Source organism: Rahnella bruchi (assembly GCF_003614975.1).
GTDB classification, from domain to species: domain Bacteria; phylum Pseudomonadota; class Gammaproteobacteria; order Enterobacterales; family Enterobacteriaceae; genus Rahnella; species Rahnella bruchi.
The window spans coordinates 57,672-114,694 of the sequence record NZ_QZWI01000001.1 but is presented as its reverse complement, the minus strand read 5'-3'; the positions used below and the strand labels follow the sequence as shown (position 1 = coordinate 114,694).

Sequence of the window (57,023 nt, the reverse complement as noted above, 5' to 3'; positions counted from 1 at the left end):
CTGCTACAGCAATCCGGCGTGATTAAACTCAAACCCGGTGCCGGCATTTTCGCGACAACGGCAGATATCGCCGAGAACCCGCGCCACGTGACCATCAAAGAACTGGATTCCGGCATTATTGGCCGTTCCGTTCCTGATTTAGACGCGGCCATTGTGAACACCGACTGGGCGCTGAAAAGTGGCCTGACGCCTGCGGATCGCATCGCGCAGGAACCGGTAAAAGGCAATCCATACAACAACTTCATCGCAGTGAAAACAGAAAACGTGAATGCACCGTGGGTGAAAACGCTGGTCAGTTCTTACCAGAATGATGCCGTCAAACAGGAGTTTGATAAGGTTTATAAAGGCACCGGCGTGACGGCCTGGTAAGGATGTAAAGCATGACGATCCTCTCTGAAACCGGCGCGCAATTTACCGCGACGCCTTCAGATAATCACTTTGTCCGCCCGGTTAACGCCGGGCAGTTCGCACATACCGGCAATGATGTGGCACAAGACGGTACGGAGAACGTTGTACGCCTGCACCGTGTCAGCCGCCAGTTTGGCACGACGCAGGCACTGAAAGATGTCTCGCTGACGGTAAGGCGGGGCGAAATCCTCGGCATTATCGGGCGCAGCGGCGCCGGGAAATCGACGCTGATCCGCTGCCTCAACGGTCTCGAACAGCCCGATGAAGGCGTGATTGAAATAGAAGGGCGTGCGATCACCGGCCTCAGTGAAAAAGCGTTGCAGGCGGTGCGTAGTCGCGTCGGGATGGTGTTTCAGCATTTCAATTTGCTTTCGGCTAAAACCGTTGAGCAAAATGTCGCGCTGCCGCTGAAAATTGCCGGTTACGACAAGGCACGGCGTCAGGCGCGTGTCGCCGAACTGCTGGCGCTGGTCGGCCTTGAGGATAAAGCTAAAAACTATCCGGCGGCTTTGTCCGGCGGCCAGAAACAGCGCGTCGGTATTGCCCGTGCTCTGGCGGCGAATCCCGCGCTTTTACTTTGCGATGAAGCCACGTCAGCGCTGGATCCTGAAACCACCCGTTCAATTCTGGCGCTGCTGCAATCCCTCAATCAGAAACTCGGTATCACTATTTTACTGATCACCCATGAGATGGAAGTGATCAAAAAAATCGCCCATCGCGTGGCGGTGATTAATGTCGGCGAAATTGTCGAAGAAGGGCCGGTGTGGCAGGTGTTTGCGCATCCGCAATCCCCGCTGACCCGTACGTTGTTGCAGGGTTTATTGCCACAACTGCCTGAATCGCTGGCTGAACGTCTGTCACCGGTACGTCAGGGCGAGGCGATTTACAGCGTTCAATATGCCGGGCAGGGCAGGCAGGGCGAAATCCTCACGCAGATGGCAACGTCATTACCGGGTAAATTCCGCCTGATTCAGGGCGGGGTGGATCATATTCAGCATTACGCCGTCGTGCGTTTCTTCTTCTCAGTGCCGGTGAACGACAGGGTATCCGAGCAGGTTGTTTTAGACTGGCTGCAACAGCACCAGGCCAACGTGGAGCTGACAGGTTATGTCTCCGGTAATGATTGATTTGCTGATTAACGCCATCGAAGAAACGTTGCTGATGACGGCGATTTCCGGCCTGTTTTCTCTGATTGCCGGTTTGCCGCTGGGGCTGATTCTGGTGATGAGCAGCTCCGGAGGAATTGCCGAAAACCGCTGGGTTAATCGTTCGCTCGGTCTGGTTATTAACGGTTTCCGGTCGCTGCCGTTTATCATTTTGCTGGTGGCGCTGATCCCGGTTACCCGTTTTCTGGTCGGTACGTCACTCGGTACCTGGGCGGCGATTGTGCCGCTGTCTATAACGGCAACACCGTATTTTGCCCGTGTGGCGGAAGTCTCGTTGCGTGATGTCGATCGCGGCCTGATTGACGCCGTTCGTGCAATGGGTGCCAGCAAACTGCGCATTGTCTGGGACGTGCTGATCCCCGAAGCGTTGCCGGGGATATTGTCCGGATTTGTCGTCACGCTGGTGGCGCTGATTGGTGCTTCGGCGATGGCGGGTGCAATCGGTGCAGGCGGTCTGGGCGACCTGGCGATCCGCTACGGTTATCAGCGTTTTGAAACGGTGGTGATGATTGAAGTGATCGTCGTACTGATTGTGATGGTGTGCGGCATTCAGTGGCTGGGAGATCGCGTTGTGGCGCGCGTCGATAAGCGTCATTAAAAAAGCTGATGTTGAACAGACGAACGTGCTGGCTCTGGTGATTGTCTTACAAGACAAAGGGCCTGCATTATCCATACTTTACGCAGATACAGTGAATATACCCGTCACCTGAATATGATAAAGAAAAGGAATGTCCTTAATGAGCAGAACCCTTGAACAGTTACTGGCATCGGTAAAACCTGACGTTGCCGGAATGGAAAAGTCCGATCGTGACCTGAAATTGTCCACCCTGAAACGTTATGTTGAAGCCGCGGGTGGCAAGTTACGTCTGGAAATCGATTTGCCGGATGGCAGTCATTTTGGGTTTGCGATGTAACAACAACGCCTGACCTGCACGATTTCGGCACATAATCAGAAAAGCAAAAAGCCCGCTTAAGTTTCCTTAAGCGGGCTTTTCTAATATGGCTCCTCTGACTGGACTCGAACCAGTGACATACGGATTAACAGTCCGCCGTTCTACCGACTGAACTACAGAGGAATCGTTTGAACGGGGCGAATAATAACGACTGCCCCGAAGCATGTCAAAGGGTTAACGCAAAAAGTTGTCCGACTGCTGTCTTAATATTCAACTTGTTGAGTATTAAGGCAAAATGATTAGAACCTCTGCCAGATGTTCCTCTCCTCACGCCATTTCACTGGCTGATTGCACTAAAAGCAAACACAAGTTGCCTGATTGTTGTGCAGTCGTTGCCGGCAAGTTTGATTTTGGCCGTTCATTAGCAAGTTTTTTGCCAGCAACCTGCCATAAAATCGTCATAAATTCAGATCTGCTGCACAAATTTCACTCATTTATGGGAATTGGCACACCCCGTGCATTGTTATTTTACTAACAACGACTAGTTTTTTGACAATGAAGCAACAGAGGATTAACCGATGCAGCCAGCGCAGGATGTGATCGAGCAACTCGAAGCCTCGTTCGCCGGACAGACACCGACGGGAAAACGCATTGCCAGTTATTTGCTGGCTAATCTGTCGCAGATCCCTTTCGAAACGGCAGACAGCATTGCTCGCAGCGCCGCGACCAGCGGGATTTCCGTCGGACGTTATCTGCGCAGCCTTGGTTATCGCAATCTGGATCATTTCAAACAAACACTGCGCCTGCAAAGCGGCACGTCTTATCAGCCGTGGGTGGTCACCGACCGTCTTGGCGCTTACCGCGAACGCAGCAAACAGCCGCACCAGGAAAAGTTGCAACAGTCACTGGCGCTCGAGCTTGAAGCCATTAATCACGTATATCAGCTGGTGCAAACTGACAGTTTTGCAGCGGTCAGCCGCCGTCTGGCAGATGCGGAGGCGGTATTTATTCTCGGCATTCAGTCGGTGCGCGGCATCGCTAACAATTTCTCCAGTTATCTCGAATATTTACGGCCAAAAGTGTATTTCGCCGACGGCCTGGCAGGCACGTATGTCGAATCCCTGAATTCCGAATTCGCGCAGCCCTATCTGGTCGTCACCGACACACGCGCGTATTCGAAAATGGCACAAACCTATTGCGAAGCAGCCTGCGAACGCGGACTGAACGTGGCACTGATCACCGACATTTACTGCCCGTGGGCGCGTGATTATCCGGTGGATTTATTGCAGGTGAAAACTGACACCGGCCAGTTCTGGGATTCGATGGCACCGCTCAGCTGCCTCTTCAATCTGTTGTGTTCGGCGGTGCTTGAACTGCGTGGCAATGAGGTCGAACAGCGACTGGCCAATAACCGGATCCTGCAAAAGCAACTTGGGCAATTCGAATCGTAATTTCACTGCAAAGACAGGAACGCAAAGACATTAACCATGACCATCAATCATAAAACACCCGACATCGCGCTGACGGATCTGGCTGAAATATTGCCCGACGCCGTGATCGACCTGAAATACGCCACCGCCGATAACCTGACCGGTCAGCCGATTTATCGCGAATCCCGCTGCCTGTTACACCCTGATGCCGCCGCCGCGCTGGTTCGCTGTAACGAGGTAGCAAAACTGGCCGGATTTACCCTGAAAATTTATGACGCCTACCGGCCACAGGCGGCTCAGGCCTGTTTGTGGGCAGCGTTTCCAAATCCTGACTATGTCGTGGATATCAAACTCGGGTCGCATCACAGCCGTGGTGTGGCAGTGGATCTGACCCTGCTGGATGAGCAGGGTGAAGTGGTGGATATGGGCGCGGGGTTTGATGAAATGACTGAAGTATCTCACCCGTTTTATCCCGATTTACCGCCACACATCCAGCGTAACCGTTTGCTGCTCAACGCCGTGATGGCGGCGGGTGGCTTTAAGGGGATCACCAGTGAGTGGTGGCACTTTGAATTACCGGATGCCAAAACGTATCCGTTGTTGGAAGAGCGGTTCGGCTGCTATCCGCCGGTCAACGCCGCGTAATCATTGCAAGTCTCTTACCACTTTGATAAAGCCAGGAGTTCTCCGATGAGCAACACAGCAATCAACACGTTTCGCAAAAATACCAAAACACAGATCGCCGGTGCCATTTTTCTCGCCTTGTCAGGCTTAAGTTTTGCCACGCAGGCCGCCGTGCCGAAAGACATGCTGGTTATCGGTAAGGCGGCGGATCCGCAAACGCTGGATCCGGCGGTCACTATCGATAACAACGACTGGACGGTCACGTATCCGGCTTATCAGCGTCTGGTGCAGTATAAAACCGAAGACGGCAAAGGCTCGACGCAGGTCGAAGGTGACCTGGCGGCAAGCTGGACGGCCTCACCGGATCAATTGGTCTGGACCTTCAAACTCAAACCGGGTGCAAAATTTGATGATGGCACCGACGTCAATGCCGATGCGGTGAAATGGTCGTTCGAGCGTCTGATGAAAATTGGTCAGGGTCCGTCCGAAGCGTTCCCGAAAGATATGACAGTGACGGTAGTGGATCCCATGACTGTCACCTTTACGCTGAAAACGCCTTTCGCGCCATTCCTCTACACGCTGGCGAATGACGGCGCGGGCATCGTCAATCCGGCGGTTGCTAAAGCAAACCCTGCCGATGAAGGCAAGGCATGGCTGGCCGGTCATACCGCCGGTTCCGGCCCTTATAAGCTGGATCGCTGGCAGAAAGGTCAGCAACTGGTGTTGGTACCGAACCCGCATTACAGCGGCGCAAAACCTGCGTTCAAACGTGTGACCGTGAAAATTATCGGTGAAAGCGCCACCCGCCGGCTGCAACTGTCGCGCGGTGATCTGGATATTGCCGATTCTCTGCCGATGGATCAGCTGGCTGCACTCAAGAAAGAGGATAAAGTCGCCGTTGAAGAATTTCCTTCATTACGCGTGACGTATCTGTATCTCAATAACGCTAAAGCGCCGATGAATCAGGTGGATTTACGCCGCGCGATTTCTTCCGCCGTGGATTATCAGGGCATGGTGAAAGGCATCCTTGGCGGTAATGCCAAGCAGATGCGCGGGCCGATCCCGGACGGCATGTGGGGCTTCGACCCGACGGCTAAGCAATACACTTTAGATCTGACTCAGGCCAAAGCAGACCTGGACAAAGTCAAAGACAAACCTAAAACGCTGGATTTCCTGTACTCCGATAATGACCCGAACTGGGAATCTATCGCGCTTGCCGTGCAGGCCAGTCTCGGTCAGGCAGGTATCAGCGTGAAGCTGGAAAAACTGGCTAACGCCACCATGCGCGACCGCATCGGGCAGGGCGATTACGACATCTCGATTGGTAACTGGAGCCCGGATTTCGCCGACCCGTACATGTTCATGAACTACTGGTTCGAGTCCGACAAAAAAGGGCTGCCGGGTAACCGTTCCTTCTACTCCAACCCGGACGTGGATGCGTTGCTGAAAAAAGCGGTGTCAGTCACCGATCAGAAACAGCGCACCGACTATTACCAGCAGGCACAGAAAATCGTTATCGATGAAGCGGCGTACGTTTATCTGTTCCAGAAAAACTATCAGGTGGCGATGAACAAAGAGGTAAAAGGCTTTGTTTTCAACCCGATGCTCGAACAAGTCTTCAACGTTGGTCAAATGCATAAGCAGTAATCGCAATATCATTCACGAAAACCCCTTTCAAGACCTGAAAGGGGTTTTACGGGGAAAACACGATGACTTTTTGGACTCTGATTAGGCAGCGCTGCTGGGGTTTGATACTGGTGATGGCGGGTGTTTGCGTTATCACTTTTATCATCTCGCATATGATCCCCGGTGACCCTGCGCGTCTTCTGGCGGGCGATCGCGCAAGCAATGAGATGGTCGAACATATCCGTGAGCAACTCGGGTTGAACCAGCCGCTGTACGTGCAGTTTTTCCGTTACGTCAGTGATTTGCTGCACGGCGATTTGGGTACCTCGATCCGCACCGGTCGCCCGGTACTCGAAGACCTGAAAGCCTTCTTCCCGGCGACGCTGGAACTGGCCGTCAGCGCGCTGTTTCTGGCGATTGTGCTCGGCATTCCGCTGGGCGTGCTGTCGGCGGTTTATCGCAATAAATTCCCGGACCATCTGGTGCGTCTGCTCTCGGTGCTGGGGATTTCGACCCCTGCGTTCTGGCTGGGGCTGGGCGTTATCATTCTGTTCTACGGTCATCTGAACCTGTTACCGGGGGGCGGAAGGCTGGATGACTGGATGGATCCGCCCGCCAATATCACCGGCTTTTATGTGCTCGACTCCCTGCTGACCGGCAACTGGGACGCTTTCTGGAACAGCCTGCAACATCTGGCGATGCCTGCGCTGACGCTGGCGTTTGTACACATGGGGATTGTGGCGCGGCAAATTCGTTCAGCGATGCTTGAGCAACTGAGTGAGGATTACATCCGCACGGCACGTGCTAACGGGCTTTCGCACTGGCGCGTCATTCTCAGCCACGCCTTGCCGAATGCGCTGATCCCGTCCGTGACGGTGCTCGGGCTGGCGATGGGCGATTTACTGTATGGCGCGGTGCTGACCGAAACCGTGTTTGCCTGGCCAGGCATGGGCGCATATGTAGTGAATTCGATTCAGGCGCTGGATTTCCCCGCAGTGATGGGTTTTGCGGTGGTGGTGTCGTTCGCCTACGTCATCGTCAATTTATGTGTGGATTTACTGTATGTGTGGATTGATCCGCGCATTGGCCGTGAGGGGTGAGGCATGTCTGTGATTGAACCGGGCGTCAATAATCATCGGGCCGATATCGTGGCTCCGGACGTCAAACCGCGCTTCGCTAACTGGCGTCGCACATTTCATCTCCTGAGCCGCAGCCCGCTGACCATGCTGGGGCTGGCGATCATGCTGATCGTCTTGTTTATCATGATTTTCTCGCCGTGGCTGGTGCCGCACGATCCGAACGCTATCAGCCTGACTGACCGGTTGCAGGCACCTTCCGCATTGCATTGGTTTGGCACCGATGAAGTCGGGCGTGATCTGTTCAGCCGTGTGCTGATTGGCAGCCAGCAATCGGTGGCGGCTGGGCTGGCGGTGGTCATTATTGCGGGAACGATCGGGTCGCTGCTCGGCTGTTTCTCCGGCGTGGTCGGTGGTGTGGTGGACGCGCTGATTATGCGCTGCATGGACATCATGCTGTCGGTGCCGTCGCTGGTATTAACCATGGCGCTGGCCGCCGCGCTCGGGCCGAGTTTGTTTAACGCCATGCTGGCGATTGCGGTGGTGCGCATTCCGTTTTACGTGAGGCTGGCGCGCGGGCAGACGCTGATGCTGCGCCATCAGGCGTATATGCAGGCCACGCGGACATTTGGCGCGTCGCGCTGGCATCTGATTACCTGGCATGTTTTACGCAATGTCATGCCGCCGCTGGTGGTGCAGGCTTCGCTGGATATCGGTACATCGATTCTGATGGCCGCAACGCTTGGCTTTATTGGCCTTGGCGCGCAGCAACCGACCGCAGAATGGGGTGCGATGGTTTCCAACGGTCGCAATTATATTCTCGATCAGTGGTGGTATTCGGCATTTCCGGGTGTGGCGATCCTGATCACCGCCACTGGTTTTAACCTGTTCGGCGACGGTCTGCGCGACCTGCTGGATCCGAAAAGCAGAGGGCGCTGAGATGTCAGAACCAATACAGGCGCCGGTACTGGAAATCGACAATCTGCAACTGGTCTTTCCGGTATACGGCGGCGAAGTGAAAGCCCTGAATCGGGTCTCATTGTCTGTCAGCGCCGGAGAAATCGTCGGCGTGGTTGGCGAATCCGGTTCAGGTAAATCGGTCACGGCGATGATGGCGATGCGCCTGTTGCCACCAGACGGTTTCACCGTCACCGGCGGCGGGTTACGCATGCTCGGTACCGACGTGGTTCACGCCAGTGAAAAACAGATGCGAACCTTACGCGGCGCGCGGGTAGCGATGATATTTCAGGAGCCGATGAACGCGCTGAATCCGACGCGCAAAATCGGTCGTCAGATGTGCGAAGTGATTTGTCTGCATCAGAAACTCAGCAAGGCACAGGCATGGAAAAAAGCCATCGGGCTGCTGGAGGATATGCAGATTGCCGACGCGGAGCAGGTGATGTCGCGTTATCCGTTCGAACTTTCCGGCGGCATGCGTCAGCGGGTATTAATCGCGATGGCCTTTTCCTGCGAGCCGGAACTGATCATTGCCGACGAACCGACGACGGCGCTGGATGTCACGGTGCAGCGTCAGGTTCTGCGTTTGCTACAGCGCAAAGCCCGCGCCAGTGGCACCGCAGTGTTATTTATTACCCATGACATGGCTGTGGTGTCGCAGCTTTGCGACCGGGTTTATGTGATGTACGCCGGGCATGTGATTGAAAGCGGTAAAACCTCGGATGTTATTGACACGCCATCGCACCCGTATTCCATCGGATTATTACAGGCGGCACCGGAAAACGGCGAGCCACGCAGTCTGCTGAAAGCCATTCCGGGGACGGTGCCGAATCTGGCAAAGTTGCCACAAGGCTGTGCGTTTCGCGGTCGCTGCAATCATGCCGACGAGCGATGTAGTGAAACGCCTGTGCTGGCGTCATTGGCGCAATTCCCGCAACAGTCCGTCGCCTGCTGGCATCCTCAGCGCCATGCCGGAGAAATCCGGATCCACAGTATTGAGGAGCATTCCTGATGATAGATGAAGCGTTGGTCGAACTCCGGGAAGTGCGCGTGCGTTTCCCTGTAAGCGTTAACTGGCGCGGCAAACCGACCGGTTATGTCCATGCGCTGAACGGATTAGATCTCAATATTATCCGCGGCGAAACCCTGGGGATTGTCGGCGAATCCGGCTGCGGAAAAAGCACGCTGGCGCAGTTACTGATGGGATTACAAAAGCCGAGCAGCGGCGAAATTCACCGCGCGCGCCACGACAATTCGTGGTTCGGTTCCGGTATGCAGATGGTTTTTCAGGATCCGCAATCGTCGCTGGATCCGCGTCTGCCGGTCTGGCGGATTATCACCGAACCGGTGTTTGTGCAAAAACACAACAGCAGCCGCGAGCGTCGTGAACTGGCTGCCACGCTGGCAGAGCAGGTCGGCATCCGCAAAGAATATCTCGACCGTTTGCCGCATGAATTTTCCGGCGGTCAGCGCCAGCGAATTTCCATCGCCCGCGCGTTATCTTCTGAGCCAGACATTATCGTGCTGGATGAACCGACTTCGGCGCTGGATATTTCGGTGCAGGCGCAAATCCTCAATCTGCTGGTGGAACTGCAACGTCAGCGCAATCTGACTTACGTGCTGATCTCCCATAATGTGTCCGTCGTGCGTCATATGAGCGATCGCGTGGCGGTGATGTATCTGGGGCAAATCGTCGAGCTGGGTGCGGCGGAAAAAGTGTTGTCAGAGCCGCAGCATCCGTACACCCGTTTGCTGCTCGATTCCGTTCCCCGCGCCGGACGTGCTCTGGATGAAGGAATAGTCGATAAAAAGGGTGAGTTACCCAGCAACCGGAATCTGCCAATGGGATGCTATTTCCGCGAACGATGTCCGCTGGCCGGTGACGGCTGTCAGATGCCGCAGGATCTGGTGTACGGGGCAGGGGGGGTGGTGGCGCGATGTCATCGGGTTATGCCGGAGCGGGGTTAGTTATGGTTTTTAACGCCTCCCCTTCGCAGGGGAGGGAGTTGACCGGTTTTCTCCTCCGAGCAGGTGAGAAAGGGACAACTTATTTTCGTAAAATATCCATAGTTTTCCCCCACTCAAACGGCTGCAGATCCGAATACCGGATCCCCTTCGCCGCCATCGCATCCACCAACCCTTGTTGGGCCAGCACTGTGCCCGAACTCATATTCGGCGCGACACCGACATCTTCGAGCGTTTTCACGACTTCGCGCATCTCCTCGGCGCGGCGTTTGCCATGTTCGGCGATCCGGCTGATGAGATAATGCGGTAACTGCGCCTCCCAGCCGAGTGAGGGAAAACTGGCGTGCAGCGAAGCCAGCACTTCCTTGCCGACGCCGTACTGGCGTGCGGCGCTCAGGCATTCGGCGGTCAGCGCTTCCAGGCCTTTGATCATCACGCTGCGGCACATTTTGATAGCGGAGGCCTCGCCGACGGCGGTGCTGTGCACTGTGCTGTTAAATCCATTTTCGTTCAGCCATTCGCTGATCGCGCAAACCTGCGTGCCGCCCAGCAGCAGCGGGGTTTTTATCCGCGCAGGCGGGTAGGGTGCCATCACCGCGACGTCGATATAATTCCCACCCGCCTGTTCAGTCAGTGCCATCGCTTCGCGTTTGGTGTGCGGCGAAACTGAATTCATATCGAGAAAGAACTGTCCGGGGGCGAGATGTCGGGCGACGTTTCCGGCCACATTCAGCGCTTCGGCGGCAGTCACGGCGGAGAAAATGATCTGACTGCCTTTCATCGCGTCTTCCAGCGACACTGCAAAATGCACTCCGGCATCACGGGCGCGCTGCCGGATAACGGCTGAATCCGTCTGCTTATCAAACGCCACAATTTCCAGCGCAGGATTTTGTTTTTTTAAATCCGTAGCCAGAATCGTGCCGACCTCGCCGAGGCCGATTAAGATAATGCGGGTCACGTTATTCATGGGAGATCTCCTGATGTCCGTCCCAGAGACCGGCGGGGATGGCGACGCGGCCTTCAAAAATCAGGCGTGCGGTGCGTAACAGTGCGCACCCTTTGAGACGTTGTGCGCCGGTTTGGGTCGGATCGAGTTGCAATTCCACGCTGAATTCGCCGGTCGGATGTTCGACGCTGATTAACGGCGTGTCGCCGGAGGGCGCGTGCGCCAGGCCTTCGGTGATGCTGCCTGGGATCAGGCAGGCGCTGGCGACGCTGACAGCGCCGAGCACGCCAATCGAGGCGTGGCAGCGATGCGGAATAAATGTCCGGCTGGAGATGGCACCGCCACTTCGTGGTTCAGCGATCAGCGTCATTTTCGGCACGGTGCGCTGCGACACATCGCCAAGATTCATTTTCGGACCGGCCTGCAAGCGGATCGACTCGAGACGCTTTTTCAGCTCCGTGTCGGCATCCAGCTGTTCGCGGGTTTCATAACCACTGCGTCCGAAATCGGCGGCACGCAGCAGGATCACCGGCATACCGTTGTCGATGCAGGTTACGTCGATACCGTCGAACGTGTCGCGAGCGTTGCCGGTCGGCAGCAATTCGCCGCAGCTGGAACCGGCGATATCAGCAAATTCCACGCTGATTTTGGCCGCGGTTCCCGGCACGCCGTCGATGCGTAAATCACCCTGATAGCAAACCTCACCGTCTTTGACCGGCACATACGCGGTCGCAAGTTGTCCGGTATTCTCCATAAAAATGCGCACCGGCGTGATGCCTTCGACCGTGCTGACCAGACCCCGCTCGAGAGCGAACGGGCCGACGGCGGCCAGAATATTGCCGCAGTTTTGTCCGTAATCCACCACCGCTTTATCGACATTCACCTGAGCAAAAAGATAATCGACGTCGGCATCCGGGCGCGCGGAAGGGCGCACAATCGCCACTTTGCTTGTCAGCGGATCGGCGCCCCCGAGGCCGTCTATCTGGCGTGGATCAGGGGATCCCATCACCGCCAGCAACACGCGGTCGCGCAGCTTTTCATTTCTCGGCAAATCTGCCGCCAGAAAAAATGCGCCTTTCGAGGTGCCGCCGCGCATCAGCAGGCAGGGAATTCGGGTCTGCGGCATATCGGCTCCTCAGCGCTTTCCGGCTTGTGCTAATTCTTCGGTGGAATCAAAATATTTCAGGCCTTTTTCCGCCAGACGTGGACGCATGTTGTAGATATCCAGCCCGAGCTCGCCGTTCGCCATTCTGGCGCGTTTGCTCTCTTCCAGCGCTTCCCGTTCACGGCTGGCCTGCACCACGTGTGCGACTTCTTCACGACGCACGACAACCACGCCGTCGTCATCGGCGACGACAGCATCGCCCGGATACACCAGCTGCCCGGCGCAGACCACGGGCACGTTAACTGAACCGAGCGTTTCCTTGATGGTGCCCTGTGCATGAATCGCCCGCGACCAGACGCGGAATCCCATATCACGAAGGGTTCTGGTATCGCGCACACCGAGATCTGCTACCAGGCCGACCACGCCACGCGCTTTCAGCGACGTTGCCAGCAAATCACCGAAGAAGCCGTCAGAACACGGTGAGGTTGGCGCAACCACCAGAATGTCGCCCGGCTGACATTGTTCGACAGCGACGTGAAACATCCAGTTATCGCCCGGTGCGGTCAGCACGGTGACGGCACTGCCGGAAATCGCACAATCCTGCTGGATCGGACGAATGCCCGCATCCAGCAAACCTTTGCGACCCTGCGCTTCATGCACCGTCGCCACGCCAAAGGCGGCGAGTGCGGTAACGTCCTTTTTTTCTGCCCGTGGAATATGGCGAACCACGACGCCTTTTTTGCCAACCAGACTCATGCTAAATCCTCCGTTACACGCGGGAAGATGCTCTGATAGCCTTCGCCGTAAACAATGTTTTTGGTGCTGGTGATCCCGACGTTTCGTTTGGCCTGCACACCGCGCTGCTGGGCGACGCGGGTGTAGTATTCCCATAAATGTTCCTGACCGGCCATACATTGAATAGCCTGATATTTCTTGTCCCAGACGTCGGTGATATCGAGCAGAACATCGGGTTTCCACTCGCATTGTTCCGGCTGATGCGGCTCAAAACAGTAAACAGGCGGTGCGCCGACGATAGTGTCGCCCGGCTTATAGCCCTCGGCCTGCGCGATAATCCGCGCTTCCTGCGCCAGATGCGTCGCCATCGGATGGTCATAGTTGTATGGGTCTTTCAGGGAATGCGTCAGCACGAAATGTGGCTGCACGCGGCGATAAACATCGGCCAGACGGAACAGGGAATCTTTGTCGGCACGCAGCGGATAATCGCCCATATCGAAAAACTCAACGGTCGCTCCGAGAATTTCAGCGGCCGCCATCGCTTCTTCGCGACGCGATGCTTTCACGATTTCTTCGGTCATATTGCCTTTACGCCACAGCTTTGCAGATTCGCCGCGTTCGCCGAACGACAGACAAACAATGTGGACGGCGTAACCGGCTTGTGTATGTTTGGCGATGGCACCGCCCGCACGCCAGACAAAATCGGCGGAGTGAGCGCTGACGACTAATGCGCTTTTAGAGTCATCTTTTTTTGGCTGAGTCATGAGGGTGTCCTTGGTTTTATTGTTCTCAGAATGTCTGAGTTCCATGCTGTCAGCCTGCGCCCGTGACGGGTAATTCATTTGATTGCAGGGGGTATGCGTTTTATTTATATTGCAGGGAGGCGTCACGCAAAAAAACCAGAAAGGAGAAGGGGATGGCAGAGACTGAGATGCTGAGTAACCTGATGCAAATACGGGCATTTTGTCAGGTTGTCGATCAGGGAAGTGTATCCCGCGCGGCAGATGAGCTTTACCGTACGCAGTCGGCGGTGACGCGTGCGATACGGGATCTCGAGCAGGCGCTCGATGTGCCGCTGTTTGAACGTCATGCCAACGGCATGTTGCTGACTGATTTCGGTAAATGCGTGCTGCCGCGTGCGCGCCGCGCGATTGCCGAGCTGCGGCAGATCCCCTCGCAGCTGGCGAAATTACAGGGCAAAAGCGGGCAGCGGCGCGGAGACACCGAACCGCTGTATCTGTTTAACGTCCGGCGTCTGCAAATTTTTATCTCCCTGTGCAAAACGCGACATATGCAAACGGTGGCTACATTGCTGGGGCTCAGCCAGCCCGCGGTCAGTGCGGCGCTGAAAGTGCTGGAAAGCGGTGCCGGTCTGGCGCTGCTCGAGCGCACGCCGCACGGCATGATGCCTTCGCTGGCCGGGCAGGATATTGTGCCGAACCTGCGCCGTGCGCTCAACGAACTGCGGCATATCCCGGCGGATATCGCTGCGCGTCGCGGTGTGCTGGAAGGTACGGTGCAGGTCGGCGCGCTGCCGCTGGGGCGCACGCGGTTATTACCGCAGGCGATTATCGGCCTGACGCAACGCTACAGCGGCGTAAAAGTCGTGACCAACGAAAGTGCGTTCAGCGCACTGGCTTCTGAGCTGCGTTCAGGTGAAGTGGATTTCATTTTTGGCGCGCTGCGTACCAGTGATTACGCGGCGGATATGGCAACGGAAACCCTGTTCACCGAAAGCATGGTGATTCTGGCAAGAAAAGGGCACCCTTTGATGAGCGGTGCTGTGACTCAGGCGCATTTACGCCAGGCGCGCTGGGTGCTGCCGCGTGCTGAAACGCCCGCGCGACGGCTGCTGGACAACAGTTTTGCCGCGATGAACATGCCGCCGCCCGATCCGGTGGTGGAAAGTGGTGATCTGGGAATAGTGCGCGGGTTATTGCTGGGTTCCGATATGCTGGCGGCAGTCTCAGCCCGCCAGCTGGAGCACGAGCTTGAGTCTGGCGAACTGGTCAGACTGCCGCTGGATCTGGCTGATACACACCGCGCCATCGGCCTGACATTCCGCGCCGGGAGTTTGTTGTCACCGGCTGCCGGGGCGCTGGTGGCGGAAATCAGGAAGGTTTGCGGCAACCAAACTTTAGTATGTGAACCCTGATACTGGATTAATTTCATGTTCAGGTTTACGTCTATTCAATACCGATCCTGTCAGCATTAAGGAATTGTCTAATTTTTCCGCCAGGGTCATTTTTGTGTCAGTTTTGTACATGAATGGGCTGCTACTTTGAGGTAAGATATCAAATGTTTTGAAGGGAACGCCTGTTTGTTGATAAACCACTTTAAATATGTGTTGAGATACAAAGGTTGATGATTGCTCTGGCCGTTTGGGAGATGTGAAGAGACTGAACTATGCTCATTAAGAAAAAAGAAGTGATTAACAAAAAGAAAATACTTTTGGTGACAGATTTACTTATCGGCCGTGGCGGTATGGAAAATGTAACCAGCCAGGTAATATCAGCCTTCAAAAAGGGTGAAGAGTTTGAGGCCGGCTTTTTCGTCATCAATAGTGGTGAAACAACACACTCAAAATCCTGGCTTGATAATGCCGTTCTCTTTGAAAGTGTCTGTAAATTAAGAAATAAAAAATTAAAAAACGTCATACACACTTTGCGACTTCTTTTCTTTATCAGAAAATATAAGCCTGAACATATTATTACGCTTAATACCATACCCAATTTGATGGCAAGTCGTGCGATTAAATACTCTGCGCATAAGACGATTTTATCGACATGGATGCATCTTCCCCCCCGGGAACGTTATCGCCCGCACTATCTGTTATCAGCAGATCATCATTTTGCTATCAGCGGTGAAATAAAAAATCAACTGACAGAGTTGGGTGTAAACAAAAATAATATTGATGTGGTTTTTAACCCGGTTAAAAAGTCGGGGAAGATTATTTTAAGACCTGAACAATTGAGGATCCTTTACATAGGCAGGGTTCACTTTGAAAGACAAAAGCAATTAAAAGATCTCTTTGACGCGCTTGTACAGGTAAAAGTGGGTTGGGCATTAGATATTGTTGGGGATGGCGAAGACGTGTTCGAATGTCAATCTTATGCCCAACAACTTGGGATATCAGAGCACATTACCTGGCACGGGTGGCAAAATGACCCTTGGGAATACGTAGAAAATAATATCAAAGAAGTCACTTGTCTGGTCATGACATCTAATTTCGAGGGTTTCCCGTTGGTGCTGCTTGAAGCAATTTCTCGTGGAATATATTGTGTTTCATCTGATTGCAGTAGTGGTCCGTCAGAAATAATTGAAAACAATATAAATGGGCAACTTTACCCGCAGAATGACATCATTGCGCTTTCGAAAATCATTAATGCATTAGGCAATGATCTGGTTTTACCAGAGCATATGTTAATAAAAGAAAGTATCGGAAAATTTTACGAAGACGCGTATATGAATAATTTTAAGAATATTCTCAATAAAATTACTGAGGGAAACGATGAATAGCAGATATGAAACTGCTTTTTTGAAAATATCAGTGAATGCATCGGCTATCGCGCTGTGTATTTCATTATCATTAAGCATGTTTGTTACCGGATGGCCACAAAAAATCTTTTATATTGTTTCTTATCTGAGTTTTTTTACTGTTTTATACGCGGTATTCAAAAAAGATATTTCATACCGTCATGAGCGCTTTCATCTGGTGATGTTCCTTTCGCTGGTTTTTTTAGCTGTGGTTCGTTTTGTGTGGGCAATAACACTAAAACATAATGGGATCGCAATCACACCTACCAGTGCAGGCATAATTAACAATTACTTAGTGGGCAGCAAAAGGATCCTCCTCGGCGCTTTCGTCATTTTATGCTTTTCTCTATATGGTTACCTGATAAGCAGGAAAACCATATTAATCAGCCAGGTTATGATAACGATTGGGCTGGTTGTTTCGCTGGGGTTCGGGTTATATGAGCATTATTATACTTTAAATTATCGTATAAAAATGACCACTGATGCTTCATCGATGGCATCTTACATGATTGCTTTTATTTACTGCGCATACTTGGGATTAAGCCGGCTGGAATATCATCGCTACTCGAAACATCTCGATTTTGTGGCTTTTGTTCTGACTTTTGTTCTTCTGTATTTATGCGGAACACGCATAACCATTCTGGCACTTATAATCCTGAAAGTGACTTTCTTTTTTATAGAGTATAAAGTTGATTTAATAAAAAACTGGCGTGTAATGAGCCTCGTTTTGCTCGCTGTTATCGCTATCCTTGGGGCCACCAGCAGTCGCTGGGCTCAGGGCATTAATGACATCCAGAAGTATGATGTTCAAAGTTCAACATCACTCGGTGCCAGGGTTGCTATATGGGAAAGCGGAATATATCTCTTGCATAGGCATATTGGTTTTACAGCACCTGATGATAGAACAACATTAGCCAGAGAATTTATCAAGACACATCACCCGCAAAATTACGAAGGCTACAACAATGTGCAATATAATATGCACAACGAATTTCTTGAAGTGACGACGCTTCAGGGGATGTGGGGTGCGATATCCTTATTATTGCCTTATCTGATATTAATTTATGGCTGGATTCGGAAATATGATATAAAAAGTATGGCGTTACCCTTTTCCGTATTATTCGTGACAGGGTTGACGGATTCAGTGCTCCTTTTTAATCAGACTGCAACCCTGTTCGTAATGTCGCTGGCATTATGTTGCATTCGAAAATCTTCTGATTAACATGCATAATATAAGGATTCTACTCTGAATCCTTATATTATTACCTCTGTAAATACCCGCTTATTTCTTCAGATTCATCACAGCCTGTCTGATCGCATATTCGTAGCCCTGAATGCCGAAACCGCAGATCACGCCGACGGAAACGTCGGAGAGAAATGAGTGATGGCGGAAGGCATCGCGTTTATGAACGTTGGTGATGTGCACTTCGTACAGCGGCAGGCTGACGGCAGTCACGGCATCGCGGATGGCGACGGAGGTGTGCGTCCAGGCGGCGGCATTCAGGACAATCGCATCCACCGTTCCCCGGCAGGCCTGAATGTGGTCAATCAGATCGCCTTCGTGATTGGTCTGGAAGAATTCGATGGTCGCGCCGCAGCTTTCGCCGGTCTGATGGCAAAGCTTTTCGATGGTCGCCAGCGTGTCGTGGCCGTAGGTTTCCGGTTCACGGGTACCGAGCAGATTGAGATTCGGGCCGTTAAAGACGGCGATTTTATAATTCATGGTCTTTCCTTTCCTCAGTAATCTGTAAATCCAAATAAGTCTTTCGGGGTCTGCCACAAAATCTGCTGGCGAATTTTTTCATCAGGAAATAATTGCTCCACCAGCATCAGCAGCGTGCCGAGATCCATCCGGTGTTCCGCCCGCAGGAACGGCCAGTCGGAACCCCACATGCAATGCTCCGCACCAAAGGCATCAAGCAGGGCGTGCTGATAGGCGTGTCCGTCCTGATAGGGAAAAGGCTGGCGGCTGAACTTCGCCAGGCCAGACAGTTTTACCCAGGTTCTTTGCTGGTCTGCCAGGCCGAGAAGCGCCTGAAAAGCGGGTTGTTGCAGGCCCTGCGTGACCTCAGGACGGCCTGAGTGATCAATCAGTAGCCGCGTTTTGTTGCGGTTGATCAGCGGCAACAGTGCCAGCAGCTGGTCGTTCTGTACCTGAATGGCGGCGAACAGTTCCAGTTCGGCAAGACGCCCCATCAGGCCGTCGAGATACAAAAACGGCTCCGTGCCGAGCATCGCCACATTCATGGCAATACCGACCACTCCGGCCTGTTTCAGGCTGTCGAGCCGCTCAGTGCTGATATCAAAGGGCACCACGGCGATGCCTTTAAAGCGACCGTTGCCTTGTTCCAGCGCATCCAGAAGACACGAACTGTCGGTGCTATAGCCCGACGTCGGGCCGACAATCAGCGAGTGGCGGATGTTGTACGCCTGCATCACGGCGCGGTAATAATCTGTGGTGCCAATCTCGTGCCCTTCCGGACGATAAGGCGTGTCCGGAAGGTACGGGAAGCGCGCCGGATCAAACACGTGGTGATGTGTGTCGATCTTGGGTTGCTCAAAAATCGTCATGCTTTCGCTTTACCTGCTACTGAATAGAGAACTTGTTGATTGCGGGTTTTCTGGAATTCTTCCAGCGTTTCGCCGCGCATCGCGGAATAAATATGTAAATTGGAGACGCCGACTACCGCGCCGAGTTTTTCCAGCAGGAAGAAGCTGACGCCGTAATGGATCATGCCGCGCCAGTCGAGTTCGCGCAGCAGCTTTTGCTCCTCGTCAGTCAGTTGGTTTTCAGCCAACATCGCCTGCTGATCGGTGAGGAAGCGCTCGCGCCACGCGGGTTGGATCAGACGGTGCAGGAACCGGTTAATGCGCAGCGCTTTCAGGCTGCGTGCCTGTGTGAACGGATAGGTGCCCGGCAGTTTTTCAACGCCCGCCATTTGCTGCGCGATTTTGTCACGCTGGCGCTGCTGCACGTCATACGGCGCTTCACGGGACTGATTCTCAAGAATAAGCGTGGCGATACCGGTCATCGACGGCAGATAATAGGCCTGATGCAGTTTCTTCACATTGGCGGATAACGCACCGCGCATCACCAGCCACATAATCACTTCCGCACCTTCCATCCCGCCCTGTGTGGCGAATTCGGCCAGCGTCATTTCGGTCAGACGTTCCGGGTCGTTGACTATCATATCCACGAACTGCTCATCCCAGTCCGGATTGTTAAAGCCACAACGCTCGCCGTGAACCTGATGCGAAACGCCACCGGTCGCAACAATCGCCACGTTCAAATCTTCCGGGAAACTTTCAATCGCGCGACGCAGCGCCTGACCGAGTTTGTAGCAGCGACGGGCGGTCGGAATAGGGAACTGCAACACACCGATTTGCAGCGGAACGATTTGCGTCGGCCAGCCGCCTTCATGTGGGAGCAGGGCAGAAAGCGGGGAGAAAAGACCGTGATCTAAAGGTTTGTCCTGGAAGAACGACATATCAAATTCGTCCGTCATCAGGCTGGCACCAATGTGTTGTGACAGTGCTGCATGGCCTTTCACCGCGGGCAGATCGCGCGGACCACCGCCTTCATCAGCGACTTCATATTTTTCGTCGATACCCAACGTAAACGCAGAATAGTGATCGAAGAAAAACGACGTTACGTGGTCGTTGAAAATGTAGACCAGTACGTCCGGTTTTTTCTCATCCAGCCATTTTTGCATCGGTGCAAAGCTTTCGAAAATAGGCGCCCAGGCACTTTCTTCCTGCTTGTTATGGTCAACCGCAAAACCGATGGTCGGGGTATGTGATACTGCTAAACCACCTATGATTTTCGCCATCTTAAATCCTCAATACTTTTGTAGGGTAACTGCGACGCGAACATCGCGCCGCCTTATTTATGTTAATGATTATGTTTCTGATTATCAGGTGGCTAATCTGGAGATTAGCGGATATTCATGGTGCGCGACAACTCCGGGATGTCAGTAATATCAACGCCTTTGATCATCTCGGCCGGGTGTGCCGCACGGTGTAAAAGAATGCTCAGACCCGCCAGCAATGCAGGCAGCGCCAGAATAATAAAGATCATGTTTTGACCGGAGAAAACGCCCAGCAAAACGCCGCCCATTGAAGAGCTGATAATGGCGCCGCTGCGCCCGATGCCGTGCATCCAGCAGACACCGGTGGCGCGCATTTCAGTCGGATAGAAGGCCGGAGAAAACGCCTGCAAACCCGTTTGTGCGCCGTTAATACACACGCCGCTGATGAACACCAGCAGGGCAAGAATATCCGGGCCGAAGTTGCCGATGCCCTGCGATAACAGGCTGACTACGCCCATCATGTAGAAACCTGCGATGACGCGCTTGGCGGTAAATCTGTCCATCAGACCGCCGACCATCAGGCCGCCAAAAGTGCCGCCCAGCTGGAACAAACCGGCAACGATGGCTGCGCGCTCCAGCGAGAATCCGCCGTTACGCATAATGGTCGGCAGCCAGCCGTTGAGCAGATAAATTACGAACAGCCCCATGAAATACGTGACCCACAATACGATGGTGCCTTTGGCGTAGCCGTTGGTGAACAGCTGGAAGACTTTGGCTTTTTTCTGAATCACCGGCGCTTTCAGCACGAATTTTGTGCCTTCGCTGAATACACCACCGGCGCGGGTGAGGACTTTGGCGATTTTTTCTTTCGCCACGTTGCGTACCACCATGTACATGGCTGATTCAGGCAGGATCCACAGCAGCAACGGCAGCATCAGCAGGGGCACAATACCTCCCGCAAAAATCACCGCTTTCCAGCCAAAGTTCGGCAGCAGACCGGCAGCAACAAAACCACCTGCGCCTGAACCCACGTTAAAGCCACTGTACATGACGGTGATCATCAGGCTTCGGCGGCGTTCGGGCATATATTCCGACACCAGCGTCACGGTATTAGGCATCACCGCGCCTAAACCGAGACCGGTAAGAAAGCGCAGGAGTGCCATTTCCATTGGCGTGCGGGCAAAAGTGCTCAGCAGGCTGAAGAGAGCAAAGCAGAAGATTGACCACATCAGCACCCGTTTGCGCCCGAAGCGATCTGCGTTTGGTCCGGCGATCAGCGCGCCAATCGCGACACCAAACATAGCGGCGCCCAAAATTGGCCCCATTTCAGCGCGGCCGATACCCCAGTCCTCGATCAGCGCAGGGGCGATAAAACCCATTACGGCGGCGTCATAACCGTCGAACATAATGATGATGAAACACAGGGATAAAACGACCCACTGATATTTCGATATCGGGCGTTCGTCTATCCACGTTTTCACGTCCACGATGGTGTTGTTGCTCATAGGGTACGCTCTCTGTTTTTTTTATTAATATGTGATCGGATTAAAACTTTGAAGAAAATTTCACTGACCGGCGGAGCATAGAAAACGGCAGTGAGGGTGTTTTATTGTGATTATTTTATATATTAAACAATGAGTTGATTTATCATTGTCGTGCTTCCTGATAACCAACTTAGGGGCTGTAAAGCGTGCTGTCTGCCATAAAATGATTATGCGGGTATGAGTTTTGTTTATGAGGGGTGTTTGAAATTACGGCAGACGGGCTGCCGTATTCAAAAGGGACTCGGGAAGAGGAGGGGATAAACCTGTGAGAAGGCGAACGAGTTACGCCGTCATATCCCGGAAACAGTCGTTATCGAGGGTGATTGTGGCGATTTTCTGCACCGCGCCGCGCATGTTGACCTGAAAATCGCCGCTGAAACTGATGGCAAGTGTCCCGCCCGGCATATGTACCGTGACATTGTCATCCACCAGTCCGAGTTTGCGCATCGCACTGGCGGCGGCGCAACTGCTGCTGCCGGAGTATACGCTGAATTTGCTCGTTGCTGAGCAGAGCGGCAACACTCTGATGGCAGACCAGATAATCGTTACCCAGACCGTGATAGCGGTGAAAAATCATGTTGGCACTTCCTTTAGCAAATCCTGCAAACTCATAATTGATGTGAATAGCTTCAATAGGAAATCTTGCCTGTTTCAATAGCGCCACGTAAATTCAAAATAATCAGTGAGAAAATGCTCCGCTGATGTCCGTAAGACCCGCCATAAACAAGGAGTTATTGATGGAAGCTTTTACCGTTCCTGTGGCTATTCCGCCGCTAAATATCACCACAACCCGCCTTATCCTGCGTCAGTGGCACGAGGCTGATGCAGACCCTTTCGCAGCAATGGTCGCTGACCCGCAGGTGATGGAGTTTTTCCCGTCCACCATGACCCGTGAGAAAAGTGATGAAATGCGGATGCGCTGCCAGAATGTGATCAATGAACGCGGCTGGGGGATCTGGGCGGTCGAATTGCGTGAAACCGGCGAGTTTATTGGCTTTGTCGGGCTGCATACGCCGGGATACGATCTGCCTTTTGTGCCCTGTGTGGAAATTGCCTGGCGGCTGAAAGTGGATGCCTGGAGGCAAGGTTATTGCACAGAAGCGGCCCGCGCGGTGCTGGACGCCGGATTCAATGAGCTGGGGCTGGAAGAAATTGTGGCCTACACCGCGCTGCCGAATATCCCCTCGCAGGCGGTAATGAAAAAGCTGGGAATGGTGTGCAGTCCGAAAGAGAACTTTATGCATCCGATGCTGGAAGAAGGGCACTGGCTAAGGGAACATTGTTTGTATCGTTTACCGCGTCCGTGAACGGGAGACTGCCCCCCTTTCAGAGGGGGCAGTCGGTCTTCAGCAAGGGCATTTACCCATTTTTCCGCCTTCACTCGGGAATCTCGCCTCCAGACAACGGCGGTGGAATTCTCGTTCTGTCATCGGCGTTGTTTGCGGATGTCGCACCTGCATATGCCGGACATAATTCTGGTAATCCTGCACACCGACCATCAGCCGGAAACTCTGGGCGGTGCGCTTGATAGCCAGTTTCAGCCAGTCAGCGACGTTATGCGGTTTCGGTTGCGGCACAAATAACGGCTGACAGCGCGTCACCTGAAATGCCACTAAGCGTGGCGTCTTAAATAATGCGCGTGATTCAGACATGGCGTGCCTCGCGACGGTTAACGACAGCAGTTTCATGCACCGTCGGGGTAGCAGATTTCAGCGCCCGGCGGATTACGAAGAAGGCGGAAATCAGCATTGTTACCGCCACCAGCATGAAGAAACCACACAGGATGGCGTTGATCTGATTATTCAGCACGATGGTATGCATATCCGCCAGCGTTTTCGCCGGTTTGATGATTTCGCCACTGTCGATTCCGGCACTGAATTTCTTCGCCTGCGCCAGGAAACCAATCGACGGTTTTTCGTGGAAAATCTTCTGCCAGCCTGCGGTCATCGAGGTGATGAACAGCCAGATAGTCGGCAAAATAGTCACCCACGCATAGCGCTGTTTCTTCATTTTAAACAGCACAACTGTACCCAGAATCAGCGCCATTGAAGCCAGCATCTGGTTGCCGATACCGAACAGCGGCCACAGGGTATTGATGCCGCCGAGCGGATCCACCACGCCCTGATACACGAAGAAACCCCAGCCTGCGACCGCGACCGTAGTCCCGGCAAATGTGCCGATCCAGGAACGGTTATTCGCCAGCGACGGAACGGCGACGCCGACCAGATCCTGCACCATAAAACGGCAGGCGCGGGTACCGGCATCCACGGCGGTCAGGATAAATAAGGCTTCAAACAGAATGGCGAAGTGGTACCAAAACGCCATCATCGCGCGGCTGTTGAACACGTCAGTGATAATGTGCGCCATGCCGACCGCAAAGGTCGGTGCGCCACCGGCGCGGGAAAGAATCGACTGCTCACCGACGTCTTTGGCAATTTGCGTCAGAACGTCCGGCGTGATCACAAAACCCCAGCCGTTAATCACCTGCGAGGCGCTTTCCACCGTGGTGCCAATCAGCGCCGCCGGTGAGTTCATGGCAAAGTACACGCCCGGATCGATAACGGACGCACAAATCAGCGCCATGATTGCCACGAACGATTCCATCAGCATTGCGCCGTACCCGATAAAGCGGATATGGCTTTCGCGCTCAATCAGTTTCGGCGTCGTGCCGCTCGAAACCAGCGCATGGAAACCGGAAATCGAACCGCAGGCAATGGTGATAAACAGGAACGGGAACAGGCTGCCGGAGAACACCGGACCGCTGCCGTCGATAAAGCGCGAGACTGCGGGCATCTTCATTTCCGGCATGGCGAAGACGATACCGACCGCCAGACCGGCGATCACGCCGATTTTCAGAAACGTTGACAGATAATCCCGCGGCGCCAGCAGCAGCCAGACCGGCAAAACTGAGGCAATAAAGCCGTAAATCACCAGAACCCAGGTCAGGGTGGTGCCATGCAGCGTAAAGAACGGGCCCCAGTAAGGATCCGCCGCCACGTTACCGCCGTATAAAATTGCCAGCATCATCAGCACGAAGCCAATTACCGACACTTCTGCGATTTTGCCCGGACGCAGAAAACGCATGTAGATGCCCATAAACAGGGCGATCGGAATGGTGGCTGCGATGGTGAACAGACCCCACGGGCTGTCGGCCAGCGCTTTAACCACCACCAAAGCCAGCGCGGACAAAATTATAATCATCACGCCGAGCGCGCCGAGCATGGTGATCACCCCGGCAAAATCACCCAGTTCCTGTTTGGCCATTTCACCTAATGAGCGCCCGTCGCGACGGGTAGAAATGAACAGGATCAGGAAGTCCTGCACCGCACCGGCCAGCATCACGCCAACTAAAATCCAGATAGTGCCTGGCAGGAAACCCATTTGTGCGGCAAGGATCGGACCAACCAGCGGACCGGCTCCGGCGATGGCCGCAAAATGGTGCCCGAATAACACCCATTTATTGGTCGGTACGTAATCCAGCCCGTCGTTATGTCGCTCGGCCGGGGTCATGCGTTTGTCATCGAGTTCGAAGACTTTTTCAGCGATAAACAGACTGTAAAAACGGTAGGCAATGCTGTAACAGGCAATAGCGGCGACCACCAGCCACAGGGCGTTAACATGTTCGCCCCGGCTCAGGGCCAGCATTCCAAAGGCAAAAGCCCCGATTAACGCCACTACCAGCCAGGTTATCCCGGACTTGACGCTTTTCATGATGTACAACTCCTTCTTAGTGGTCCCGCCTATTGCGGGCCACTTTTTTTGTGAGAGTGTGATGCAGGGAGGTAAGGGTCGGTGTACAGAATGTACGTTGCGACTATGTTAAATTACTGTTTAAAAATAATGTGTTTAAACAGAAAAGTTTGAAGTTAAGAATGAAAATGTGATGAGGCTGGCGCTTTGGGCAGAGAAGACTGGTCTGATGTCATCAAAGTTGTGAGAGCAGATCACTCTGTTCGGGTGGCCTGTGCATTTTGTACGATTTTTTCCCCGGATTTACCGGAACAAAGCGCAATGCCTGCGGCAATCAGTAAGGTGCTGACCAGATGAAACCCGTGCAGAGGGATATTCAGAAACAGAATACTCAGCGCACCGCCGCTCAGCGGGATCAGGTGCGAGTAGATTTCTCCCCGAGTGGCACCAATCACCTGAATGCCCTTGTTCCAGAGCAAATACGAAAGCCAGGAAGGAAAAATGACCAGATAGGCTAAACCGGCCAGAAAACTGCCGCTGAAATAGGCGTGCAGTTGCTGATGAAGGTCGGATACCGACATGAATCCGGCAAGACTGAAAGCCAGCACCGGCAGCAGAATCAGAGCACCGAGTGCCGCGCTGACGGCAACGAAAGCGTTGCCGCCGACGCTTTTCGGTTTGGTACGCAGGAAAGCGCAGTAAAGCGCCCAGCTGATAGCGGAACCCATCGTCCAGACATCCCCGCGGTTGAGGTTTTTCAGGGTTTCCACATGCAGCAAGTCCCCCTGCATCACCAGCCAGACCACGCCGAAAGAGCTTAAAACCACGCCGGTAATGTTGCGCGATGAAATTCGCTCTTTGAAAATAAACTTATTAATCAGCAGCACCAGCGCAGGCGTGGTGGATAAATAAATGGCGGCATTTAATGACGACGTGTATTGCAGGCCAATGTAGAGCGTGAGGGGAAATAATACCTGTCCGCACAGCGCCAGAAACAGAATGGTTCCTTTCGCTTTCTTCATCTCAGGCCATTGTTTTTTTACCTGCGGGAAATAAAGCGTGAGCAACAGCAGGGCGGTCAGCATCCAGCGGGCTTCGGAAAGCATAATCGGGTCAGCCTGTGTCACCAGAAAATGACCGACGACATAGTTACCACCCCAAAAACAGGCGGCCAGTGTCAAAAATAGATAAGGCATAAGTTTTACCAAAGGTTGTGCCAGTACCGATATCGGTTTTATGTATACCAGAATCAATAATGGGCGGGTTAAGTACGCTAAAATGGTAAAACGCCAGATACGGTAAATCTAATTCAAAGTTTTCATCGGGAGGTATAGTTTAAAACTATGAAATTCACCCTGCGGCAACTGGAATTTTTCATTGCGTTAGCACAGACGCAACAGATATCGAAGGCCGCGTCTCGCTGCAATATTTCGCAGTCGTCGATGACCGTCGCGATGCGCAATCTCGAGGAGGCGGTGAATAACGCCCTGTTTTTACGTCACGCAAAAGGCGTCACCCTGACGGCAGCCGGGGAGCGCTTTCTGCATCATGCGCGCAAAATTATGAATGACAGTCAGCGTGCCATTGACGATTTGCTTTATCAGCCGCAGCTGGCCGAAGGCACCGTGAATATTGGTGTGGCAAAAACGCTGTCGGCGTATTTACTGCCCGCCATCATTACTGAAGTGGAACAACATTTTCCGCTGATGAGCCTTAATTTCATTGAAGACGATCCGGCGCAGCTTATTGCATCATTAAGGCAGCGGGAAACCGACTTTTGCCTTTTGCTCACCTCAAATATCGCCCGTGAAAATGACCTGAAAATCGAAACGTTTATACGCTCGCCGAGAAGGCTTTGGATTGCTCAGGGACATCCGCTGCTCAGTAAACCGGTTATCTGCCTGGCTGATATTGCCAACTTACCTTTTCTGTTGCTCGATACCGACGAATATCCCGATGTTATTCGTGAGCACTGGCAGACGCGTGGCGGTCAGCCCAACGTAGCTTTTACCACCACTTCATTCGAAACGGTGCGCAGTCTGGTGGCAAAAGGCCGGGGCGTGACTATTTTATCGGATCTGGTTTATCGCCCGTGGTCGCTGGATGGATTGCGGGTGATGCGGCGAACGGTGGAAGACAGCATGACGTATATGGATGTGGGCGCGGTGCTTTCCGCTACGGTGGCGCTTTCGGAACCTGCGGCAGTGGTTCTGGATTATTTGCGGGTCATGATCACCCGTCAGGGTGAAGATGCCTGAGGACGTGAGGCAAAAAAAACCGGCCCGTGAGGGGCCGGTTATGCAGGTTATCAGACGATATTACTGAGCCGTTGTGGTTTTGGCTTCACCTGGTTTGTGGTCACGCATCTGTTCCATTTTGGCAGAGCGTTTCTGGTAGTTCTCGTTGAACTGTTTTTTCTGCTCAGGCGTCAGCAGGTTATACATTTTGTTCTCAGCACGGGCACGTTCGAGCATACGGTCGGACTGCGCTTTGGTGATGGTATCAATCTGCGATTTCACTTTTGATTCATCGAAGCTGTCGGATGCCACCAGGCTATGCATCTGATCCATCTGTGCTTTCATTGCAGCGCGGTCAGGACGCGCGCCGCTGTCTTTCATAATTTCTTTCATCTGAGTTTTCTGCTGCTCAGTCAGGTTCAGACCGGCAAATGGGTTCATGTGATGCGGACCTTTATGGTGCATCATTTTGCCGTGAGTCGCGGTAGTTGCATCAGTTGCCGGAGCCGCTGTGGTTTCAGCAGCAAACGCGAAAGAAGCAGAGCTCAGAGCCAACGTTGAAGCCACAATCATTGCGGTAAGTTTGCGCATAATTAAATTCCTCATTGAATATTCAGGCACGTCGCCCGTTTTGTTTCGACGAAAATAAGTCTACTCAATCCAATGAATAGTAATGCGATCAAGATGTAAAAGAGTGAAAGCCAAATTGTCATTTTTCCGGCAATCGTGGAGAAACTGTTTAGAAAGCGTAAGGTTGCGAGAATAGGTGTGAATGGGGGTTCAGATAAATCTGAGTAATGCGGTGTATTCACACATTAACATGGTGAATGTTTCGCCGCCAGACCTCTCTGGTAAACATTGATTGCTGTTGATGAGGCGTTTAGTTCAAAGGTTAAAGCCAATGCAAAGGTAAAATCAGGCATAATAGTTATCATTTAGTTAACACTTCCTATAACAGTGCAGATTAATTATGGTCGAATCCCGTTACGAAACGCTGGCACGGACGTTACGCAGACAAATAGACACGCAGGTCTGGCTACCCGGTGATCGTCTCCCCTCATTGCGCGACACCTGTAAACAGTCCGGCCTGAGCCTGATGACGGTATTGCAGGCTTACCAGCTGCTGGAAAGTCAGGGTGTGATTGTCGCGCGACCGCAGTCGGGTTATTACGTCGCGGCAGGCGTCCAGCGTCCGGTTCGACATTCGCCGGATGAACGACTTCATGCAGCCGAACAGGTGGACGTCAACGACGCCATTTTCGATATCCTCAAAGCCGGGCAAGATCCGGCCGTGGTGCCGCTCGGTTCTGCGTTTCCAGATCCGACACTTTTTCCGCAACCCCGGCTGGCGCGATCGCTTGCCAGCGCCGTCCGCCGTATGTCCCCGCACAGTGCGATTGCAAATCTGCCGCCAGGTAACGAAGAGTTACGCCGCAGCATCGCACAACGCTATGCGCAAAACGGTATTGAAGTCGCACCCGATGAAATTGTGATTACGTCAGGTGCCATGGAATCCCTCGGATTAAGTTTGCAGGCCGTAACAGAACCGGGCGACTGGGTGGCGATTGAGTCACCGGCTTTCTATGGCGTATTGCAGGCTATTGAGCGGCGTAAATTAAAAGCTGTCGCGATCCCGACGGATGTACGTTTGGGGATGGATCCGGATGCGCTGGAAAAAGCGCTGGAAACCTATCCGATTAAAGCCTGCTGGCTGATGTCGAGTTTTCAGAACCCACTCGGATGCAGTTTGCCGCCGGAAAATAAAGCACGGCTGGTGGCAATTTTGCAGGCGTATAAGGTGGCGCTGATTGAGGACGACGTTTACAGCGAACTGTATTTTGGCAATGAGCGCACGGTGCCGCTGAAGGCGTCGGATTACCGCAGTGAAATTCTGCATTGTTCGTCATTTTCAAAATGTCTGGCGCCGGGGTTTCGTGTCGGCTGGGTCGCCGCGGGCGCTTACGCCGAACGTATTCAGCGTCTGCAACTGATGAGTACCTTATCAGCCAGCGTGCCGGTTCAGCTGGCGCTCGCGGATTATTTGCAGGGTACGCAGCAGGGCGGTTATGACACGCATTTACGGCGTTTGCGGCGTCAGCTCGAACAGCGCCAGCTGGCGATGCGCCATGCCATTATCCGTGAATTTCCCCCGCAGGTTTCAGTTTCGCAACCGGCGGGTGGATATTTTCTGTGGCTGGATCTGGGCGATAACGTCGATGCGGCGCGGGTTTATCAGCGCGCGCTGGCAAAAGGCGTCAGCGTCGCGCCCGGCACGATGTTTTCCGCCGACGAACGTTTCCGCCACTGCCTGCGTCTGAACACTTCTTTCGAATGGGGGCCGCACACCGCGCGCGCCATCTCAGTTCTGGCGGCGCTGGTGGTGGAAGAGATTAAAGGGTAAGGGGGTTATCAAACATCTTTCTCCCGCAATGTCTTCCCGACATTCCCGCCCGGATGCACGTTCAGCAAGCGCTTCTGATCGAAACCATTACGCAGCATGATATTGCCGCACAGCGCATCGAATACCGCCAGCACCAGTACAATAGACGTGGTGGCCAGCATATTGAGCGGGTCGATTTCCCGCTGAATATGCGTTTTCACTACCAGTGTGGCGGCGCGGGCAATCGCCGAATCAAGATTTTCCGTCACGCTGATGATGGCCACGCCTTTGGCTTTTAGCGTCGGTAACAGGCGCGTCAGTTCTTCAGAGTTGCCGCCGTGGGAAATGAGGATCATCAGGTCATTGCTGCGCATAAAGCCTAAATCGCCATGGGCGGCGTCAGTGGCGCTGAGATACACCGCCGGTTGTTCGACGCACGCCAGCATATGGGCGATTTTTCGCGCGGCAATGCCCGACGTGCCGACGCCGGTGACGGCAATTTTGCCCCTGCACCCGGTGACCAGCGTCAGTAACTGCTGCCACATATCGGCATCAAGATTGCGCTGTAACGCCAGTATTTCCTGGCTATAGGTCTGCCAGCCCTGACACGCAAGTGAGAATTCTTCCGCTGCATTCATTCGGTTTCCCCCTGCATCAGGCGGCGGTATTTCATGCTGTCGTGGTACATCTCATGGAATACGCGGTATTTGCGGTCGTAATATTCTTTGATTTTGTTGGTTTGCGGCGTGACGGTTTTACCAATCCGGCTCATTGCCGCCATCGCTTCCGGCAACGAGTCATAAGCGCCTGCTGCGACGGTTCCCATCATGGCGCTGCCGAGTAACATCGCTTCACTTTCTTCCGGCAATAACATTGCGCAGCCCGTGGCGTTGGAATGTTCCTGCACAAACACCGGGTTTTTGGTGCCGCCGCCGCTTGCCATCATGGTATCTATGCGGTAACCGCTCTGGTTCATGGTTTCGATAATGTGGCGGGTACCAAGCGCCAGTGCCTGAATGGTCGCCAGATAATGCAGCGCCATGTCTTCCGGCGTTCGCGAGAGTTTCAGGCCGGTCAGCGTCCCGGTCAATGTCGGGTTGGCGCGCGGCGAACGGTTGCCGTGGAAGTAGGGCAGCATATGAATGTCTTTGGTCAGGAACGCGATGTCCTCAGGCTCGCCGGCCATTTTGCGCAGAATGCCGTTGAGCACTTCATAAATGGTTTTGCCGCTGTCTTTACCCTGTTTCAGAAGATCCTGATAACACGGATGCGACTGAATCACATGGTCGATCAGCGCGCCGGTAGTAGATTGCCCGCCTTCGTTCAGCCAGTAATCCGGCAGTATCGCCGAGTAATAAGGCCCCCAGATGCCGCCGATATAGCGCGCGCTGCGCGACATCGCCATATGCGCCGTGGAAGTGCCACCAATCAGTGCGATGCGGTTGTCGAAATCTGCTGATTCGCCGGATGCACCGCTGGCACCAAGAATACCGAGGCTGCCTGCATGGGCATCAATGATCGAGACGCTGACCGCGGTGCCTGCCATCAGCCCCATTTCAGCGGCGGCACGCTGCGTCAGGCCATGCCCGAGCGGTTCGCCCATGGTTTTCACTTCGCTGCCGATTTTCGCCGCGTTGTTTTCCAGCAAATCTTCCAGCCCGATTTGGCGGAAATAGCTCGGGTCCCAGCGGTCTTCGTGGCCGATATAGGTCCATTTACAGACGGTGGAACATAGCGAGCGGGTCGTATCCTGCGTGGCGCGCCAGGTCAGGAAATCCGGCAGGTCGAAGAGGTGCCCGACGTTGTTCCAGGTGGTGGGCATATGCTGTTTTAGCCACAACAATTTTGGCGTCTGCATTTCCGGCGAAATAATCCCGCCGACGAATTCCAGCACGCGGTGGCCGGTGGCGTTGATGCGCTCCGCCTGCGTGATGGCACGATGGTCCATCCATACAATAATGTTCTGTTCGCTGCGCCCGGACGGACTGACGGTCAGCGGTTTGCCTTCTTTATCCAGCACCACCAGTGAACAGGTGGCGTCGAAACCGATACCTTTCACCTGGATCGGGTTGATATCGGCCTGATTGACCGCATCTTTCACAGCATTACACACGGACTGCCAGATCTCATCGGAAGATTGCTCGACGAAATCGGCTTTCGGGCGGTACAACGTGATCTCACGGCTGGCCTGGCCGACCATGCGGCCGGTCATGTCGAAGACGCCCGCGCGGGCGCTGCCGGTTCCTACGTCTACTCCAATAAAATAACTCGCCATGTTCTTTCCCTTCGGTAAAAAGCTTTCGCTTAAGATTTTCTGTTTTGCAGAGCGATAAACAGGATCAGGACGCCGCCCCACAGGGCCATCGTCAGATAACTGCTGACGCCCATCAGGTTCAGGCCGCTTTCCAGCATTTGCAGGACGATCAGTGCCAGTACCAGCCCGATGACCCGCCCGAATCCGCCGTCGGGATTAATCCCGCCGAGGACCGAGGCCAGAATAGTCACCAGCAAATACGAGTCACCGTAGCCTGCTTTCGCCGAGTTAAATTTGGACATCATCAGCAGTGCCGCGCCCCAGCCGAGCAGGGCGGAAAGCACGTACACCGCGATGGTCACTTTGTGGGTGTTAACGCCACTAAAGCGCGTGGCCTGTTCGTTGGAACCCATCAGATACAGGCTGCGGCCAAGCGTGGTGTGTTCGAGCAATACCCATAAAAGCAGGGCGACCAGCAGGAATAACAGCAGCGCGACCGGAATACCGAGCAAACTGCCGTTGCTGAGATACTGGATTGCCGCCGGGAAACCGGAAATCACCGCGCCGCTGGTCAGCAGAATATTCAGCCCGGCGATCAGCGTCATGGTGCCGAGCGTCGCCAGAATCGGCGAGACGCCGATATAAGCGATCAATGCCCCGTTGAGAACACCAATGACCACCGCAACGGCCAGACCGGCGAGCATCGCCAGCGCGAAATATTCCGGCTGATCCGGGTGCGCCACCAGAATGGCCGCCATCGCCAGCGAACAGGCGTTCGCTCCGGCAATCACTGAAAGGTTAATACCGCCGGTGAGCATGGTGATGCCCATCCCCAGTGCCAGCATGCCCAGAATCGGCAACTGCGAGGAGATCGACTGAAAATTGCCGATGCTGTAAAAACTGCCACCCAGCGTGAACGAGAACAACACCGCAACGGCGACGATGATCAGCAACTGCAAACGGATGATGCGGTCGCCGGGAAAGAATCGGGTTAAGGTTGTCATGTCACATTCCCTTTGCCAGTTTGCGTTTTTCATTCCACGCGGTGCTGCTGATGCTGACCAGAATGATCACGCCGCTGAAAACCTGATGCCAGTAGGACGAAATACTCAGCAGGGTCAGACCGTTTTGCAGGAAGGCCAGCAGCATGACGCCAAGGATGGTACCGGTGAGTGAACCGCGTCCGCCGGTCATGCTGGTGCCGCCTAATACCACCGCTGCCAGTACCGTCAGCTCATAGCCGAGCAGGGAGTTAGGCGCAACAGACTGGGTGATTTGTGCCTGAACCACGGCAGCAATACCCGCCAGTAATCCCATAAAACCGTAAACGTAAAAATGCAGACGCAGGATGTTCAGACCCAGGCGCGACGCGGCGTCACGGTTGCTGCCCATGGCGTAAATCTGACGTCCGACGCGGGTGCGGTTCATCAGCACGCCGGTGGCGATGATAACCCCCAGCAAACTGAGCAGCGGCAGTGTCAGGCCATAGTCGTAACCATCGGCGGCGGTAAAGGAGAACCAGTTAATGCCATTCATAAACCAGTCCGGGAAACCGTACAGCCAGGTGCCATTGGTCAGATACACCAGCAAACCGTAGAACAGGTTCAGCGTAGCGATGGTGATGATGATGGCCGGAACGCGCAGCCAGTACACCAGAAAGCCGTTGACCAGCCCGAGCAGTAAACCGGTGCCCATCGACATGGCAAACGCCAGCGGAAAACTGCCGCCGTGATGAATGATGTAACTCGCCATCACGTACTGACCGATAGACGTCACAGCCGGGAAGGAGATGTCGATACCACCGGCTATCAGCACCACGAACAGGCCGCAGGCCAGAATACCGAGGATGGCGTAACTGGTCGCGACGTCGGTCAGGTTGCCGAGGGTCATAAACTCATTGGTACTGACGCTCAGACCAATCACCAGCAGCAGCACCAGTAATCCCAGCCAGAATTCGTGCTGGGAAAACAGTTTCGAGAGAGATTTGTTATCCATTGATCGCCTCCGCAATCTGCGCTTCGCTGCTCTGGTGCGGGGCGAATTCCGCGACCATCTGGCCTTTGCGCATCACCAGCACGCGGTGACTGTTGTAATAAGCTTCCGGAATTTCATCGCAAATCATCAGCACCGCCATCCCTGATTCCGCCAGATCCCGCGCGATGCGGTAAATCCCTTCTTTGTTGGCGATATCGACGCCGACGGTTGGTGAATCGAGGATCAGAATATGTGGCTGAGTCGCGACCCATTTGGCGATAGCGATACGCTGGGCGTTACCGCCGGAAAGCGTTTTCACCGGCAGACCGCTGTCGGATACTTTAATATTCAGGTCGCGGATCAGGTCTTTCACCACTGATGCGGCTTTGCGGTGGTCCATCAGGCCGGTGCCGGTGTGTAACTTGTCGAAAATCGACACCAGCGTGTTGTCGTAAATGGACTGCTCCATAATCAGCCCCTGCGTCAGACGGTCTTCCGACACATAGGCGATACCCTGGCGGATAGCGTCGCGATTGCTGTGAAATTTCACTGCATTGCCGTTAACGCGGATTTCACCGCTGTCCGGCTGGCTCATGCCGAACAGGCTCAGACACAGTTCCGTACGCCCTGAACCCAGCAGACCGATAATCGAGGTGATTTCGCCCTGTCGCAGCGACAGCGAAATATCCTGATACTGGCCTTTGCGGCTCAGATGGCTGACTTCCAGCAGCGGTGTCACATCTGCCGGTGCGCGATGCGGCAGGTGGCTGTAGGTAAAACGCTGTCCGGTCATCAGGAATGCCAGCTCATTGCTGTCGAGTTCGCTGGCCGGATACGTCCCCACCAGTTTGCCGTCGCGCATCACGCTGATACGGTCGGCAACTTCCATCACCTCATCCAGACGGTGACTGACAAACACCACGCAGATACCAGCGGCTTTCAGCTCATTGACTACCCGCAGCAGGCCATTTACCTCGGTGCGGGTCAGTGACGCGGTGGGTTCATCCATGATCACAAGGCTGGCGTCAGCGGCGATTGCGCGGCATATTGCCACTAACTGACGGTCCGCGATCGAGAGTTTTTCGACTTTACGGTCCGGATCGAGAGAAACCCCGACACGTTGCATCGCGGCGACAGCTTTTTTGCGCATTGCCTCGCGATGTACCCAAAAATCGCCCCCCGGTAAATAACGGTGAATGGCGATATTTTCGGCCACCGATAAATTCGGAAATAAAGACAAGTCCTGATAAATAACCTGAATGCCGTAATAAGAAGAAAGTTGCGGCGTGAGGGTATGAAAGAGTTTTCCGTCGAGCGTGATCGCCGCGCCTTTTTCCGGCTGATACACACCAGAAATGACTTTAATTATGGTGCTTTTTCCGCAGCCATTCTGACCGGCCAGACAATGCACTTCGCCTTTATTCAGCGTCAGGCTGACATTATCCAGCGCTAATACGCCGGGGAATTTTTTACTGATTTTTTCGAGGCTGATAAAGGCCTCAGCAGGGGCAGGGGACGTGCGCGAACTGGACGACGGAGTGAGTATATTCATCACATTATCCTTACAACGTTCTATTTAGAATAAGTATTCAATGTCTGATTAGAAATTCAGATACGGCACAGCATACAACGCCGTATCTGTTTCTATTTGCCTGGTGTGGCGTTGGAGATAAATCTATCTCCGGTAAATATCCGATAAATAAAATAATTAAAAAGTTAAATCAGAAGCCGAGTGATTTCGCATTCTCTGGTGTGACTTCCAGAATTTTATTAAAGCGGATCACGTGTTTATCCATATCCACATCAGCTTTACCCAGCCCTTCGATGCTCAGGTCTTTGGTGACTTCTTTACCCTGCAACAACTGGTCGGCGACGGTGACTAAGGCGTAACCGGCATCTTTCGGATCCCACAACAGCACTTTCTTAACATCCCCTCGCATCAGGTATGGGGCCGCCTGAGCAGGCATGGCGATGCCCACCACCGCGATTTTGTTTTTCGCACGTTTCTGCTGAACCGCCTGACCGGCACCGATTGGGCCGAGTGAGCCGAAACCGATAATCCCTTTCAGATCAGGATAGGTTTTCATTAAATCCAGCGTGGTGGAGTAAGACTTGTCGATGTTTTCTGCGACCGGCAGGCGCGAAGTAACTTCATGCATATCCGGGTATTTTTCTTTCTGATATTTAATCGCGGCATCTGCCCAGGCGTTATGCAATGGCACGGTCAGGGAACCGACATAAATGGCGTAACCGCCTTTGCCACCCATATCTTTAGCCAGCTCATCCATATTGGCTTCGGCATATTTCTGGCTGTCGATAGTTTCGATATCCCACTGACCAATTTGCTGGTCCGGCGATTCATGCGTTAACACCACAATGCCCTGATCGCGCGCTTTTTTCAGCACCGGTTCGAGCACTTTGGCGTCGTTCGGTACCACGATAATCGCGTCGACTTTTTTGGCGATCAAATCTTCAATCACTTTAACTTGCTGGGCAGGGTCCGGGGTGGAGGCACCTACCTGATAGGCATTGACATCCAGTTTCTGCGCGGCTTCTTTCACGCCGACTTCCATACGGGCGAACCACGGAATGCCAGTCACTTTGGCGACGACGGCGATGTCGTAAGTTTTGGCGGCGAATGACGGTGTTGTGAATAACATGCATGCTGAAACCACACATGCACTGACTAATGCGAGGTTAAATTTCATGTCGGTACCTTTCTTATGATGTTCTGTTCTTGTGTAGGGGAACGGGCAGTGGTCATTTATTCCACACTCAGAGATTAACTTAACAGGAAAGCGCTTTTCGCATGGTCGTGAACGGAATGTGATCAAAGCCCTTAATTGTTAAATAAAATGATTTTATATGTAAAATATAAGTTAATTAATTCCAGCGGTGTACTGAGGAAATGCGCAGGCATCAAGCGTTACCGATAACAAGGAAACAAATATGGAACAAACAATTAACAAATAAAATACAATAAAACAGCATCGCTGGGATTTTTCATAAAGAAAGACGGGGCGCTGTTTTTTATTTGCACAGAGTGTGAACAGGATCACGGGGAACGGATGCGCCAGAACAGTGCGAAACTGCACCTTAATCGGGCGCTGTGCCCGAAAGGGCAGATGCGATACGCGCCCGATCACAATCCTGCACAAAACATTACAGCCGGAATGAAATTATTTCCCTGCATACTCATTCTTAAGCCCTTGTTGCTACGAAAGGGGATTTTTTAATTTATTCATTTTTTATGCATTTAAAGTGAATAACAGGCGGTATTAAGTGGTTGTTTTTTCTCAATGTCACTTTTTTTATTCACTTTTTTCCTTTGCTGGCATGAAGACTGCACTCTATGATGTGACTGAGTGAGATTATTTATTAACTTTTAAATAACAAACCAATAACCAGATTTCCTGCCGGTATGGGGGGCGGACTCCTGCACCCTGAATTCAGCCAGTCACTGGTCTTACATTAAGAGGTTTATATGGAACACCAACAGCACCCACAAAACGTCAGCCGCCAGAACTTTGATGACTGGATGGTGCCGGTATATGCCCCTGCGGCGTTTATCCCCGTGCGTGGAGAAGGATCCTGGCTGTGGGACCAGGCGGGCAAAGATTATGTCGATTTTGCGGGTGGCATCGCCGTGAATGCGCTGGGTCATGCGCATCCGGAAATCCGTAAAACATTGCATGAACAGGCGGACAAAGTCTGGCATCTGGGCAACGGTTACACCAACGAGCCGGTGCTGCGTCTGGCTAAACAACTGATTGACGCCACCTTTGCTGACAAAGTGTTTTTCTGTAACTCCGGTGCGGAAGCCAACGAAGCAGCGCTGAAACTGGCGAGGCTCTATGGCAATAAAACCGGCGGCGAAAAGAATGAAATCATCGCCTTCAAAAACGCCTTCCATGGTCGCACGCTGTTTACTGTGACTACCGGCGGTCAGCCAAAATATTCCGAAGATTTCGCGCCATTGCCGCAGGCGATTACCCATCTGCCATATAACGATCTGGCGGCGGTCGCTGGTCATATTTCCTCCCGCACTTGTGCCGTCATCGTTGAGCCCATTCAGGGTGAAGGCGGCGTGGTTCCGGCAGAGGCCGAATTCCTGCAAGGTCTGCGCGAGTTGTGCGACAAACATCAGGCGGTGCTGATTTTCGATGAAGTGCAAACCGGCGTCGGGCGTACCGGCGAGCTGTATGCCTATCAGCATTACGGTGTGGTGCCGGACATTCTGACCAGTGCCAAAGCGCTGGGCGGCGGTTTCCCGATTGGTGCGATGCTGACCACCGATCGTCATTCCACGCTATTCCAGCCGGGTACGCACGGCACGACTTACGGCGGTAATCCGCTGGCGACGGCGGTGGCGGGTAAAGTGTTTGAGCTGATTAACACGCCGGAAGTATTAGCCGGTGTCACAAAACGCCATGAATGGTTTATCGCCGGGATTAAACGTATCAACGACCGCTATCAGGTGTTCAGCGAAGTGCGCGGACAAGGTTTGCTGCTCGGCGCGGTGATGAGCGAGCGTTATAAAGATCAGGCCAAACAGCTGAATACGCTGGCGGCAGAAGAAGGGTTGATTGCGCTGATTGCCGGACCAAATGTGCTGCGCTTTGCGCCGTCACTGATTATTCCAGGCGCAGATATTGAAGAAGGGCTGAACCGCCTTGAGCGAGCTGTCGCGCGCCTATGCGTGTGAACAATTGGGTAAAATGAGGTAGAGCATCATGATGTTGATTCGACCTGTGCGGCCCGGCGATCTCGCCGATATCCTGCAGTTATCAGGCAAAACCGGCATCGGTTTAACGTCTTTGCCCAAGGATGAAGCGCATTTACGCGGGCGCATTGAGCGCTCAGTGGCGACCTGGGAAGGTCGCCTGGAGAAAGGCGATCAGGGTTATCTGTTCGTGCTTGAAGACACCGAAAAACAAAAAGTGGTGGGTGTCAGCGCTATTGAAGTGGCGGTCGGGCTGAGCGAGCCGTGGTACAACTTCCGCCTCGGCACGCTGGTGCATGCCTCCAAAAGTCTGAACATTTACAAGCCGGTGCCGACGTTGTTTCTGAGTAATGATCACACCGGCTATACCGAGCTTTGCACGCTGTTTCTTGATGCCGATTACCGCAACGGTAAAAATGGTCAGTTGCTGGCGAAAGTGCGTTTCCTGTTTCTGGCGGCGTTCCGCGAATACTTCTCCCGCAAGGTCATTGCTGAAATGCGCGGCGTCTCTGACGACAACGGACATTCGCCGTTCTGGGACAGCGTCGGCCGACATTTTTTCGGCATGGAGTTCGCCGAGGCCGATCGACTGACCGGCATGGGACAGAAATCGTTTATTGCCGAACTGATGCCCAAACATCCTTTATATACCGAGCTGCTCAGCCATGAAGCCCGTGAAGTGATCGGCGAAGTGCATCCGCAAACTGCTCCGGCGCGCGCTGTGCTTGAAGGTGAAGGGCTGCGTTACGAAGGTTATGTAGATATTTTCGATGCCGGGCCGACGCTTGAAGGCGAAATTGACCAGTTACGTGCGGTAAAAGAAAGTCGTCTGCTGCCGGTTCGTCTGGCTGAAGACCGCAGTGGTGACGATGAGCCGCTGTATCTGGTCGCAAATGAGCAGTACCAGACTTTCCGTGCGCTGCTGATCCCCGGCGGCGAATCCCCTGAAAACCTGACACTCAATGTCGCAGAAGCAGAAATACTCGGCCTGCGCGAAGGCGATGCCTTGCGCGCCGTGGCGCTTTTCCCCGGCAGTAATATCACCCCTGCAACCCAACCTCTCAAAAAGGAAAGTCTCGCATGATGCAACCTGCACTTTTTATTCAGGGCCACTGGCGCAGCGGACAAGGTGCGCAGCTTAACAAAACCAATCCGGCCGATAACACGTTGCTGTGGTCGGCGCTCAGCGCTAATGCGGAAGATGTCGAAGCCGCCTGTACGGCAGCGCGCACGGCATTTCCGGCATGGGCACGTAAAACTGTCGGTGAGCGCGCGGAAGTGATTAAACGTTTCGCGGATTTACTCACCGAACATAAAACCCGGCTGGCAGAAATCATCAGTCAGGAAACCAGCAAACCGCGCTGGGAAACACTGACCGAGATTCAGGCGATGATCGGCAAAGTGGCGATTTCACTGGAGGCTAACCAGCAACGTACCGGCGAGAAGCACACTGCTATGCCCGATGGCGAAGCGGTGCTGCGCCACCGGCCACACGGCGTACTGGCCGTTTTCGGGCCGTATAATTTCCCCGGTCATCTGCCGAACGGCCATATTGTACCTGCGCTACTGGCGGGCAATACGCTGGTATTCAAACCGAGCGAACTGACGCCTAAAACCGCCGAAGAAACGGTGAAGTTATGGGAACAGGCTGGGCTGCCGGAAGGCGTGCTGAATCTGGTGCAGGGCGGGCGTTCAACCGGCGAAGCGCTGGCGGCCTGCGGCAATATTGACGGCCTGTTGTTTACCGGCAGCGCGGGCACCGGCTATCAGTTGCACCGACAGCTGGCCGGTCAGCCTGAAAAAATACTGGCACTGGAAATGGGCGGCAACAATGCGCTGATCGTCGAGCCGGTGGAAGACATTGATGCGGCGGTTAACCTGACGATTCAGTCAGCCTTTATTTCTGCCGGACAGCGTTGCACCTGCGCGCGGCGTTTGCTGGTGAAAGAGGGCGCAGCGGGCGATGCGTTTATCGCGCGTTTGCTGGATGTCACCATGCAACTGCGCGTCGGCGGCTGGAACGACGACCCGCAGCCATTTATGGGCGGCGTGATTTCTGACGTTGCGGCACGCAATATGCTGAAAGCGCAGGACGAATTGCTGGCGCTCGGCGGCAAACCGTTGCTGTTGCTGACACGCCCGGATCCGCTTAATACCGTGCTGACGCCGGGGATCATCGATCTGACCGGTGTGGCGGGCATTCCTGATGAAGAATATTTCGGTCCGTTGCTGAGTATTTACCGCTACAGCGATTTTGATCATGCCATCGCGCTTGCCAATCAGACGCGCTTCGGACTGGCTACCGGCCTAATCAGCGCTGAGCGGGATCAGTTTGAGCAGCTATTATTGGAAGCAAGGGCAGGCATTGTTAACTGGAACAAACCGCTGACCGGCGCATCAAGCAACGCGCCTTTTGGTGGCATCGGCGCTTCAGGCAACCACCGTCCAAGTGCTTATTATGCGGCGGATTATTGTGCCTGGCCGATGGCCTCGCTGGAAACAGACAAGCTGGAGCTCCCTGCGACGTTGTCGCCTGGTATTGATTTCCGTACAACCTGAGGAGACAGGAATGTCTGGATGTGAAGCAAATTTCGACGGATTAGTCGGGCCGACGCACCATTATGCCGGGCTGTCGTTTGGCAACGAAGCCTCGACCAAAAACCAGAATGCGGTAGCGAATCCGCGTCTGGCGGCGAAACAGGGCCTGCTGAAAATGAAAGCGCTGGCAGACCTGGGTTTTGCCCAGGGGATTTTGCCGCCGCATGAGCGTCCGCATCTGAGCACTTTGCGCAAAATGGGTTTCGGCGGCAGTGATCGCGAGGTCCTGACCAAAGCGCAGGCGTATTCGCCGCGTTTGCTGTCATCGCTGAGTTCGGCGTCTTCCATGTGGGTGGCCAATGCTGCGACGGTTTCGCCTTCGGCGGACAGCGCGGACGGACGCGTACATTTTACCGTCGCCAACCTGAATAATAAATTTCACCGCGCGATTGAGGCGGAAACCACTTCTGCGATTTTGCGTGCGACATTCCACGCGGATAAATATTTTGCTCACCACGATGCGCTGCCGCAGGTGGCGGCGCTCGGGGATGAGGGGGCTGCCAATCACAACCGTCTATGCGGTGCCTACGATAAACCCGGCGTGCAGGTGTTTGTTTATGGCCGTGACGGACTGGCGACCGGTGAAAACGAACCGGTGCGCTATCCGGCGCGTCAGACCCGTTTAGCCAGTGACGCAATAGCCCGTTTGCATCAGCTTGATGAGAAGCGCACGGTGTTTATCCAGCAAAATCCGCATGCTATCGACAGCGGCGTTTTCCACAACGACGTAATTTCTGTCAGCAACGGCAATGTGCTTTTCCATCACGAACAGGCGTTTGTTAATTCCGGCAAAGCGCTGGACGAAATCCGCAGAAAAATGGCAGCGCTTGAGCTGGATTTTCAGCCGATTGAAGTGCCGCAGTCGAAAGTATCGCTCGATGATGCGGTCGCAACGTATCTGTTTAACAGCCAGTTACTGAGCAAAACGGATGGCAAAATGATGCTGGTGGTGCCGGAAGAATCACGCCAGCACATCGGGGTGTGGGCGTATTTGTCGGCACTGAGAGACAGCGGCGGGCCGGTCGATCAGATTGAAGTATTTGATCTGCGCGAAAGTATGCGCAATGGCGGCGGCCCGGCGTGTCTGCGCCTGCGCGTGGCGCTTAACCGTAACGAACTGAATGCGGTGAATGTGGCCTCGCTGATGAGCGACAGCCAGTTCACGCGGCTTAATTCCTGGGTGGATACGCATTATCGTGACCGGATGCAGGCGAAAGATCTGGCGGATCCTCAGCTGCTGACCGAAGTGCGTACAGCACTCGATGAACTGACCAATATTCTCGGGCTGGGTGCGATTTATCCTTTTCAGCGCTGAACCTCAAAGGAGTGAGATATGTTTGATTTACTGGCGATGACACTTTCCGGCGAGGCTGTAACAGAACCCGCCGGACAAACTGAAATGCTGGACTGGCAGTGGCGCGGTGAGGGCATTCTCGAACTGTCACCGCGCCAACCCTGCGAAGCCGCGGTGGTGATTTCCGCCGGTATCCACGGCAATGAAACTGCGCCGATTGAGCTGCTGAACCAGCTGGTCGGCGAACTCCTTTCAGGCGAACGACAATTACGCGTCCGTCTGCTGGTGTTGCTGGGCAATCCGCCCGCCATGCGCATTAATAACCGGTTTGTCGAAGCGGATATGAACCGCATGTTTGGCGGGCGTCACGCGCGTTTTACGCCGAACGATGAAAGCCGCCGTGCGCAGGAACTCGAACAGGTGATGGCGCTGTTTTACCGCAGCGCGACAGCCGCAGGGACGACAGTGCGGTTCCACTATGATTTGCATACGGCGATCCGCGGATCAAAACATGTGCGCTTCGGGCTGTTGCCGTTACAGACGCGTGCGAAAAGCGAGGCAATGCTCACCTGGCTTGATGCCGCCGGGCTGGATGCGCTGGTGCATCACCGCTCGCCGGGCGGTACTTTCACGCATTTCAGCAGCGACGTTTTTCAGGCCGACAGTTGCACGCTGGAACTGGGCAAGGCATTGCCGTTTGGCAGTAACGATCACGCACAGTTCACCGGTATCCGCCGCGCGCTGGAAACGCTGGTCAGCGGCGAGCCATTGCCCGCCCGTGAGGCCGCCGCGCCGCTGCTGCACTATCGCGTGGTGCAGGATGTGATCCGCTCGCAGGAAGATTTCCAGCTATTTGTCCCGCCTGATGCCCTGAATTTTACGGCGTTCAGCAAAGGTTTTGTTATCGCCCAGGAAACCGGGAAAACCTACAAAGTGGAAGCCGACGAGGAAGTGGTGTTGTTCCCGAATCCGAACGTCGCTTTGGGATTAAGGGCAGGGCTGATGCTGGTGAAAATGTGATGAGTAAATAGCATCGTAGTTGCCATTAAAACCCCACCCAAACCCTCCCCTTCGCAGAGGAGGGGTATTAGTGGCGACACCAAAAGCTGAGTGAGGTTCACGCAATGGCTTTATCGACAAAAACGGCTCAGGCATGAATCGAACCAAAAGAAAAGGGTCCTGATTTTCATCAGGACCCTTTTCTTTAATATGGCGGTGAGGGAGGGGTTCGAACCCTCGATACGATTACTCGTATACACACTTTCCAGGCGTGCTCCTTCAGCCACTCAGACACCTCACCGTGTTCGTTACAGCGCTTGCGTTGCAACGGGGCGCTACTATAGGGAGGCGTCCATAAAGGGTCAAGAAATTTTTGGGCGTTTTGTGTCAGACGCTCAGAGTCTGTTCAGCGCGGATAATTCAGCGGGTGCCGGCTTTAAAACGCCCAAAACAAAAAAGGTCCTGATTTTCATCAGAACCTTTTTTGTTTAATGTGGTGGAGAGAGAGGGGTTCGAACCCTCGATACGATTGCTCATATACACACTTTCCAGGCGTGCTCCTTCAGCCACTCAGACACCTCTCCAGTCGTCCGCTGCACCGCAGTGCTGCTGACCGGCGCTAATGTAGGGAAAAGTCGCCTCAGCGTCAACCCTCTTTTTGCAGGTTCTGTGCCGTTTAGACAAACTTAGAGCAATTTGATGATTTAAAGAGCAAATAATGCCGTAAGGATGAGCAGCGAGTATCTGGTTGCAGAGTGTGATTAAAATTGCTTATCAAAATGAATAAGAAATTAGTGTTTCTGTATAAAAGCACAATTATCCCGCAAACGCTTTTTGTTGCGGCGAAATAGCAAGATATGTTGTGGTAATCATCTGTGGTAGCGGTATAACAATGCACTCTTAAAAAATGCTTCGCATAAGAACTGTACAAGTCAACGATTGAAGCAGAGTTTGTTTAACAGATAAGGACAGGGGCTATTCTTGAGTCAGTCAAATAACACGACCGCGTCGCAGCATCGGGCGGCAATTCCTGCCGGTGCAGGCACATTATTCTTCGTTCAGACATTTGCGACGCTCGGCTTCGCGGTGCTGTATTCCACGCTGGTGCTGTATGCCACCAAAAAACTTGGCTTCAGTGAAGATAATGCCAACGCCATCATGGGCGTTTTCGGCGCATTCAACTACGGGCTGCACATGTTCGGTGGCTATCTGGGCGGACGTTACCTCAGCAACCGTAATCTGTTCGTGCTCGGCATGGTGTTGCAGGTATTTGGCTGCGCACTGATTGCGATGGAAGGCGTGACCGGTCTTTACTGGGGGCTGGCGATGTTCCTGACCGGCAGCGGGCTGAATGTCACCTGCCTGAACATGATGCTGACGCAGCGCTTTGCACCGGACGATGACCGTCGCGAATCGGCGTTCCTGTGGAATTACGCCGGGATGAACCTCGGTTTCTTTATTGGTTTCGCGGTCGCTGGTTATTTCCAGCTGAGCGAAAACTACCGCGCACTGTTCCTGTTCGCCACGCTGGGCAATGTGGCGGCTATCGTTGTGACGCTTTCCCGCTGGTCGATTCTGGCCGACATCAGCACGCCGCTTAAAGAAGCCAGTCGCAGCCAGATGCTGCGTCGTATGGCGGCCGGTATTGCCATCCTGATTGTGCTGGTGCCGGTGATCCGTATGTTGCTGACCCATGCTGAATTCAGCAGTTACTTTGTGGTGGCGCTGGGTGTGGTGATTTTTGCGATGATGACACTGGTGACATTCCGTCACCGCAATGCCGACGAACGCCGTCGCATGAAAGCCTATCTGCTGCTGGCACTGGGCTCGCTGGTGTTCTGGATGCTGTATCAGCTGGCACCGATGGGGCTGATGCTGTTCTCCGAAAACAATATCAACCTGAATGTGTACGGTATCCGTGTGGCACCGCAATGGATCCAGAATATTAATACCATTGTGATTGTCATTGGCGGCCCGCTGATGGCGTTGTGGTTTAACCGTCTGCGTCAGCGTGGCTGGAACATTGATATTCCTGCTCAGTTTTCCGCATCCTTGTTCTGTATGGGGCTGGGTATGCTGGTTCTGCCGTTGGGTATTCATCTGGCGGGCGGCGACGGGCTGGTGGCGTTTAAATGGATTGCCATCAGCTATCTGCTGCAAAGTATCGGTGAACTGCTGATTTCCCCCATTGGTTACGCGATGATCGGCAAACTGGCTCCGCCGCGTTATCAGGGCGTGATGATGGGCTGCTGGATGATGGTCACCGGCGTGGCTTCGGTACTGGCGAGCTACATTTCTGGGCTGATGCCGCAAAATGCGGGCAGCACGCCGGTGCTGACCAATCCGGGATATAGCCAGGTCTTTAACGTACTGGGCTGGGGCTCTGTAGCGACGGGTGTCGTGCTGCTTATCCTTATTCCGCTGTTGCGCCGGATGATCCGCCGCGAGCCTGCTGTGGCCTGATTTTTGTCGTCACAGCTCGTCACTCAACGAGCCCCGTTCTGCGGGGCTTGTTCTTTTTTGCGTCACAGGCTTGCATCACGATGATATTCAGGGAAATCTGTCTGTTCACAGGAGGTTTCCCCGATGAACATTATTTTTTACCACCCTACATTTGATGCAAAGCCCTGGATTGACGGAATAACAAAAAGATTACCGCAGGCCAATATGCGCGTATGGAATGCCAATGATCATCAACCGGCGGATTACGCGCTGGTCTGGCGGCCGCCGTACGCCATGCTCGCGCCGCGCACGATGCTGAAAGGCATCTTCGCGCTGGGTGCGGGTGTTGATGCCATCCTCACGCAGGAACAGCGACAGCCCGGCACATTGCCTGCCGGAGTGCCGTTGCTGCGCCTGGAAGATACCGGCATGGCTTTGCAGATGCAGGAATATGCGCTGGCCAGCGTACTGCGTTATTTTCGCCGGATGGACGAATATCAGCTGTTCCAGCAACAAAAGCAGTGGCGTCCGCTTGCGCCGCATTCACGCAGTGAATTCACCGTCGGTATTCTCGGTGCAGGTGTACTTGGCAGCAGCGTGGCGCAGGCGCTGGTGGATTTGCATTTCAGTGTGCGCAGCTGGAGCCGCAGTGCCAAATCGCAGGAAGGCGTGCAAAGTTTCTATGGCGACGACCAGCTGTCGGCGTTTGCCAGCGGCTGCAAGGTGCTGATCAACTTGTTGCCAAATACGCCGCACACCGCCGGTATTCTCAATCATCAACTGTTCACAAATCTTTCGCATAATGCGTACCTGATTAACCTTGGCCGTGGCGGTCATCTGGTGGAAGGCGATTTGCTGCGTGCGCTCGACAGCGGTCAGATTGCCGCTGCCACGCTCGACGTCTTTGTTGAAGAACCGTTGCCGGGCATGCATCCGTTCTGGTCGCATCCGCGCGTGAGTATTACGCCGCACGTCGGTGCCGATACGCTGCCGGAAGAAGCGATGGACAGCATTGTCAGCAATATTCTGGCGATAGAAGCGGGGCGTGAACCTGCCGGACGTGTCGATCTCAGTCGGGGTTACTGACGTTCATCTGCTAACATTATCCATGCTGCGGTTATTTCGCCGCGGCAGAATATTTCAAGGAGACACCATGCCGTACCCGGTTGATTTACATATGCATACTGTTGCCAGCACGCATGCCTACAGCACGTTACATGATTACATTGATGAAGCAGCAGAAAAGGGCATCAAGCTGTTCGCCATCACCGATCATGGCCCTGACATGGCCGATGCGCCGCATTACTGGCACTTTATGAATATGCGGGTCTGGCCGCGTCTGGTGAACGGAATTGGCATCCTGCGCGGCATTGAATCGAACATCAAAAACATTAATGGTGATATCGATTGTACCGGTCCGATGCTTAAAGAAATCGACGTAATTATTGCCGGTTTCCACGAGCCGGTAATGCAACCCGTTGATAAAGAAACTCATACTGCTGCGGTCATTGCGGCGATGGCGGGCGGTGAAGTGCATATTATTTCTCACCCCGGCAATCCGAAATACCCGATTGATATTCAGGCCGTAGCGGCGGCTGCCGCGAAATATAACGTGGCGCTTGAGCTGAATAACTCCTCGTTCATTCATTCACGCGTAGGCAGCGAGCCCAATTGCCGCGCCATTGCGCTGGCAGTCAAGGAAGCCGGTGGCTGGCTGGCGCTGGGGTCTGATTCGCATATCGCCTATTCTCTGGGTGGCTTTGAGCACTGCGAGCGTATTCTGCGTGAAATTGATTTCCCGGAAGATCGTATTCTGAACGTCAGCCCGCGCCGTTTCCTTGATTTTCTCGAGGCACGTGGCCGCGCGCCCATTGCCGAATTAAGCGAACTGTGACATTGTCGCGACCAAATTGCGGGTGATTAACCCTTTTCATTGTCTGAGCAGGTTACTGTTATGAATGAATTTTCGATTGTCTGCCGCGTGCTGGGCACTTTGTTTTACCGCCAGCCGCAGGATCCGCTGCTGGTTCCGCTGTTTGGCCTGATTCAGGACGGGAAACTGCGCGAACACTGGCCACTGGAACAGGATGCATTGTTGGTTCGTTTGCAGGAAAGCGCTAACCCACAAGCGCTGGCTGCCGAGTTTAACCGTCTGTTTGTCGGCTCAGAATGCGCAGTTTCGCCATTTCGCAGTGATTATGTTGACGGCGCAAATGAGATGGACGTGCGCACATTCCTGCAACAGCGCGGTATGCCTTTGGGTGAAACGCCTGCTGACCATTTTGGCGGCATGTTGCTGGCGGCATCCTGGCTGGAAGATCAGTCGCAGGAAGATGAAGTCGGGGCGCAAATCACGTTATTCGATGAATTCCTGTTCCCGTGGTGTGGCAAGTTCCTCGGTAAAGTTGAAGCTCATGCCACCAGCGGTTTCTACCGCACGTTGTCTGAAATCAGCCGCGAAGCGTTGCAGGCGATGCGCGACGAACTGGAAGAGCAGCTGCCGCCGGAACTGGATGACGCCGAAGAAGACGACCAGTAATCCTGGGGTCAGAACGTAAAAAAGCCCGGCGGTGAGAAATCACGCCGGGCTTTTTCATTCTTATCCACTACTTAAGCTAGTCGGTAAACGGAATTACCAATTCGCCCGGTTTCACTTCTATGCCTTTCGCCAGTTTCTTAGCCATCGCCTCGCCTTTGCTGTGATCGCCATTGAGCACGTAAGCCGGACGCTGGTTGAAATAGGAATTCAGTGAATTGTTCAGATAAGGCATCAGGCCTTTCATCACGTTATCCATTTTTTCCGGCTTGATGGTGTAATCCACCACCTGCATATCACGCAGGAAAATGGCACCTTTCTCCCGATCATAGGTCGGATGAGCTTTCAGTGTCAGATGCATATCGGCTTTTTGCGGACCGAATAATGAGGAGATATCAACATGTGCGTCGCCGGTCAGGGTCACGACGCCTGGTTCTGCGCGGCCTATCTGGCTGCTGAGATTGGTCAGAACCAGTTTGGCATCAACTAACCCCGGAACGCCGAGTTGCTTCTCGAAGTTATTGTTTTTCTGCAGGTAATCGTTGACCTGTTGCTCGCTGATTGTGTATTGCGTCAGCTGGTTACAACCGGCCAGTAAACTGGCGCACATCAGTACTGCGGCACCCAGAAATCGCTTTGTCATTCTTCCCTCATTACGTAAATGCTATTTTGTCAGCATGACCGCTAAACGGCCAGGCTCCAATCAGACAACGCTGATTAGCCTAAGTGCCGGAGGAAGGGAAGAAAAGGGAAAATTGCCGGAAGCGCACTTCCGGCAGATAACGCTGACGAGCTTAACTTGCCAGGCGAGTGAAGAGATTGACTTGCGTCTGTTTCGCCATATTGTCGCGATAAGCCTGTACCCGCGATGGCCAGTCAATGCCTTGTACAATCGACAAGGAGCGCAACAACGGCCACAGATTAATATCATCTTCTGACAGCTCGCCGTTCACCGCATTCGGCTCAATGATCAGCTTGTCGAGCGCGCGCAAATCCTGACTGATTTTCTTCACTAAACCTTCTGAATGTTGCAGGTGTTCCGCAAAACTGCCGCTGGCTGCCTGTTTTTTATCAGAGAAATATTTTCGCGCTTCCGGCGTGGAGAATTCTTCCAGTGGGGCAGCGGCAAAACGAGGCAGTAGCAGACGTCCGGTATATTCAGAAACCTGACGCAACCACGCAGCGATCGACGCGTTCAGCGGGCCGGTCAGCAGCGGCTTCCCGTCACTTTTATCAATGTAATGCACGATATCCATGCTTTCAGGCATGAAACCGCCATCGGCTTTTTGCAGGATAGGCACCATCTTTTTGCCCACCATCGAAATCGGCGTTTTTTCGTCATCATTGAGCAGCACTTTGATCTCAACCGGGATGTTCTTCAGGCCGAAAATCATGCGTGCTTTCACGCAGAAAGGGCAATGTTCGTATACGTAAAGTCTCATAGTTCGTAGCTCCTGTTATCGCCGGCGGTGACCTGTAGGGTGCATGAAAACTGCCGGATGTAGGTTCGGATTTTATCTAACTATAAGATTCAGTATGGGTAATTTAGGGATGGAGATCAAACCGCGTTCCCGAGAACGCGGTCTGCATCAGAGGATTGAATGGAGATCAGCCGCCGCTGAGCATGGCCGGTTCGATGCGGCGCAAATTGAATTGCCAGTACAGGCCGGTCAGAGTAATAAAGCCGACGACGGCGAGCAGAAACCACGGTAACTGAGGCAGTTGCAGCGCACGGCCTGTGTCGTACATCCAGCCGCCGCCGGTGTAACCGATCACGCCGCCCAGTGCCAGTCCAAGACGGCTGAAGCCCATGTAACTGCCGCGTGCGCGGGCGTCCGCCAGTGATGCACTGAGCGTTTCACGCGCTGGTTCGGCAATAATTGAGCCGATATAAAAAAAGCCAATCAGCAGTAATAACGGATTGATTGAGGTGACCAGTCCTACCGGCAACAGGCTGAGCGTCATGATCAGCAATCCAAACATCAGTCGCTGCTCGAGGCGGAAACGTTTTTCGCTCCAGCGGGCAATCGGATATAAAAACGTTAAAGACAGTACGGCTTCGATGGCATACATCCATTTCACCGCTGACGGGCTGCCAGCGACATCATTGACCGCGATAGGCAGCATCAGCATGACCTGTACGGTCAGCATGTAATAGCCGGTGAGCGTCAGGACATAAGTCAGAAAACGACGGTCGCGCAGTACGCGCATCATGCCTTCACGCATCGGCGTGCGCAGGGTGGAAATACGGTAAGCGGGTAGTAGCCAGGCGTTGCAGGCCGCGGCCAGACAAAAAATAGCGGCCCCAGCCCAGCAGACATAATGAAAATCGTATTGCAGTAACCAGCTGCCAATCAGTGCGCCAATAACGGCACCGGCGCTGTCCTGCATCATCATCAGGGAGAAGAAGCGGCTGCGCTCATGCGGGCGGGTCAGTTTGATGACCAGCGCGGTACGCGGTGGATCAAATAAGGTACCGCCAAGGCCGGAGAGGATACACGAGCAGACTAATATCCAGGATTCATCAGCCATCGCCATGGTGGCAAAGCCAGCGGCACGCAATAGCATACCGGTGATAATCATCGGTTTTGCGCCAAACCGGTCAGCAATCGCTCCGCCAAAAATGCCCAATCCCTGTTGGGTAAGCTGGCGAACACCGAGCGCCAGACCTACAGCCATCGCCGCCCAGCCAAGTTGATCAACAAATCGGATTGAGATCAACGGAAAAACCACGAAAAAGCCTAAAATAACCAGCGCGTTGTCTAATAACAGAAAATACTTACCCAAGCTCCGAGCTTGTGATACCAGAGACATGCTTCACCATGAGCGATTATTTGTATCCTGTCCGGCAGATACTGAAAGGAGAAAAGACGCTTCCAGTCTGAACCGGAAACTGGCATTTAGATAGGGCGCTATTGATAATATTTTTTTATCGTCAAGCCGCGTTCTGACTGGCAGAATTAGCGATGATCTGTCGTTTCCTATAAATTCTATTTATCGACCCATGCGGGATGTGGAGGGAAGGGATGTTTGGCTACAAATCTGCCGTGCCAAAGGTGCGGCTTACCACTGACCGGATGGTTCTGCGCCTGGTTCATGACCGTGATGCGCACCGGCTGGCTGAATACTACGCCGAGAATCGTGCGTTTCTGAAACCCTGGGAGCCGGTCAGGGATGAAAGCCATTGTTATCCCTCCGGATGGCAGGCGCGTCTCGGCCTGATTACCGAGATGCAAAAACAGGGCAGTGCGTATTACTTTATTTTGCTCGACCCCGATGAGAACCGGGTGATGGGCGTGGCGAATTTTAGCAACGTGCTGCGTGGCTCTTTCCACGCCTGCTTCCTCGGGTATTCGCTCGGTCAGGAATGGCAGGGCAAAGGCCTGATGCAGGAAGCGTTGCAAACCCTCATCCGCTATATGCAACGCCAGCAAAAGATGCACCGCATCATGGCAAATTACATGCCGCACAACAAACGCAGTGGTCAGTTGCTGGAGCGTCTCGGATTTGAACGTGAAGGCTACGCGAAAGACTATTTGCTGATCGACGGCAAATGGCAGGATCACGTACTGACGGCGTTAACCTGGCAAGAATGGACACCCCCGTCCCGATAAGGAGAGCAGTATGAAACACGAACTCAGCGCACGGGAGGCCCGTGTTGTGGGCTGTATGCTTGAAAAGCAGCTCACCACGCCAGAACAATATCCGATGACCCTCAACGGCCTGACCACGGCCTGTAATCAGAAAACCAACCGCGAGCCGGTGATGGATCTGAGCGAAAGCGAGGTGCAGCAAACGCTGGATTTGCTGCTGCGCAAACACATCATCCGCACCCTGAGCGGCTCACGCACCATGAAATATGAGCATCGCTTCTGTAATTCTGAATTCGGTAATCTCAAATTTTCCCCGCAGGAGGTGGCGGTGGTCACCACGCTGTTGCTGCGCGGCGCACAGACGCCGGGTGAATTACGCACCCGTACTAACCGTCTGCATGATTTCTCTGACGTTGCCGAAGTGGAACAAACCCTGACTGAACTGACCAGCCGTGAAGACGGCCCGTTCTGCGTGCGTCTCGCCCGCGAGCCGGGCAAACGCGAAAGCCGCTATATGCATCTGTTCAGCGGTGAAGTCAGCGATGTCGCCAGTGCCGCTGAAGAACCCTTGTTCAGTGCCGCGCCGGAAAGTGCCGGTCTGGGAGCGCGTGTGGAAACGCTGGAAGCGGAAGTTGCTGAGCTGAAGCAGCGTCTGGAAAATCTTCTGCAACATCTGGCCGATTAAAAGGAGCAGGTTGTGAGTAAATTACGTATTGGTGTTATCGGGCTGGGCGGCATTGCGCAAAAGGCATATCTGCCCGTGTTGAGCCACGCTGAAAACTGGACTCTGGTGGGGGGATTCTCCCCTAATCAGCAAAAAGCGCAGGCTGTTTGTGACTCTTATCGCATGGCCTGTTTTTCACGTATCGATGAACTGGCCAGTCAGTGTGATGCCGTTTTCGTTCACAGCAGCACCGCCAGCCATTTCGAGGTGGTCGGGCAATTACTGGCGCAGGGCGTGCATGTGTATGTCGATAAACCGCTTGCGGCAGAGCTTGATCAGGCCGAACAGCTGGTAGAGCAGGCGCACAAAGCGGGTAAGGCGCTGATGGTCGGATTTAACCGCCGCTTCGCACCGCTCTATCGGCAGCTTAAGGAGAACATGCAGGATGCGGCTTCGCTGCGCATGGATAAACACCGCACCAACAGCGTCGGGCCAAATGATCTGCGTTTCACCCTGCTGGATGATTATCTGCATGTGGTCGATACCGCGCTGTGGCTGGCGGGCGGAAATGCCAGCCTTGAGAGCGGACTGATTCAGATTAACGACGCTGACCAGATGCTCTACGGCGAACACCATTTCCTGTGTGGCGAAACGCTGGTGACGACGTCGATGCATCGCCGGGCGGGGACGTCACGCGAAAGCGTGCAGGCAGTAACCGAAGACGCGGTGTATCAGCTGGACAATATGCAAATCTGGCGCGAAGAGCAGCAGGACATTCTGACGCAACTGCCGGTGCCGGGCTGGCAAAGCACGCTGGCGCAGCGCGGATTTGTCGGTGCCATAGAACACTTTGTCGAATGCGTGAATAATCAGACCGCACCGGAAACCAGCGGTGAGCAGGCGTTTTATGCGCAGGCGATGATCGAGAGAATTCTGAATTCTTAAATTGAGTTTTTAAAGGAAAAGCCGCGCGGGATAGTGCGGTTAACAATCTATAACAACATAAAACAACTGCCGGTGGCTATTGCATGGCGGATGCGTAGACTAAGCGCATCTTTGAGCCATGCTGGTTCATCACCCACGCCTGCTGATGCAGGCGTGGTCGTTTAACTGACTCATATAGCAGCTAACCGGTAAACAAGAAAAGCGACATGAATCTACTTAAATCTTTGGCAGCCGTCAGTTCCATGACGATGTTTTCACGTGTATTAGGCTTTGCCCGCGATGCTATTGTGGCACGCGTGTTTGGTGCCGGAATGGTCACCGACGCCTTTTTTGTGGCGTTTAAACTCCCCAATCTATTGCGACGTATTTTTGCTGAGGGCGCATTTTCTCAGGCCTTCGTGCCTATTCTGGCAGAGTACAAAACGCAGCAGGGTGAGGAAGCCACCCGCACCTTTATTGCTTACGTTTCCGGCTTACTGACGCTGGTTCTGGCGATTGTGACCGTACTCGGCATGATTGCGGCACCGTGGGTGATTTATATTACCGCGCCAGGTTTTGTCGATTCACCAGACAAATTTGCGCTTACCAGTTCGCTGCTACGTATCACGTTCCCGTATATCCTGCTGATTTCACTGGCATCCCTGGTCGGGGCGATACTCAATACCTGGAACCGTTTCTCGATACCGGCGTTTGCGCCGACCTTCCTGAACGTCAGCATGATCGGGTTTGCGCTGTTTGCTGCCCCGTATTTTCATCCGCCGGTTCTGGCTTTGGCCTGGGCGGTGGTCGCCGGTGGTGTGTTGCAACTCGGTTATCAGCTGCCGCATCTGAAGAAAATCGGCATGCTGGTGTTGCCACGTCTGAACCTGAAAGATGCCGGTGTATGGCGTGTGATGCGCCAGATGGGACCGGCTATTCTCGGCGTTTCCGTCAGCCAGATTTCCCTGATCATCAACACGATTTTCGCCTCTTTTCTGGTGTCCGGTTCTGTTTCGTGGATGTATTACGCTGACCGTCTGATGGAGTTTCCTTCCGGCGTGCTGGGCGTGGCGCTGGGCACCATCTTGCTGCCATCACTGGCGCGCAGTTTCTCCAGCGGTAATCACGGTGAATATAACCGCCTGATGGACTGGGGCTTGCGTCTGTGTTTCCTGCTGGCGCTGCCAAGTTCTGTGGCGCTGGGGATTCTGGCGAAACCGCTGACGGTTGCATTATTCCAGTACGGTAAATTCAGTGCGTTTGATGCTTCTATGACGCAGCGTGCGCTGGTTGCCTATTCCGTCGGGCTGATGGGGCTCATCGTGGTGAAAGTGCTGGCGCCGGGATTCTATTCCCGTCAGGACATCAAAACGCCGGTGAAAATCGCCATCATCACACTGCTCATGACGCAGGTGATGAACCTGGCCTTTATCGGGCCGCTTAAGCACGCGGGGCTTTCTCTGTCGATTGGTCTGGCGGCTTGTCTGAATGCTTCCTTACTCTACTGGCAACTGCGCAAGCAGGATATTTTCCAGCCGCAACCGGGCTGGAGAACGTTTCTGATCAAACTGTTTGTGGCGGTGATTGCAATGGCCGCGGCACTGCTGGGCATGATGTATTTGATGCCAGCCTGGGACGTAGGCGGAATGGCGTATCGTCTGGCGCGTCTTGCTGCGGTCGTCGCCGTGGGCGTGGTGGCTTACTTTGCGGTTCTCGGCCTGCTGGGATTCCGGGTAAAAGAATTCGCGAGACGTTTAGATTGATGATGTGAATTTCAGATACACAAAAGGGCGCATGAGCGCCCTTTTTTAATTTCAGAATACTGCGGATTACATACGTTCTACGGTTTCGATACCCAGTGTATCCAGACCGGTTTTCAGCGTGCGCTGAGTCAGCAGAGCCAGTTTCAGACGGCTGTTACGGCTGGTTTCGTCTTCTGCGTTGAGTATCGGGCAGTGTTCGTAGAAGCTGGAGAACAGGCCTGCTACGTCGTACAGATACGCACACATGGTGTGTGGCGTGCCTTCGCGGGCGACGACGGTCAGCACTTCTTCAAACTGTAACAGGCGGGTTGCCAACGCAGCTTCGCGATCTTCGCTCAGCACAACCGGTTGGGTCAGGCTGTTCACGTCGATTTCTGCACGTTTGAAGATGGAAGCTACGCGGGTATAAGCATATTGCATATACGGCGCGGTGTTGCCTTCGAACGCCAGCATGTTGTCCCAGTCGAAGACGTAATCGGTGGTGCGGCTTTTTGACAGGTCGGCGTATTTGATTGCGCCGATACCGACGGCATTCACCAGTTTTTCAAGTTCAGCGGCGTCTTTCATTTCCGGATTTTTTTCGGTGATGAGTTTACGCGCGCGATCAATCGCTTCATCCAGCAGGTCGGACAGTTTCACCGTGCCGCCGGAGCGGGTTTTGAAAGGCTTGCCGTCTTTACCCAGCATCATGCCGAACATGTGGTGTTCAAGCGCCACGGAATCTGGCACATAGCCGGCTTTACGTGCGATAGTCCATGCCTGCATCAGGTGCTGGTGCTGACGGGAGTCGATGTAATACAGAACGCGATCGGCACCGAGCGTTTCATAGCGATATTTAGCGCAGGCGATATCGGTGGTGGTGTACAGGTAACCGCCATCCTTTTTACGAATGATAACGCCCATCGGGTCGCCGTCTTTGTTTTTGTATTCATCCAGATAAACGACAACTGCGCCTTCACTGTCGACTGCCAGACCTTTGGCCTGCAGGTCGGAAACAATGCCCGGCAGCATGCTGTTGTACAGGCTTTCACCCATCACATCATCTTCTGTCAGGGTTACGTTCAGGCGGTTGTACGTCAGCTGATTCTGCTTCATGGTCACGTCGACCAGTTTGCGCCACATTTGCAGGCA

General features: G+C 53.7%; 52 protein-coding genes, 3 tRNA genes and 2 pseudogenes (2 of these 57 cut by a window edge). 30 read left to right on the top strand and 27 right to left on the bottom strand.

Annotation, left to right across the window (positions count from 1 at the left end; translation table 11 throughout):
• From D5398_RS00535 to D5398_RS25370, 4 genes and pseudogenes are all read left to right on the top strand, one after another.
• Window positions 1-369, top strand: partial view of a MetQ/NlpA family ABC transporter substrate-binding protein gene (locus tag D5398_RS00535; RefSeq protein WP_120505896.1) — the final stretch only. It extends 474 nt beyond the left edge of the window; the window shows 369 of its 843 coding nt (coding positions 475-843); its start codon lies beyond the left edge, outside the window; the stop codon is at window positions 367-369.
• 11 nt (window positions 370-380) lie between these two features.
• Window positions 381-1,535: a methionine ABC transporter ATP-binding protein gene (locus D5398_RS00530; RefSeq protein ID WP_120505895.1), complete on the top strand. Its 1,155-nt coding sequence runs from the start codon at window positions 381-383 to the stop codon at window positions 1,533-1,535.
• The gene (locus D5398_RS00525; protein ID WP_120505894.1) at window positions 1,516-2,172 is read left to right on the top strand and encodes a methionine ABC transporter permease; all 657 of its coding nucleotides are present in this window, start codon (window positions 1,516-1,518) and stop codon (window positions 2,170-2,172) included. The genes D5398_RS00530 and D5398_RS00525 overlap by 20 nt, the downstream gene beginning before the upstream one ends.
• A gap of 178 nt (window positions 2,173-2,350) precedes the next feature.
• A pseudogene (locus tag D5398_RS25370) lies at window positions 2,351-2,488 on the top strand (transcriptional regulator); the annotation flags it as partial.
• Between the two features lie 86 nt (window positions 2,489-2,574).
• Here D5398_RS25370 and D5398_RS00520 read toward each other — a convergent pair.
• Window positions 2,575-2,650 (bottom strand) — tRNA-Asn (locus D5398_RS00520).
• Between the two features lie 395 nt (window positions 2,651-3,045).
• Here D5398_RS00520 and D5398_RS00515 point away from each other — a divergent pair.
• From D5398_RS00515 to D5398_RS00485, 7 genes are all read left to right on the top strand, one after another.
• Window positions 3,046-3,918, top strand: a complete 873-nt coding sequence (locus D5398_RS00515) for a MurR/RpiR family transcriptional regulator (RefSeq protein ID WP_120505893.1) — start codon at window positions 3,046-3,048, stop codon at window positions 3,916-3,918.
• Window positions 3,919-3,954: 36 nt separating this feature from the next.
• Entirely contained in the window at window positions 3,955-4,542 is a 588-nt protein-coding gene (gene ddpX / locus D5398_RS00510; RefSeq protein WP_208645853.1) for a D-alanyl-D-alanine dipeptidase, read from the top strand.
• A 45-nt stretch (window positions 4,543-4,587) separates the two neighbouring features.
• Complete coding sequence (locus D5398_RS00505; protein ID WP_120505892.1) at window positions 4,588-6,168, top strand: ABC transporter substrate-binding protein; 1,581 nt, start codon at window positions 4,588-4,590, stop codon at window positions 6,166-6,168.
• Window positions 6,169-6,230: 62 nt separating this feature from the next.
• Window positions 6,231-7,247, top strand: coding sequence for an ABC transporter permease (locus D5398_RS00500; RefSeq protein ID WP_120505891.1), 1,017 nt, complete (start codon window positions 6,231-6,233; stop codon window positions 7,245-7,247).
• 3 nt (window positions 7,248-7,250) lie between these two features.
• The gene (gene ddpC, locus D5398_RS00495; RefSeq protein ID WP_120505890.1) at window positions 7,251-8,162 is read left to right on the top strand and encodes a D,D-dipeptide ABC transporter permease; all 912 of its coding nucleotides are present in this window, start codon (window positions 7,251-7,253) and stop codon (window positions 8,160-8,162) included.
• Window position 8,163: 1 nt separating this feature from the next.
• Window positions 8,164-9,192: an ABC transporter ATP-binding protein gene (locus tag D5398_RS00490; RefSeq protein ID WP_120505889.1), complete on the top strand. Its 1,029-nt coding sequence runs from the start codon at window positions 8,164-8,166 to the stop codon at window positions 9,190-9,192.
• The gene (locus D5398_RS00485) at window positions 9,192-10,148 is read left to right on the top strand and encodes an oligopeptide/dipeptide ABC transporter ATP-binding protein (RefSeq protein ID WP_120505888.1); all 957 of its coding nucleotides are present in this window, start codon (window positions 9,192-9,194) and stop codon (window positions 10,146-10,148) included. Before D5398_RS00490 ends, D5398_RS00485 begins: the two co-directional genes overlap by 1 nt.
• 79 nt (window positions 10,149-10,227) lie before the next feature.
• Here the strand turns inward: D5398_RS00485 and D5398_RS00480 are convergent, their stop codons facing one another.
• The 4 genes from D5398_RS00480 to galB are packed head-to-tail and all read right to left on the bottom strand — an operon-like array spanning window position 10,228 to window position 13,695.
• Entirely contained in the window at window positions 10,228-11,112 is an 885-nt protein-coding gene (locus tag D5398_RS00480) for an NAD(P)-dependent oxidoreductase (protein WP_120505887.1), read from the bottom strand.
• A complete protein-coding gene (locus D5398_RS00475; RefSeq protein ID WP_120505886.1) occupies window positions 11,105-12,217 on the bottom strand; it encodes a 4-oxalomesaconate tautomerase in 1,113 nt (370 codons plus the stop codon). Before D5398_RS00475 ends, D5398_RS00480 begins: the two co-directional genes overlap by 8 nt.
• Window positions 12,218-12,226: 9 nt before the next feature.
• Window positions 12,227-12,952 carry a 4-carboxy-4-hydroxy-2-oxoadipate aldolase/oxaloacetate decarboxylase gene (locus tag D5398_RS00470; RefSeq protein WP_120505885.1) on the bottom strand — a complete coding sequence of 242 codons (726 nt, stop codon included), beginning with the start codon at window positions 12,950-12,952 and terminating at the stop codon, window positions 12,227-12,229.
• Entirely contained in the window at window positions 12,949-13,695 is a 747-nt protein-coding gene (gene galB / locus D5398_RS00465; RefSeq protein ID WP_120506643.1) for a 4-oxalmesaconate hydratase, read from the bottom strand. Before galB ends, D5398_RS00470 begins: the two co-directional genes overlap by 4 nt.
• Window positions 13,696-13,847: 152 nt before the next feature.
• Here galB and D5398_RS00460 point away from each other — a divergent pair, with 152 nt between their 5' ends.
• The 3 genes from D5398_RS00460 to D5398_RS00450 all read left to right on the top strand — a co-directional run bounded on the left by D5398_RS00460 (window position 13,848) and on the right by D5398_RS00450 (window position 17,690).
• On the top strand, window positions 13,848-15,086 hold the full coding sequence (locus D5398_RS00460; RefSeq protein WP_120505884.1) for a LysR family transcriptional regulator: 1,239 nt from the start codon (window positions 13,848-13,850) through the stop codon (window positions 15,084-15,086).
• Between the two features lie 251 nt (window positions 15,087-15,337).
• Window positions 15,338-16,450 (top strand): glycosyltransferase, encoded by a 1,113-nt coding sequence (locus tag D5398_RS00455; RefSeq protein WP_120505883.1) that lies wholly within the window; start codon window positions 15,338-15,340, stop codon window positions 16,448-16,450.
• Complete coding sequence (locus D5398_RS00450) at window positions 16,443-17,690, top strand: O-antigen ligase family protein (protein WP_120505882.1); 1,248 nt, start codon at window positions 16,443-16,445, stop codon at window positions 17,688-17,690. The genes D5398_RS00455 and D5398_RS00450 overlap by 8 nt, the downstream gene beginning before the upstream one ends.
• Window positions 17,691-17,750: 60 nt before the next feature.
• Here the strand turns inward: D5398_RS00450 and aroQ are convergent, their stop codons facing one another.
• The 6 genes and pseudogenes from aroQ to D5398_RS25365 all read right to left on the bottom strand — a co-directional run bounded on the left by aroQ (window position 17,751) and on the right by D5398_RS25365 (window position 22,398).
• Window positions 17,751-18,191 carry a type II 3-dehydroquinate dehydratase gene (aroQ, locus tag D5398_RS00445; RefSeq protein ID WP_120505881.1) on the bottom strand — a complete coding sequence of 147 codons (441 nt, stop codon included), beginning with the start codon at window positions 18,189-18,191 and terminating at the stop codon, window positions 17,751-17,753.
• A 14-nt stretch (window positions 18,192-18,205) separates the two neighbouring features.
• Complete coding sequence (locus D5398_RS00440) at window positions 18,206-19,039, bottom strand: amidohydrolase family protein (protein ID WP_120505880.1); 834 nt, start codon at window positions 19,037-19,039, stop codon at window positions 18,206-18,208.
• Window positions 19,036-20,298: a gallate dioxygenase gene (locus D5398_RS00435; RefSeq protein ID WP_120505879.1), complete on the bottom strand. Its 1,263-nt coding sequence runs from the start codon at window positions 20,296-20,298 to the stop codon at window positions 19,036-19,038. The genes D5398_RS00440 and D5398_RS00435 overlap by 4 nt, the downstream gene beginning before the upstream one ends.
• 104 nt (window positions 20,299-20,402) lie before the next feature.
• On the bottom strand, window positions 20,403-21,782 hold the full coding sequence (locus D5398_RS00430; protein WP_120505878.1) for an MFS transporter: 1,380 nt from the start codon (window positions 21,780-21,782) through the stop codon (window positions 20,403-20,405).
• 321 nt (window positions 21,783-22,103) lie between these two features.
• Window positions 22,104-22,313, bottom strand: a pseudogene (locus D5398_RS00425) (diaminopimelate epimerase); the annotation flags it as partial.
• Window positions 22,243-22,398: a hypothetical protein gene (locus D5398_RS25365; RefSeq protein WP_162940692.1), complete on the bottom strand. Its 156-nt coding sequence runs from the start codon at window positions 22,396-22,398 to the stop codon at window positions 22,243-22,245. The pseudogene D5398_RS00425 and the gene D5398_RS25365, both read right to left, overlap by 71 nt.
• 160 nt (window positions 22,399-22,558) lie before the next feature.
• Between D5398_RS25365 and D5398_RS00420 the strand changes: the two genes are divergently transcribed.
• A complete protein-coding gene (locus D5398_RS00420) occupies window positions 22,559-23,128 on the top strand; it encodes a GNAT family N-acetyltransferase (protein ID WP_120505877.1) in 570 nt (189 codons plus the stop codon).
• A 39-nt stretch (window positions 23,129-23,167) separates the two neighbouring features.
• Here D5398_RS00420 and D5398_RS00415 read toward each other — a convergent pair whose 3' ends face one another.
• The 3 genes from D5398_RS00415 to D5398_RS00405 all read right to left on the bottom strand — a co-directional run bounded on the left by D5398_RS00415 (window position 23,168) and on the right by D5398_RS00405 (window position 26,707).
• Window positions 23,168-23,473, bottom strand: a complete 306-nt coding sequence (locus D5398_RS00415; RefSeq protein WP_120505876.1) for a YbdD/YjiX family protein — start codon at window positions 23,471-23,473, stop codon at window positions 23,168-23,170.
• A complete protein-coding gene (locus tag D5398_RS00410) occupies window positions 23,466-25,532 on the bottom strand; it encodes a carbon starvation CstA family protein (protein ID WP_120505875.1) in 2,067 nt (688 codons plus the stop codon). The genes D5398_RS00415 and D5398_RS00410 overlap by 8 nt, the downstream gene beginning before the upstream one ends.
• 233 nt (window positions 25,533-25,765) lie before the next feature.
• On the bottom strand, window positions 25,766-26,707 hold the full coding sequence (locus tag D5398_RS00405) for a DMT family transporter (RefSeq protein WP_120505874.1): 942 nt from the start codon (window positions 26,705-26,707) through the stop codon (window positions 25,766-25,768).
• Window positions 26,708-26,854: 147 nt separating this feature from the next.
• Here D5398_RS00405 and D5398_RS00400 point away from each other — a divergent pair, with 147 nt between their 5' ends.
• Window positions 26,855-27,769, top strand: coding sequence for a LysR family transcriptional regulator (locus D5398_RS00400; RefSeq protein WP_120505873.1), 915 nt, complete (start codon window positions 26,855-26,857; stop codon window positions 27,767-27,769).
• Between the two features lie 60 nt (window positions 27,770-27,829).
• Here D5398_RS00400 and spy read toward each other — a convergent pair whose 3' ends face one another.
• Entirely contained in the window at window positions 27,830-28,339 is a 510-nt protein-coding gene (gene spy / locus D5398_RS00395; protein ID WP_120505872.1) for an ATP-independent periplasmic protein-refolding chaperone Spy, read from the bottom strand.
• A gap of 379 nt (window positions 28,340-28,718) precedes the next feature.
• Between spy and D5398_RS00390 the strand changes: the two genes are divergently transcribed.
• Window positions 28,719-30,149, top strand: a complete 1,431-nt coding sequence (locus D5398_RS00390; RefSeq protein ID WP_120505871.1) for an aminotransferase-like domain-containing protein — start codon at window positions 28,719-28,721, stop codon at window positions 30,147-30,149.
• A gap of 8 nt (window positions 30,150-30,157) precedes the next feature.
• On the opposite strand, the gene D5398_RS00385 is transcribed toward D5398_RS00390, so the two are convergent.
• The 6 genes from D5398_RS00385 to D5398_RS00360 form a co-directional block, all read right to left on the bottom strand.
• The gene (locus D5398_RS00385) at window positions 30,158-30,766 is read right to left on the bottom strand and encodes an SIS domain-containing protein (protein WP_120505870.1); all 609 of its coding nucleotides are present in this window, start codon (window positions 30,764-30,766) and stop codon (window positions 30,158-30,160) included.
• Complete coding sequence (locus D5398_RS00380) at window positions 30,763-32,403, bottom strand: FGGY-family carbohydrate kinase (protein ID WP_120505869.1); 1,641 nt, start codon at window positions 32,401-32,403, stop codon at window positions 30,763-30,765. Before D5398_RS00380 ends, D5398_RS00385 begins: the two co-directional genes overlap by 4 nt.
• Before the next feature lie 29 nt (window positions 32,404-32,432).
• The gene (locus D5398_RS00375) at window positions 32,433-33,386 is read right to left on the bottom strand and encodes an ABC transporter permease (RefSeq protein ID WP_120505868.1); all 954 of its coding nucleotides are present in this window, start codon (window positions 33,384-33,386) and stop codon (window positions 32,433-32,435) included.
• A gap of 1 nt (window position 33,387) precedes the next feature.
• Window positions 33,388-34,377: an ABC transporter permease gene (locus tag D5398_RS00370; RefSeq protein WP_120505867.1), complete on the bottom strand. Its 990-nt coding sequence runs from the start codon at window positions 34,375-34,377 to the stop codon at window positions 33,388-33,390.
• Window positions 34,370-35,908, bottom strand: coding sequence for a sugar ABC transporter ATP-binding protein (locus tag D5398_RS00365; protein WP_120505866.1), 1,539 nt, complete (start codon window positions 35,906-35,908; stop codon window positions 34,370-34,372). Before D5398_RS00365 ends, D5398_RS00370 begins: the two co-directional genes overlap by 8 nt.
• A 169-nt stretch (window positions 35,909-36,077) precedes the next feature.
• Window positions 36,078-37,064: an autoinducer 2 ABC transporter substrate-binding protein gene (locus tag D5398_RS00360; RefSeq protein ID WP_120505865.1), complete on the bottom strand. Its 987-nt coding sequence runs from the start codon at window positions 37,062-37,064 to the stop codon at window positions 36,078-36,080.
• Window positions 37,065-37,840: 776 nt separating this feature from the next.
• Between D5398_RS00360 and D5398_RS00355 the strand changes: the two genes are divergently transcribed.
• The 5 genes from D5398_RS00355 to astE are packed head-to-tail and all read left to right on the top strand — an operon-like array spanning window position 37,841 to window position 43,991.
• Window positions 37,841-39,061, top strand: a complete 1,221-nt coding sequence (locus tag D5398_RS00355) for an aspartate aminotransferase family protein (RefSeq protein WP_120505864.1) — start codon at window positions 37,841-37,843, stop codon at window positions 39,059-39,061.
• A 28-nt stretch (window positions 39,062-39,089) separates the two neighbouring features.
• Complete coding sequence (astA, locus tag D5398_RS00350; RefSeq protein ID WP_120505863.1) at window positions 39,090-40,163, top strand: arginine N-succinyltransferase; 1,074 nt, start codon at window positions 39,090-39,092, stop codon at window positions 40,161-40,163.
• Window positions 40,160-41,638 (top strand): succinylglutamate-semialdehyde dehydrogenase, encoded by a 1,479-nt coding sequence (gene astD, locus D5398_RS00345; protein WP_120505862.1) that lies wholly within the window; start codon window positions 40,160-40,162, stop codon window positions 41,636-41,638. Before astA ends, astD begins: the two co-directional genes overlap by 4 nt.
• 10 nt (window positions 41,639-41,648) lie before the next feature.
• Complete coding sequence (gene astB, locus D5398_RS00340; RefSeq protein ID WP_120505861.1) at window positions 41,649-42,992, top strand: N-succinylarginine dihydrolase; 1,344 nt, start codon at window positions 41,649-41,651, stop codon at window positions 42,990-42,992.
• 18 nt (window positions 42,993-43,010) lie between these two features.
• Entirely contained in the window at window positions 43,011-43,991 is a 981-nt protein-coding gene (gene astE, locus D5398_RS00335) for a succinylglutamate desuccinylase (RefSeq protein WP_120505860.1), read from the top strand.
• A gap of 190 nt (window positions 43,992-44,181) precedes the next feature.
• On the opposite strand, the gene D5398_RS00330 is transcribed toward astE, so the two are convergent.
• Both D5398_RS00330 and D5398_RS00325 read right to left on the bottom strand, forming a co-directional pair.
• Window positions 44,182-44,271 (bottom strand) — tRNA-Ser (locus D5398_RS00330).
• Window positions 44,272-44,464: 193 nt separating this feature from the next.
• Window positions 44,465-44,554 (bottom strand) — tRNA-Ser (locus tag D5398_RS00325).
• A 397-nt stretch (window positions 44,555-44,951) separates the two neighbouring features.
• Between D5398_RS00325 and D5398_RS00320 the strand changes: the two genes are divergently transcribed.
• From D5398_RS00320 to D5398_RS00305, 4 genes are all read left to right on the top strand, one after another.
• A complete protein-coding gene (locus D5398_RS00320) occupies window positions 44,952-46,433 on the top strand; it encodes a peptide MFS transporter (protein WP_120505859.1) in 1,482 nt (493 codons plus the stop codon).
• 123 nt (window positions 46,434-46,556) lie between these two features.
• Entirely contained in the window at window positions 46,557-47,498 is a 942-nt protein-coding gene (gene ghrA, locus D5398_RS00315) for a glyoxylate/hydroxypyruvate reductase GhrA (protein WP_120505858.1), read from the top strand.
• Window positions 47,499-47,565: 67 nt separating this feature from the next.
• Entirely contained in the window at window positions 47,566-48,306 is a 741-nt protein-coding gene (locus D5398_RS00310; RefSeq protein ID WP_120505857.1) for a phosphatase, read from the top strand.
• A 60-nt stretch (window positions 48,307-48,366) separates the two neighbouring features.
• A complete protein-coding gene (locus tag D5398_RS00305) occupies window positions 48,367-48,951 on the top strand; it encodes a TorD/DmsD family molecular chaperone (protein ID WP_120505856.1) in 585 nt (194 codons plus the stop codon).
• A 76-nt stretch (window positions 48,952-49,027) separates the two neighbouring features.
• On the opposite strand, the gene D5398_RS00300 is transcribed toward D5398_RS00305, so the two are convergent.
• The 3 genes from D5398_RS00300 to mdtH all read right to left on the bottom strand — a co-directional run bounded on the left by D5398_RS00300 (window position 49,028) and on the right by mdtH (window position 51,762).
• Window positions 49,028-49,591 (bottom strand): lipoprotein, encoded by a 564-nt coding sequence (locus D5398_RS00300; protein ID WP_120505855.1) that lies wholly within the window; start codon window positions 49,589-49,591, stop codon window positions 49,028-49,030.
• A gap of 151 nt (window positions 49,592-49,742) precedes the next feature.
• Entirely contained in the window at window positions 49,743-50,390 is a 648-nt protein-coding gene (grxB, locus tag D5398_RS00295) for a glutaredoxin 2 (protein WP_120505854.1), read from the bottom strand.
• A 166-nt stretch (window positions 50,391-50,556) separates the two neighbouring features.
• Complete coding sequence (mdtH, locus tag D5398_RS00290) at window positions 50,557-51,762, bottom strand: multidrug efflux MFS transporter MdtH (RefSeq protein ID WP_120505853.1); 1,206 nt, start codon at window positions 51,760-51,762, stop codon at window positions 50,557-50,559.
• A 212-nt stretch (window positions 51,763-51,974) separates the two neighbouring features.
• Between mdtH and rimJ the strand changes: the two genes are divergently transcribed.
• The 4 genes from rimJ (at window position 51,975) to murJ (ending at window position 55,892) form a co-directional block, all read left to right on the top strand.
• Window positions 51,975-52,562: a ribosomal protein S5-alanine N-acetyltransferase gene (gene rimJ, locus D5398_RS00285; RefSeq protein WP_013575017.1), complete on the top strand. Its 588-nt coding sequence runs from the start codon at window positions 51,975-51,977 to the stop codon at window positions 52,560-52,562.
• Window positions 52,563-52,572: 10 nt separating this feature from the next.
• The gene (locus tag D5398_RS00280; RefSeq protein WP_120505852.1) at window positions 52,573-53,226 is read left to right on the top strand and encodes a YceH family protein; all 654 of its coding nucleotides are present in this window, start codon (window positions 52,573-52,575) and stop codon (window positions 53,224-53,226) included.
• Between the two features lie 12 nt (window positions 53,227-53,238).
• Window positions 53,239-54,150 carry a Gfo/Idh/MocA family protein gene (locus tag D5398_RS00275; RefSeq protein ID WP_120505851.1) on the top strand — a complete coding sequence of 304 codons (912 nt, stop codon included), beginning with the start codon at window positions 53,239-53,241 and terminating at the stop codon, window positions 54,148-54,150.
• Window positions 54,151-54,356: 206 nt separating this feature from the next.
• Window positions 54,357-55,892, top strand: a complete 1,536-nt coding sequence (gene murJ, locus D5398_RS00270; protein WP_120505850.1) for a murein biosynthesis integral membrane protein MurJ — start codon at window positions 54,357-54,359, stop codon at window positions 55,890-55,892.
• 66 nt (window positions 55,893-55,958) lie between these two features.
• On the opposite strand, the gene argS is transcribed toward murJ, so the two are convergent.
• A protein-coding gene (argS, locus tag D5398_RS00265) for an arginine--tRNA ligase (protein ID WP_120505849.1) crosses the window boundary here: on the bottom strand, window positions 55,959-57,023 show its 3' portion. It continues 669 nt past the right edge of the window; the window shows 1,065 of its 1,734 coding nt (coding positions 670-1,734); the start codon falls outside the window, past its right edge; its stop codon occupies window positions 55,959-55,961.

What these genes read in the sequence shown, in the direction of transcription:
- ddpX (WP_208645853.1), top strand. Translation starts at nt 3,955, where the DNA reads ATGACCATCAATCATAAAACACCCGACATCGCGCTGACGGATCTGGCT.
- murJ (WP_120505850.1), top strand. Translation starts at nt 54,357, where the DNA reads ATGAATCTACTTAAATCTTTGGCAGCCGTCAGTTCCATGACGATGTTT.
- astB (WP_120505861.1), top strand. Translation starts at nt 41,649, where the DNA reads ATGTCTGGATGTGAAGCAAATTTCGACGGATTAGTCGGGCCGACGCAC.
- astD (WP_120505862.1), top strand. Translation starts at nt 40,160, where the DNA reads ATGATGCAACCTGCACTTTTTATTCAGGGCCACTGGCGCAGCGGACAA.
- D5398_RS00500 (WP_120505891.1), top strand. Translation starts at nt 6,231, where the DNA reads ATGACTTTTTGGACTCTGATTAGGCAGCGCTGCTGGGGTTTGATACTG.
- D5398_RS00355 (WP_120505864.1), top strand. Translation starts at nt 37,841, where the DNA reads ATGGAACACCAACAGCACCCACAAAACGTCAGCCGCCAGAACTTTGAT.
- D5398_RS00400 (WP_120505873.1), top strand. Translation starts at nt 26,855, where the DNA reads ATGAAATTCACCCTGCGGCAACTGGAATTTTTCATTGCGTTAGCACAG.
- D5398_RS00385 (WP_120505870.1), bottom strand. Translation starts at nt 30,766, where the DNA reads ATGAATGCAGCGGAAGAATTCTCACTTGCGTGTCAGGGCTGGCAGACC.
- aroQ (WP_120505881.1), bottom strand. Translation starts at nt 18,191, where the DNA reads ATGAATTATAAAATCGCCGTCTTTAACGGCCCGAATCTCAATCTGCTC.
- D5398_RS00375 (WP_120505868.1), bottom strand. Translation starts at nt 33,386, where the DNA reads ATGACAACCTTAACCCGATTCTTTCCCGGCGACCGCATCATCCGTTTG.
- D5398_RS00300 (WP_120505855.1), bottom strand. Translation starts at nt 49,591, where the DNA reads ATGACAAAGCGATTTCTGGGTGCCGCAGTACTGATGTGCGCCAGTTTA.
- D5398_RS00530 (WP_120505895.1), top strand. Translation starts at nt 381, where the DNA reads ATGACGATCCTCTCTGAAACCGGCGCGCAATTTACCGCGACGCCTTCA.
- D5398_RS00455 (WP_120505883.1), top strand. Translation starts at nt 15,338, where the DNA reads ATGCTCATTAAGAAAAAAGAAGTGATTAACAAAAAGAAAATACTTTTG.
- D5398_RS00525 (WP_120505894.1), top strand. Translation starts at nt 1,516, where the DNA reads ATGTCTCCGGTAATGATTGATTTGCTGATTAACGCCATCGAAGAAACG.
- ddpC (WP_120505890.1), top strand. Translation starts at nt 7,251, where the DNA reads ATGTCTGTGATTGAACCGGGCGTCAATAATCATCGGGCCGATATCGTG.
- D5398_RS00470 (WP_120505885.1), bottom strand. Translation starts at nt 12,952, where the DNA reads ATGAGTCTGGTTGGCAAAAAAGGCGTCGTGGTTCGCCATATTCCACGG.
- D5398_RS00480 (WP_120505887.1), bottom strand. Translation starts at nt 11,112, where the DNA reads ATGAATAACGTGACCCGCATTATCTTAATCGGCCTCGGCGAGGTCGGC.
- ghrA (WP_120505858.1), top strand. Translation starts at nt 46,557, where the DNA reads ATGAACATTATTTTTTACCACCCTACATTTGATGCAAAGCCCTGGATT.
- galB (WP_120506643.1), bottom strand. Translation starts at nt 13,695, where the DNA reads ATGACTCAGCCAAAAAAAGATGACTCTAAAAGCGCATTAGTCGTCAGC.
- D5398_RS00365 (WP_120505866.1), bottom strand. Translation starts at nt 35,908, where the DNA reads ATGAATATACTCACTCCGTCGTCCAGTTCGCGCACGTCCCCTGCCCCT.
- D5398_RS00360 (WP_120505865.1), bottom strand. Translation starts at nt 37,064, where the DNA reads ATGAAATTTAACCTCGCATTAGTCAGTGCATGTGTGGTTTCAGCATGC.
- D5398_RS00420 (WP_120505877.1), top strand. Translation starts at nt 22,559, where the DNA reads ATGGAAGCTTTTACCGTTCCTGTGGCTATTCCGCCGCTAAATATCACC.
- D5398_RS00435 (WP_120505879.1), bottom strand. Translation starts at nt 20,298, where the DNA reads ATGGCGAAAATCATAGGTGGTTTAGCAGTATCACATACCCCGACCATC.
- D5398_RS00305 (WP_120505856.1), top strand. Translation starts at nt 48,367, where the DNA reads ATGAATGAATTTTCGATTGTCTGCCGCGTGCTGGGCACTTTGTTTTAC.
- D5398_RS00370 (WP_120505867.1), bottom strand. Translation starts at nt 34,377, where the DNA reads ATGGATAACAAATCTCTCTCGAAACTGTTTTCCCAGCACGAATTCTGG.
- D5398_RS00410 (WP_120505875.1), bottom strand. Translation starts at nt 25,532, where the DNA reads ATGAAAAGCGTCAAGTCCGGGATAACCTGGCTGGTAGTGGCGTTAATC.
- grxB (WP_120505854.1), bottom strand. Translation starts at nt 50,390, where the DNA reads ATGAGACTTTACGTATACGAACATTGCCCTTTCTGCGTGAAAGCACGC.
- D5398_RS00505 (WP_120505892.1), top strand. Translation starts at nt 4,588, where the DNA reads ATGAGCAACACAGCAATCAACACGTTTCGCAAAAATACCAAAACACAG.
- D5398_RS00415 (WP_120505876.1), bottom strand. Translation starts at nt 23,473, where the DNA reads ATGTCTGAATCACGCGCATTATTTAAGACGCCACGCTTAGTGGCATTT.
- astE (WP_120505860.1), top strand. Translation starts at nt 43,011, where the DNA reads ATGTTTGATTTACTGGCGATGACACTTTCCGGCGAGGCTGTAACAGAA.
- D5398_RS00460 (WP_120505884.1), top strand. Translation starts at nt 13,848, where the DNA reads ATGGCAGAGACTGAGATGCTGAGTAACCTGATGCAAATACGGGCATTT.
- D5398_RS00450 (WP_120505882.1), top strand. Translation starts at nt 16,443, where the DNA reads ATGAATAGCAGATATGAAACTGCTTTTTTGAAAATATCAGTGAATGCA.
- astA (WP_120505863.1), top strand. Translation starts at nt 39,090, where the DNA reads ATGATGTTGATTCGACCTGTGCGGCCCGGCGATCTCGCCGATATCCTG.
- D5398_RS00485 (WP_120505888.1), top strand. Translation starts at nt 9,192, where the DNA reads ATGATAGATGAAGCGTTGGTCGAACTCCGGGAAGTGCGCGTGCGTTTC.
- D5398_RS00405 (WP_120505874.1), bottom strand. Translation starts at nt 26,707, where the DNA reads ATGCCTTATCTATTTTTGACACTGGCCGCCTGTTTTTGGGGTGGTAAC.
- D5398_RS00475 (WP_120505886.1), bottom strand. Translation starts at nt 12,217, where the DNA reads ATGCCGCAGACCCGAATTCCCTGCCTGCTGATGCGCGGCGGCACCTCG.
- mdtH (WP_120505853.1), bottom strand. Translation starts at nt 51,762, where the DNA reads ATGTCTCTGGTATCACAAGCTCGGAGCTTGGGTAAGTATTTTCTGTTA.
- D5398_RS00490 (WP_120505889.1), top strand. Translation starts at nt 8,164, where the DNA reads ATGTCAGAACCAATACAGGCGCCGGTACTGGAAATCGACAATCTGCAA.
- spy (WP_120505872.1), bottom strand. Translation starts at nt 28,339, where the DNA reads ATGCGCAAACTTACCGCAATGATTGTGGCTTCAACGTTGGCTCTGAGC.
- D5398_RS00280 (WP_120505852.1), top strand. Translation starts at nt 52,573, where the DNA reads ATGAAACACGAACTCAGCGCACGGGAGGCCCGTGTTGTGGGCTGTATG.
- D5398_RS00440 (WP_120505880.1), bottom strand. Translation starts at nt 19,039, where the DNA reads ATGACGATTTTTGAGCAACCCAAGATCGACACACATCACCACGTGTTT.
- D5398_RS00380 (WP_120505869.1), bottom strand. Translation starts at nt 32,403, where the DNA reads ATGGCGAGTTATTTTATTGGAGTAGACGTAGGAACCGGCAGCGCCCGC.
- D5398_RS00515 (WP_120505893.1), top strand. Translation starts at nt 3,046, where the DNA reads ATGCAGCCAGCGCAGGATGTGATCGAGCAACTCGAAGCCTCGTTCGCC.
- D5398_RS00430 (WP_120505878.1), bottom strand. Translation starts at nt 21,782, where the DNA reads ATGAGCAACAACACCATCGTGGACGTGAAAACGTGGATAGACGAACGC.
- rimJ (WP_013575017.1), top strand. Translation starts at nt 51,975, where the DNA reads ATGTTTGGCTACAAATCTGCCGTGCCAAAGGTGCGGCTTACCACTGAC.
- D5398_RS25365 (WP_162940692.1), bottom strand. Translation starts at nt 22,398, where the DNA reads ATGATTTTTCACCGCTATCACGGTCTGGGTAACGATTATCTGGTCTGC.
- D5398_RS00390 (WP_120505871.1), top strand. Translation starts at nt 28,719, where the DNA reads ATGGTCGAATCCCGTTACGAAACGCTGGCACGGACGTTACGCAGACAA.
- D5398_RS00310 (WP_120505857.1), top strand. Translation starts at nt 47,566, where the DNA reads ATGCCGTACCCGGTTGATTTACATATGCATACTGTTGCCAGCACGCAT.